The sequence below is a fragment of the Micromonospora sp. NBS 11-29 genome (assembly GCF_002140155.1).
Lineage (GTDB): Bacteria > Actinomycetota > Actinomycetes > Mycobacteriales > Micromonosporaceae > Micromonospora.
This window is the reverse complement of the sequence record NZ_NAPR01000022.1, coordinates 141,753-199,423: the sequence shown is the minus strand read 5'-3', so window position 1 is coordinate 199,423 and position 57,671 is coordinate 141,753. Positions and strand designations below refer to the sequence as shown.

Below are 57,671 nucleotides of genomic sequence, written 5' to 3'. Positions count from 1 at the left end.
AACATATAGCTTCCTCAGGCAGGTCCGGTTCTCGGACCCCGGCCGGGACAGGTTGCTCCCGGTGACCGGTCACGCCCTACGGAGGTGTCAGGGTGAGTGGAGTACGGGAGACCTACGAGTCGTTGAACCTGGAGCCGAAGCCGATCAGGCCGCACATCCTCGCGGCCGCGACGGTGGTCTTCGGCGAGGACTACTACTCGGGTCGACGCGAGACGATCAACCTGTCGGGCTTCGTGCAGCTGAACAAGTGGCCGATGCCCGGCTTCGAGCACCGGGTGGACGACAAGGGCTACGCGGAGTTCGAGACGGAGCTGATCAGCGCTCCGGAGGTCGGCATCAAGGGCTTCAGCTACGAGCTGGACGACCGCATCCAGGTGCTGTCCAACCCGTTCCTGCCCAACAGCGGTCACGTGCGGCAGATCGTGCCGGGCAAGAACTTCCCGGCGGAGTTCTACATCCGCCGGTTCGGCATCCTGGAGTCGAGCACGCTGCGGCTGGCTCACCGCAACGTGATCGACATCTACGGCGTGGTGGACAACGTCCCGCCGTTCAAGAAGCCCCTCACCGGCCCCTACCTGGGCAAGCCGCGCGGGGACGGCCCGTTCGAGGTCGCCCAGGCCCCGAACGTGGTCAAGGGCACCACGCTGCCGGAGGCGTGGTACCCGGCGAACGACGAGAACCAGCCGGTGGGCATCACGCCCAACCTGTTCTTCGCGCCGAGCGCCGGGCCCTGCATGTCCATGCTGGTCGACCCGTCCATGATCATGCAGACCTCGNGGGCGGACGGTCCGGGTCGACCTCGCCGGTGACTACCGGAAGGCCGGCGGCGCCGAGGTGCTGCTGTTCGGGCCGGAGAAGCACGACGAGGGCGCCGGCGTCCTCGCCCAGCTCGCCCGGGTGGCCGTGGTCGGGCACTGCGCCGAGCTCGGTGGCCGGGTCATGCTGCGGGCGAGCTGGCCCCGGGTCTCCGGCGGCACGCTCGGCGAGGGCCACGAGGACAGCCTCAGCCGGGTCGCGTTCCCCAGCGAGCTGCACATCGACGCCGAGTTCGAGCTGGTCACGCCGCACCAGACGCTGTACGCCACGAACGCCGTGCACATCAACGGCAAGCTGCGCGACATGGAGGCCACCGGCACCGAGCTGAAGCTCGACGGCGGCGACACCGCGCTGGTCACCACCGACGACGAGCCCAAGGCCCGCCTCACCGGGGTCAACCTGGTGATGCGCGACGCCTACGTCGGTGAGCACGCGGCCGTCAACGTCTGACCCCTTGACGGGCTGCCGGCTCGCGGGTTGACTAGAAAATCCGATAGCGCCGGTGTCCGGACGGCATCCCTCCCGGGGCAGGTCCCCTCAGCCCCGGGAGGGATGCCCGTGACCGGGGAGGACTCTGTGGACCAGCGCCTGCTCCTCATGCACCAGACGATGCTCGCCGACGCACCCCGGTTACGCGCCTACGACCGGGCCTTGGAGCAGGCGGTCGACCCGGGCGACGTGGTGGTCGACGTCGGCGCCGGGACGCTGGTGCTGTCGCTGCTCGCGCTGCGGCACGGCGCCGGGCACGTCTACGCCGTCGAGGCCGACCCGCGAATGGCCGAGGTGGCCGCCCGGATCGTCGAGGCCAACGACCTCAAGGACCGGCTCACCCTGGTCGTGGGCGACGCGCGCACGCTGCGCCTGCCCCGTCCGGCCGACGTGCTGGTCTCCGAGATGATGGGCAACCTCGGCCCGGAGGAGGAGATGGCCGAGGTGCTCGGCCTGGTGGCCCGGCGGGTGCTGCGCCCGGACGGACGGGTGGTGCCCCGCCGGTTGGAGACCCGGCTGGCGGCCATCGAGTTCGACGCCGAGGGGTGGGGGCTGTGGGGCCCGGACTTCCTCGGGCACCGCCTCGACGTCGTACAGGAGCTGGTCGAACCCCAGGCCCACCTGCACTTCTTCCAACGGCCGCCGCGGCTGCTCAGCGAGCCGGCGTCGGTGGCCGACTCGCCGCTGGGCCGTGCCGGCTCCGCCCGGCCTCGGTCCAGCCGACGACTGCCGATCGTCCGCGCCGGGACGCTGCACGCCGTGATGGGCTACTTCACCGCCGACCTGGCCGACGGCGTGGAACTGTCGAACTTCCCCTCGTACCCGGGCTGCAACTGGGCGGTGTGGATCTGGCCGCTGCGGCACACCCGGGTGGCCGAGGGCGACGAACTGCGGGTGGACCTGCGTCGGCCCCGCTCCGGCGGTGGGGTGCGCCTGGCCACCGACTGGCGGCTCGACTGCGGCGTCGTCCGCGCGGGGAGGCCCTGATGCCGTTCGCGGCCGGCACGGTACGCGACATCCCGGTCCGTGCCTTCAAGCTCTGCGGGCTGACCTGGTTCGGGCAGTTCCTCTGGTTCTCCGAGGCGGTGTCCAACCAGATCATGGCGCTGGACCCGCACACCGGGCAGGTCGAGCACCGGATTCCCTGCCCGGAGGTCTGCTCCGACCTGACCACGCTCGACGGCTACCTCCTCCAGATCTGCGGCCCCCAGCGTTGCCTGCGCGGGCTCAGCCCGACCACCGGCGAGGAGGTCACCGAGCTGGCCAACCCCCGCCCCGGCAACGTGCTGCGCGGGCTGGAGGCCACCCGGCACGGGCTCTGGCTCGGCTACGAGGACCTGCGCCTGGTGGAGCTGCGCGACCCGCGCGGGATGGGGCTGATCGACACCTTCCCGGTCCGGCACGCCCCGGCCGGCCTCACCGTCTCGGACAACTTCCTGGTGTACGCCGACTACGTCAACGCCGCGATCAACGTCTACGACCTGGACGCGCGCCGGGACGTGGCGACCTACTCGGTGGCGGGCAACCCGACCGGCGTGACCTGGGACGGCAGCCGGATCTGGTACTGCGACCACGGCACCCTCCAGCTCCGGGCGATCGAGGTGCCCGGCCTGGTGCGGAGGTGAGTGGCGATGGTCAGGACGACGCCGGTGGCGCTCGCGGCCCGCGCGGTGTGGACGGTGACGCTCACCGTGGCGTTCCTGCTTCCCGCGCTGGTGACCGGCGCGGTGCTGGCCGTGGTGCGGGGGCGGGAGGCGGGCCGGCGGCACCTCTACCGGCGGTCCACGGTGCTGCTGACCCGGCTGGGCTCGACGTTCGTCAAGGCCGGGCAGGTGCTCGGCACCCGGCGCGACCTGCTGCCGCCCGCGTTCTGCGACGAGTTGGCGGTGCTCCAGGACGCGGTGGCGCCGTTGGATCCGGCCGGCACCCGGCGGGCGCTGCGCGAGGCGTACGGCGAAGAGGAGCCGGAGCTGTTCGCGGAGCTGGACCGGTGCCCGGTGGCCAGTGGCAGCGTGGCCTGCGTCTACCGGGGTCGGTTGCGCACCGGTGAGCAGGTGGCGGTGAAGCTGCGCCGTCCCGGCGTCGAGCGGTTGATGACGCTCGACCTCGCCCTGATGCGAGCCGGCGCGTCGCTCGCCGCCCGCCTGCCGGTCTTCCGCGACGTGCCGGTGACCGAGGTGATGGCGCACATGTCCGACGCGGTGCTCGGCCAGCTCGACTTCACCCGGGAGGCGGCCAACCTGCGCCGGCTGCGCGTCAACCTGGCCACCGTGCCCCGCGTGTGGGTGCCCAAGGTGCACGAGGCGGCGTGCCGGCCGCGCTGCATCGTGATGGAGTTCATCCCGGACCTGGACGTGGACACCGCCCGCCGCTGTCCGCCGGCGCTGCAACGCCGGTTCGCCTCGTCCGGGCTCACCGCGATCTACCACATGCTCTTCGTCGACGGCTTCGTGCACTGCGACATGCACCCGGGCAACCTCTACTTCACCCGCCGCGGGCAGGTGGTGGTCCTCGACGCCGGGTTCAGCGTCCAGCTCACCGAGGAGCTGCGCCGGCTCTTCGCGGAGTTCTTCATGAACATGTCCATCGGGCGGGGGCGGTACTGCGCCGAGATCGTGGTGCGCAGCGGCACCGGGCTGCGGCCGGACGCCGACGTGCCGGGCTTCCTGACCCGGATGGCCGATCTGGTGGAGCGCAGCCACGGGTTGCCGGCCCGGGAGTTCAGCCTGATCGCGTTCGCCGGGGAGATGTTCGACCTGCAACGTCGCTACGGTGTGCACGCGGCACCGGAGCTGATCTTCCCGCTGTTGTCACTGCTCGTCATCGAGGGCACGGTGCGGGAACTCGACCCGGGGATGGACTTCCAGGAGGTCGCCAAGCCGGTGCTGATGAAGGGGCTGTTCGGCCAGCGCAAGGCGGGGTGACCCTCCGTCACCAAACGTGACACAGCGGTGATGTCGGACAGTCACGCTATCCGATACAGTAGTGAGGTGGAGACCTCGTCGGCCGGTGGCAAGCGTGCCTACCACCAGTACTGCGGCCTCGCCAGCGCACTCGACGTGCTGGGCGAGCGGTGGACCCTGCTGATCGTGCGGGAGCTCCTGATGGGTCCGCGGCGCTACGGCGAACTCCTCGGCGACCTGCCGGGCGTCGGCACCAACCTGCTCGCCGAGCGGCTGCGCTTCCTCACCGAGAAGGGCGTCGTCCGCCAGACCGACCTGCGCGGCACCGGGTCCCGGTTGGCCTACGAGCTGACCGAGGTCGGGCAGCAGTTGCGCCCGATGGTGCTGGGGTTGGCGCACTGGGGGATGGAGTTCGTCGGCGACCTGTCCGCCGAGGACACGGTCCGGCCGCACTGGGGCTTCCTCGCGGTGGAGGCGATGATCCGCCCGGACCAGGTGCCCGACCTCGACGAGGACTACCAGTTCCGGGTCGACGACGAGGCGTTCCACCTCCAGGTGCGGGGCGGCCGGGCGCGTCCGGTGCGGGGCGAGGCGGAGCAGCCGACGATGATCGCGACCACCGACGCGGCCACGTTCGTGCAGATCGGGTCCGGCCGGCTCACGCCGCTGCTCGCGATGATCCAGGGCCGGCTCAAGCTGGAGGGCGACACCGAGGCGGTGCTGCGCTGCTGCGAGCTACTCGGGCTGGAGACCGGCCCGATGACCACCCCGCGCGCCAAGGCCACCCGACGCGGCTGACGCCGGGCCGCCCCGGCGATAGCTGATTCCGCACCGCCTTCTCCTCGACTGCGCTGTCGCGCGCGTCCAGCAACCGTCGCCACCAGGCGAGACGGCCGCATTCCATCGATCACGCTCTCGTGCTGCGCTTGAACAACAGGTAGTATCCCGATCGATGGTGCCGGCTGCGAACATCCACCCGGGGGCGGCGATGGCGGAGCGCGAGTCGGACGCGGTGCTCGACCTGGCCGACGCCGCGCGGCGTTACCTGGCCGACCGGCCGTGGTTGCCGGCGCACGGCCCGGCCGAGCCCGATCCGACCGCCCCGCCGGCCGCCGCCTGCGAGGACCTGGGGCTGCGCATCGCCGCCGCGTACGACCGGGCGACCGGCCCACCGGACCGGACCACGTTGGACGGTTACCGACGGTTGCGGGCGGAGAACCTCGCGCAGTACCACGCGGCGGTCCGCGCCGGTGTCCGCGTGGTGCCGTGGCGGGGCCGCGGGCAGCCGTACGCCGACTCCGCCGACCTGCGCGAGCGGGTCCGGCGTACCGGCACCCTGGCGGTCTACCTGACCCGGGACGGCCACGGCCCCGGGCCCGCCACCGACCCGCACCCGATGCGCGAGCCCAGCCCGGTGACCGTCGACGGCGTGGTCCTCACCCACAACGACGTGTTCCGCGCCGTGCACGACCTCTTCGGCCATGTGCTGCTCGGTGCCAGCTTCGGCCCGCGCGGGGAGTTCCGGGCCACCTGGAGCCACCTGCGGATGTATCCGCCGGAGGTGCACCCGGTGCTGTTCGCCGAGCAGATCGGGCAGATCTGCTGGTTCTTCTACGGCCCGCACCTGCTCGGCCCGGACGGCCGCCCCCGCCGGCCCGGCGACCCCGGCCACGTCCCACCCGGCCGTCGGCCCTACCCGGAGCAGAAGGTGGTCCGGCTCGACGCGCACCTGTTCGAGGAGTTCCGCACCCTGTTCGACCGAGGGGAGACCGCATGACCGGCACCACCTGGCAGGGCGACGTCGACCGGCCCACGCTCCCGGCGACCGTCCGCGACGACTTCCCCTTCTTCCGCAGCACCGAGGGGACCGGGCTGGCCTACCTCGACAATGCGGCCACCACCCAGAAACCGGCCGCCGTCCTCGCCGCCGTCACCGACTACTACACGACCGCGAACAGCAACGTCGGGCGCGGCTACTACCGGCTCAGCCGCACCTCCACCGACCGGTTCGAGGCCGCCCGGGAGGCGGTGCGCCGGGCGGTCAACGCCGAGCACGCCGACGAGGTGCTCTTCACCGCCGGCACCACCCACGCGGTGAACCTGCTCGCCGCCACGCTCGGCCGGCGGCTGGTCGGTTCCGGCGACCGGGTGCTGGTCACCGGCATGGAACACAACTCCAACCTGCTGCCGTGGCGGCGGCTGTGCGAGGAGACCGGCGCGGAGCTGGTCGCCGTGCCGGTCGAGGCCGACGGCCGGGTCGCGGCCGAGGCGTTCGCCGCGGCGCTCGGCCCCCGGGTCCGGCTGGCGGCGGTGGCGCACGTGTCCAACGTCCTCGGCACCGTCAACCCGGTCCGGGAGATGATCGCCGCCGCGCACCGGCACGGCGTGCCGGTGGTGGTCGACGGCGCGCAGGCGGTGCCGCACCGGCCGGTCGACGTCCGGGCGCTGGACGCCGACTTCTACTGCTTCTCCGCGCACAAGGTCTACGGCCCGATGGGGGTCGGCGTGCTGTACGGCCGCCGCGACCTGCTCGCCGAGCTGCCGCCGTACCAGGTCGGGGGCGGCACGGTGAAGGGCGTCTCGCTCGACGAGCCGGTCCACTACCTCGCCGGGCCGCCCCGCTTCGAGGCCGGCACGCCGGACGTCGCCGGCGCGGTCGGGCTCGCCGCGGCCCTGTCCTACCTGGACGGGCTCGGGTGGGCGGCGATCCGGGCCCACGACCGCGCGCTGGTCCGGCACGCGGTGACCGTGCTCGGCGCGCTCGACCGGGTCCGGGTGGTCGGCGACCCGGCCGGCGACCCCAGCGGCATCGTCTCGTTCGTGGTCGACGGCATCCACCCGTACGACGTCGGTGGCCGGCTCGACCGCCACCGGATCGCCGCCCGCTGCGGCGTGCACTGCGCCAGCGTCTTCCTCGACGGCATGGGGCTGCTCGGCACCGTCCGGCTGTCGTTCGGCGTCTACAACACCGTCGAGGACGTCGAGCGGGTACGCGACGCCGTGGCCGGGGTCCGCCCCGGCTNCCCGACTCGTCCACGAGGGACAGGAACCGCATCCCGGCACCGGTGACCTGGTGCCGCCGGTGCACCTGGCGGTCACCTACGAGCGGTCCGCCCAGGAGCCGCTGCGCTACTTCTACGGCCGGGGCGAGAACCCGACCCGCGAGCAGTTGGAGCGGTGCCTCGCCGCGTTGGAGGATGTCCGGTTCGCCACCGCGTACACGTCGGGGCAGGCCGCCGCGGAGGCCGCCCTGGCGTTGCTCGCGCCGGGGCAGCGGGTGGTCGCCGGCGATGACGTCTACGGCGGCACGCACACCCTGTTCGACCTGGTCCGGGGCCGGGGGGTGACGATCGACCAGGTCGACCTGGCCGATCCGGAGCGGCGCGACCGGGCGCTGGCCGACGACGGCCGGCGACTGGACCTGGTCTGGGTGGAGTCGCCCAGCAACCCGCTGTTGAAGATCACCGACATCGCCGAGACGGCCCGGCTCGCGCACCGGCGCGGCGCCCGGCTGCTGGTGGACAACACGCTGGCCAGCCCGGCGCTGCAACAGCCGCTGCGGCTCGGCGCGGACCTGACGCTCTACAGCACCACCAAGTTCCTCGCCGGGCACCTCGACGTGCTCGGCGGCGCGCTGGTCCACGACGACCCGGAGCTGCACGAGCGGCTGACCGCGCACCGGACCACCGTCGGCACCGCGCCCGGCGGGGCCGACTGCTTCCTCGTGCACCGGGGCCTGAAGACGCTCTCCCTGCGGGTGGCCCGGCAGGTGGAGAACGCCCGGCGGATCGCCGACGCGCTGGCGGCCGAGCCGTCCGTCGGGGTGGTGCACTACCCGGGCCGGCCCGGCCACCCCGGGCACGCGGTGGCGGCCCGGCAGATGAGCGCGCCGGGCGCCCTGGTCGCCTTCACCTACCGCGGCGACCCGGTGAAGCTGATGGACCGGGTACGCCTGTTCGCCGCGGCGGTCAGCCTCGGTGGGGTCCGGTCGCTCATCGAGTGCCCGGCGTCGATGACGCACCGGCCGGTGCCCCGGCGGACGCGGCTGCGGCTCGGCGTCACCGACGACCTCGTACGACTGTCGATGGGCATCGAGGACCCGGCGGACCTCGTCGAGGACCTCGTGCACGCGCTACGGGCGGGACCGGCGTGACCGGCCCCGGGGGAGGAACGGTACCGATGGGACACACGACCATCCGGCTCGACGGGGGAGTGGCCACCGAGCTGCAACGCCACGGCATCGCGCTGACGCCGCCCTGGTGGATGACCCGCGCCCTGCTCTCCGACGAGCGACGGCGGGTCCTGCGGGGTGTGCACGAGCGCTTCCTCACCGCCGGCGCGGACGTGGTCACCGCCAACACGTTCCGCTGCAACCTGCGGGCCCTGCAGGCCACCGGGTTGCAGGACGCCGGGCTCGGCTGGATGGTGCACGCCGCGGTCGGTGTGGCGCTGGCCGCCCGCAACGCCGCCGGCAACCCGCGTACCCGGGTGGTCGCCTCGATGGCGCCGGTCGCCGACGCGTACCGGCCGGACCTGGTGCCGGACGACGACACGCTGCGTGTCGAGCACCGCTGGCTGGCCACCGAACTGTCCCGGGCCGGCGTCGACACGGTGCTGGTCGAGACCATGAACACCGCCCGGGAGGCGCGTGCCGCGCTGGCCGAGGTGCTCGCCACCGGCGGAACCGCCTGGGTCGGCTTCGTCTGCGGCGACGACGCCCGGCTGCTCTCCGGTGAGCCGTTGGCCGACGCCGCCCGGGCCGTGGTGGCGGACGGCGCGGCGGCGGTGCTGGTCAACTGCACCGACCCGGCCCGGACGGAGGTGTGCCTGCGCGAGTTGCGGGCGGCCGTGTCCGGCCCGATCGGGGCGTACCCGAATCTGGAGGGCCGGGCCGGCGACGGGCCGGCGGCGCTGGACCCGAAGGCGTTCGGTGACCTGATGGCCCGCTGGCGCGACGAGTACGCCCTGGCCCTCGCCGGTGGCTGCTGCGGCACCACCCCCGAGCACCTGGCCGCGATGAGCGACCGGTTCGGCGCGTGAGGGCGACGACCGGCGCGGTGGACACCGACGGCGGGATGGAGCCGTCGTTCCTGGCGTTGCCGCTGGCCGAGGTCACGGACGCGGCGCTGGCCGAGGCCCGCCGGCTGGGCGTGCGGCACGCCGCGGTGCGGGTGGTGCGCAACCGCGCCCGCCGGCTGCTGCTGCACGACGCGCACCTGCGCGGCAGCCAGGACGACACCGAGCTGGGCCTGAGCGTCGGCGTGCTGCACGGTGGGGCGCGGGGCTTCGCCGCCGGGCCCGAGGTGGACCCGGCCGCCGCGGTCGCCGCGGTCGGGCGCGCGGTGCAGGTGGCGCGGGTCTGCCGGGCGGTGGGCGCGGAGCCGGTCGAGCTGGCGCCGGAGCCGGTGTACGCGGACCGGCGGTGGACCTCGCGGTGCCGGGTGGACCCGTTCGCGGTCCCCGAGGCCGAGGCGGTGGCGCTGCTCGCCGACTGGAGCCGGGGCCTGCTCGCCGCGCCGGTCGTGCGGCATGTGCTGGCCAAGGTGAGCGCCGTGCGGGAGACGACCTGGTACGCCGACACGGCCGGCACCAGCCTGCTCCAGCAGCGGGTCCGGGTGCACCCGCAGGTGCTCGCGGTGGGTGTGGCCGACGGGGCGACGGCCACCCTGCGCACCCTCGGGCCGCCGACCGGGCGCGGCTGGGAGTACCTGCACGGCACCGGTTGGGACTGGGCGGCGGAGTTGGCCGAGATGCCCGAGCACCTGGCCGGCAAGCTGCGCGCCCGCCCGGTGCGCCCCGGCCGCTACGACCTGGTCACCGCCCCGTCGCACCTGTGGCTGACCATCCACGAGTCGGTCGGGCACGCCACCGAGGCGGACCGCGCGCTCGGCCACGAGATCGGTTACGCGGGCGGGACGTTCGTCACGCCCGCCGACGTGGGCGTCCTGCGGTACGGCTCCGAGCTGATGACCGTGACCGCCGACCGCACCGACCCGTACGGGCTGGCCACGGTGGGCTGGGACGACGAGGGGGTGGCCGTCGGCGCGTGGACGCTCGTGCGCGACGGGGTGTTGAGCGGCCTGCAGACCGACCGGCACACCGCGGTCCGGCTCGGCTCGGCCCGCTCCACCGGGTGCGCCTACGCTGAGTCGGCGACCCATGTGCCGATCTCCCGGCTGCCGAACGTCTCGCTGCGCCCGACGCCCGACGGGCCGGACACGGCGGCCCTGATCGGTGGCGTGACGGACGGGATCTACCTGGTCGGCTCGGACAGTTGGTCGATCGACACCCAGCGGCGGCGGTTCCAGTTCACCGCGCAGCGCGCGTACCGGATCCGGCACGGACGCCTCGGCGAGCAGCTCTCCGGCGTGGCGTACCAGGCCGACACCACCGACTTCTGGGGTTCGCTGGTGGCCCTCGGCGGCCCCGGCACCTACCACTGCTTCGGCGCGGACCTGTGCGGCAAGGGCCAGCCGGTGCAGGCGGCGGCGGCCAGTCACGGCGCACCGACCGCGGTGTTCCGGGGCGTGCGGGTGGTGGACACGGCCGGGGAGGAGGCGCGGTGAGCGGCGCGGAGCTGGCGGAACGGGTGTTGGCCCGGGCCGGTCGGGCCGGTGACCTGCTGGTGGTGGTCGACGAGACCGCGACGGCGCACCTGCGGTGGGCGGACAACGCGCTGACCACCTCGGGCACGGCTGAGCAGCGTCGGCTGACCGTGGTCGCCTTCGCGCCCGCCGGGGCCGGCACGGCGGCGGCCGTGGTCAGCCGGGGCGGCGCCCCCACCGACCGGGACCTGACCGAGCTGGTGGCCCGGGCCCGGCGCACCGCGGACGCGGGCGAACCGGCGCCGGACGCCGCGCCGCTGGTGGTCGCGACCGACACTCCGGCGCCGTCGTGGGGTGATCCCGCCGCCGAGGTGCCGGTGGCGCGGCTGCGTGGCTTCTCGGCCGGGTTGGGCGACGCGTTCGCCGCCGCCCGCGCCGCCGGGCACGCCCTCTACGGGTACGCCGAGCAGCGGGCCGGGACCACCTGGCTGGCCTCCACCACCGGCCTGCGCCTGCGCCACGTCCAACCGACGTCGGTGCTGGACCTGACCGCCCGCGACGGCGGCGGCGCGGCCTCGGCCTGGGCGGGGGCCGGTGGCGTCGACCTGGCCGACGGGGACCTGCCGGCGCTGGCGGCGCGGCTGCGGGGCCGGCTGGACCGGGTGCCGCGCCGCCGCACCCTGGCCCCCGGCCGGTACGAGGTGCTGCTGCCGCCGGCCTGCGTCGCCGACCTGATGCTGCACCTCTACCTCAACGCCGGCGCGGCTGACGCCCTCGACGGGCGGACCGTGTTCGCCGGCCGCGACGGCGGCACCCGGATCGGTGACCGGCTCACCTCGGCCCCGCTGACCCTGGGCAGTGATCCGGCCGCACCGGGGTTGGCCTGCGCGCCGTTCCTGGTGGCCCGCGCCTCCGGTGCGGCGGGCAGCGTCTTCGACAACGGCCTGCCGCTGGCCGCCACCCGGTGGATGGTCGACGGGGAGCTGCGGGGGCTGGTGCAGACCCGCCATTCGGCCGACCGCACCGGCCAGCCGGTCACCCCGTTCGTCGACAACCTGGTGCTGGCCGGGCCGGCCGGCGCGCGTCCGCTCGCCGACCTGATCGCCGGCACCCGGCGGGGGCTGCTGCTGACCTGCCTGTGGTATCTGCGCGACGTGGACCCGCGCACGCTGCTGCTGACCGGCCTGACCCGGGACGGGGTCTACCTGGTGGAGGACGGGGAGGTGGTGGCCGCGCTGCCGAACTTCCGGTTCAACGAGAGCCCGGTCGCGCTGCTCGACCGGGTGGTGGAGGTGGGCGCGACGGAGCGCACGCTGCCCCGGGAGTGGGGGGACTACTTCACCCGGATGGCGATGCCGTCGCTGCGGGTCGCCGACTTCGCGGTCTCGGAGGTGAGCCCGGCGGTGTGAACCTCGGGCCGGGTTCCCGGCTTCCGGCACCTCCGGGCCGAGCGGGTGCGAGGGTGACAGGCGCACCCACCCTCTGAAGCCGGGGAGATCGTCGTGAAGGCTGTCGTGTACCGGGGTCCCCACGAGGTCGCCGTCGAGGAGCGGCCCGACCCCACCGTCCAGGCGCCGACCGACGCGGTCGTGCGCATCACCACCACCAACGTGTGCGGATCGGACCTGCACATGTACGAGGGACGCACCTCGGTGGAGGAAGGGAAGGTCCTCGGGCACGAGAACATGGGGGTGGTGGAGGCCGTCGGCGACGCGGTGTCCCGGATCAGGGTCGGCGACCGGGTGTCGGTGCCGTTCAACGTCGCCTGCGGCACCTGCCGCAACTGCGTGCACGGCTGGACCAGCTTCTGCCTGCGGACGAACCCGATGGAGGGGATGGACGGCGCCGCGTACGGCTACGCCAACATGGGCCCGTACGACGGCGGGCAGGCGGAGTACCTGCGGGTGCCGTACGCCGACTTCAACCTGCTGCGACTGCCGCCGGGCACCGACCACGAGAATGACTTCACCATGCTCTCGGACATCTTCCCCACCGGCTGGCACGGCACGGAGCTGGCCGGGCAGCGCCCCGGCGACACGGTCGCCGTGTTCGGCGCCGGCCCGGTGGGGCTGCTGGCCGCCCACAGCGCGTTGATCAAGGGTGCCGCCCGGGTGTTCGTGGTCGACAAGGAGACCGACCGGCTCGCCCTGGCCGAGCAGATCGGCGCCGTGCCGGTCAACTTCGCCGACGGCGACCCGGTGCAGCAGATCATGGACGCGACGGACGGCGTCGGCGCGGACTGCGGCGTCGAGGCGGTCGGGTTCCAGGCCCACGACCCGACCGGCGAGGAGCACCCCGAGCTGGTGCTGGACAACCTGACCAACGTGGTCCGCTCCACCGGCGGGATCGGCGTGGTCGGGGTCTACGTGCCGCAGGACCCGAACGGCCCCGACGAGCAGGAACGGCAGGGCCGCATCGGCTGGCAGTACGGCACGTTCTTCACCAAGGGTCAGCAGATGGGCACCGGTCAGTGCCCGGTCATGCGCTACAACCGGCAACTGCGCGACCTGATCATCGCCGGCCGGGCGCGGCCGTCGTTCCTCGTCTCCCACGAGCTGCCGCTGGACCAGGCGCCCGACGCGTACGCCCGCTTCGACCGGCGCGAGCAGGGCTGGACGAAGGTCCTGCTGCACCCGGGCGACGGTTCCTGACCTCGGCGTGCGGTGCTCCGGGGACGGCCCGGCGGCCGTCCCCGGAGCGTGCGGTCAGGCGAGCGTGCAGGACGCCCCGTTGAGGGTGAACGAGCCGGGCTTGGCGGTGTTGCCGGTGTGGCTGGCCTGGAAGCCGATGGTGATCGACCCGTTGGCCGGGATGGCGGCGTTGTAGGCGACGTTGCGGGCGGTCACCTGGCCTGCTGCGGGGGAGTAGGTGGCGTTCCAGCCGGAGGTGATGCTCTGCCCGCCGGGCAGGGTGAACGCCAGGGACCAGCCGCTGACGGCGGTGGCGCCGGTGTTGGTGATGGTGATGTTCTCCGTCAGCCCGTTGTTCCAGGCGTTGACCTCCACGCTCACCCGGCAGGCGCCGGTGCCCGGCGGCGGCGTGGTCGGCGGCGGCGTGGTGGGGCTGGGGGAGATGGTCGGGCTCGGCGAGACGGTGGGGCTCGGTGACGTGGTCGGGCTGGGGGACGTGGTCGGGCTGGTCGAGCCGGTCAGGCCGAAGAACGCGAGGGCGACGGCGGCCATGCCGGCGGACGGCAGGGTGTGCCCGGCGCCCTGGACGCTGTACGCCTCGACCTGGACGGTGCCGCCGGCGTCGGCGTAGCGGCGGCGGTTCCAGTTGGCCTGCGGCGTGTCGGTGGAGGTGGGCGTCTGGCTGAGGCCGAACACGTTCGTCCACTGCTCGATCGTCTCCTGAAGCAGGGAGTACGGCACGAGCGTGTCGGCGGTGCCGTGCCAGAGCTGCACCCGCGGGCGGGGGCCGGAGTAGCCCGGGTACGCCTGGCGTACCGCGTCACCCCACTGCTGCGGGGTGCGGTTCATCGAGCCGCCGGTGCACTGGCTGCTGCCGGGCGGGTAGTCCGCCGCGTTGGCGAAGCAGTTGTACGGCACGCCCATAAACGCCGCGCCGGCCTTGAAGACGTCGGGGTAGAGGGCCAGCATGTGGTTGGTCATCATGCCGCCGGACGAGCTGCCGGTGGCGTACACCCGGTCGGGGTCGCCGCCGTACTGCTGCTGGACCCAGCGGATCATCGAGATGATCGACACCGGGTCGCTGCCGCCGCCCCGGCGCTTCGCGGCGTCGGACCAGGTGTCGAAGCAGTTGCCGAAGCCGGCCTGCTGGGTCGCGCTGGGGTAGATGACGATGTATCCGTAGCGGTCGGCCAGGGAGGCGAACTCGCTGCCGGAATAGAAGCCGGGGCCGGAACCGCCGCAGCCGTGCATCGCCACCACGGTCGCCGGCCGGGCCGGGCGGTTGTCCGGCACGTAGACGTGCATCCGCATCCGCCCGGGGTTGTCGCCGAAGCTGGTCACCTCGGTCAGCGAGGCCGCGTACGCGGGCTGCATCGCGGGCACGACCAGGCCGGCCGCCGCCAGCGTCGCGGCCAGGGCGAGCAGCATCTTCGCTCTGATTCTCACGGAGACTCCTTCGATCAGCTGTGCGTGCTGAGTTCGTGGATGGTTCGCCCTGCCCGGCTCCGTGTCGGGTAGCACATAGTGTTCCCGTCGGTCCAAGAAGTGTCAATCGACACCTCACAATGCGTGGCGCTGACGATCTCCGTCTACAGTCGGGACACCGTCCCCGAGCCGAGTCCGGAGTGCCCGTGGCCAGCGCCTTCGACATCGAGGAGATCTATCCCGACGACGGGGGGCCCTCGGTGCGCCTGCCCCGGCGTCAGGCCGGTCCCGCGCCGCAGGGCGTCGCGGTGACGCTCCTGGCGGACTACACCCTGCGTACCCGGGCGGCGCTGCCCTCCGCCGCCATCGTGGCGTTGCTCGCGGAGGCCGGGGTGAGCAGCGCCGGCGCCCGCACCGCGATCAGCCGGCTGGCCCGCCGGGGCGTGCTGGAACGCACCCGGCAGGGCCGCAACAGCTCCTACCGGCTCGGCCCCACCGTCGCCGCGGACCTCTCCGCCGGCGGGCACTGGATCCTCGCCTCCATGACGAACGCGACGCCGTGGGACGGATGCTGGACGATCATCACCTTCTCGTTGCCGCAGGACCACAGCGCGCAGCGGCGGGCGCTGCGCGGCCAGCTCCGCTGGCTCGGCTACGCCCCGCTGTACGACGGGCTGTGGATCTCACCGCAGGTGCTGACCCCGCCGGCCCGCGCGCGGCTGGCCCAGCTCACCCTGGGCGCCGTCACGGTCTTTCGGGGCCGGCACGCGGTGCTGGAGGCGGCCGGCGAACGCGCGCCCATCGAGGCGTGGGACGTCGCCGCCATCAGCGGGCAGTACGAGGAGTTCCTGCGCCGGTGGACGCCGCTGGCGTCGCGGACACCGACGGTCGACGGCGCGGCGGCGGTGCGGGCGCGCACCGAGGTGATGGACACGTACCGGCGGTTTCCCACGCTCGATCCGCAGTTGCCGCTGGAGCTGCTGCCGGCCGGCTGGCCGAGGCAGGCGGCCCGGGACCTTTTCGCGGCCGTCTACGACGGCCTCGCCGAGCCCGCCGAACGTCACGTCCGGGCCGTCGTCGCGCGCCACACCGGCGGCGCGGCGTCGGACGTGCGGGCGCACACTACGGCCGACATGCTCGCCGGGGTACGTGCGGAGGGCTGCGGCGCACCGCCGGCGTGACGGCTACCTCCCGGGCACCTCCGTGATGCGGTCGAGCCACTCGGTCAGCAGGTGACGCTCAGCCTCGCTGAGCATCCGCAGCCGCGGCGCGAGCGCCCGCAGGGCGACGGCCGTCGCGCGGGGGCCGTCCGGCGCCTCGGCCGGGGCGTCGGTCAGGATCCGGCTCAGGACGGCGTCGACCATCGCGTCGGCCAGGGCGGGGTCCCGTCGCTCCGGCGGGGTCGCCAGCAGGGTCTGGACGGTTCCGACGCCCGCGGCGTGGATGAGGTCGACCGCGTGCGGCTCGGGGACCCGGAGCCGGCCGGCCGCCGCCACCCGGTGGACGCGTGTCTGCAGGATGCGTCGGCCGGTGCGGGCGGCCGGTGAGTCGGATGCGCGCTCCGGGTCGTTCAACAGCCGGAACACGGCCGGGTTGGCGAGACCGAACTCGATCTGTCGGTGCCAGCTCGCCCGCAGGTCGTCGAGCGGGTCGACGTCGGCGGCCGTGGCGGCGGCCACGGCGGCGTGCTTGTCCGCGACGAACGTGGCCAGCACCTGCTCCGCGACCGCCTCCAGCAGGCCGTCCTTGTCGCCGAAGAGGCGGTAGATGGTGGGGGCCTGCACGCCGGCCCGCTCCGCGACACCACGGGTCGTCACGGCGCCGGGCCCGCCGTGGTGCAACAGCCACGCGGCGGCGTCGACGATCGCCGCCCGGGTGTCCGACCGGCTCCTGACCGCTTCGCTCATGAATCAACGATAACACCCGCTTGCTACCCGCGTTTACGGGACGCCCTACGGGCGGGCTGACCCGGTCCATGGACACATCGGCGCCGGTGAGTCTATGGTCACGGGATCCCCGCCCGCGCAGCCACGAGGAGCGGCCATGGGTGTCTCCATCTCCCTCGACGACCTGCTCGGCGACGAGGTGAGGCGCGACCCGTACCCGTTCTACGCCCGGCTGCACGAGATGGGGGAGGCGGTCGCGTTCCGCCCCGCCGACCCGCACGCGTTGGTGGTGCACGGATACGACGCGGTCAACCGGGTGCTGCGCGATCCCGTCTTCCGGGTGCTCGGCGCCGAGTACCTGGACCGGGCCGGCACCCGCTGGCGCGCGCACCCGGTGATCCGGACGCTCCAGGCGTCCATGCTCAACGCCCCGGAGGGCGACCATCTCCGGGTCCGCCAGCTGTTCACCCAGGCGTTGACCCCCCGCCGGGTGGCCGCGCTGGAGCCGGCCATCCAACGCATCGCCGACGGGCTGCTCGACGGGCTGGCCGAGGCGGGCGCGGCCGGACGGCCGGCCGACTTCATGGGCGAGCTCGCGCTGCGGCTGCCGAGCGACGTCGTCGGCGAGTTGCTGGGCGTGCCGGAGCGGGACCGCGCCTGGTTCCCGTCCCGGGTCCGCACGTTCGACGCGGTGCTGGAGATCGGCCGCCGCTCGATGCGGGAGGTCCGGGCCGCCAACGAGGCCGCGACGGAGCTGCTCGCGTACTTCACCGAACTGCTGGCCGCGCGCCGGGCGGCCCCGCGCGAGGACTTCGTCTCGGCCCTGGTGCGGATCCGCGACCGCAGTCCGGACCAGCTCACCGAGGACGAGCTGCTGGCCAACCTGATCATCATGTACAACGCCGGGTTCCGCACCACCGCGAACCTGCTCGGCAACGGGCTGGTCCTGCTCCTGGAGCGCCCCGACGCTCTGGCCGCGCTGCGGGCCGACCCGTCGCTCGCCGCGTCGTACGTCGAGGAGATCCTGCGGTACGAGCCGCCGGTGCACTTCGCGGTCCGGTACGCCGCGCGCGACAGCGAGGTCGCCGGCCTGCCGGTGCCGGAAGGCGCGACGGTCGTGGTGCTGACCGGCGCGGCGAACCGGGACCCGCGCCGCTTCGCCGACCCGGACTCGTTCGACCCGTCCCGCGCGGACAACCGTCACCTGGCGTTCAGCGCCGGCCCCCACTACTGCTTCGGGGCGGCCCTCGCCCGGGCGGAGGGACGACTGGTCTTGCCCCGCCTGCTGGACCGCTTCCCGGCATTGGCGCTGGCCGAGGAACCCGGCGAACGACGTCAGCTCATGCTGCGCGGGTACGACCGGCTGCTGGTGCGCGTCGCCGCGCCCGCGCCGGCCCCACGCTGACCGTCGCGGACCTTGCCAAACCCCGGTGATCGAGTAAGGTCGATGCTACTCGGAGTATGCCTCCGTGCCTCGCCGAGCAGGTCGAGCGCGCCGCCAGCCCCGGAAGGGAAACACCGGACATGACCGATGAGATCCGCGCGTTCCTTCTCGCCGCGTTGACCGAGATGAGGTACGACGTCGACGACGTCGACGACGACACCGTCTTCGGTCCGGCCGGCCTCGACGTGGACTCGCTCGGCCTCGCCGAGCTGGCGGTGCGGGTGGAGGACCGGTTCGGGGTGAAGTTCGACGACGACGAGGCCGAGTCGCTCGCCATGATGACCGTCGGCGAGTTCTGCGGGACGGTGGCGCAGCGCATCCAGCCGGCCTCGGCCCACTGACGCCCACCACCAGGGGCGGGCCGGCGTGCGCGAGAGTGTGACGGTCACCGGCATCGGGCTGGTGAGCCCGGTCGGCGCGACCGCCGCCGAGGTGTTCGACGCGGTCTGCGACGGCCGGTCCGGCCTCTCCCGACCGCCCGAGGGGCACCCGGTCCACGGTGTGGTCGAGGTCGCCGCGTTCAGCCCGGCGATCGACCCGGCCAGCGTGCTGCCCGGCCCGGAGTCCCGCGTCGTGGACCGGTCGATCGTGATGGCGTTGCGCGCCGCCGGGGACGCGCTCGCCGACGCCGGAATCCAGGTCGGCCGGGACGTCGACCCCTACCGGGTGGCCGTCATCGTCTCCGGCGTCGGCGGGCTGTCCACCCTGGCCGACCAGGTGCTCCGACGGGCCGACCGGGGCCGGTTCGGGGTCAGCCCCTACATGCTGCCCGGCGTGCTGCCGAACATGGGCGCGGCCCGCATCGCCATCGCGTTCGGCATCCACGGCTACACCTCGTCGATCGGCACGGCCTGCGCGGCCGGCGCGCAGTCCGTCGGGGAGGCGCTGCGCATCCTGCGCGCCGACGAGGCGGACGTGGTGCTGGCCGGGTGCGCCGAGGCGCCGCTGTTCCCGACGTTCGTCGACGCGTTCGGCAACGCCCGGGCGCTCGCCCACGGCTGGTCCGACCCGACCGCGGCGAGCCGGCCGTTCGACCGCCGCCGCAACGGTCTCGTCCTCGGCGAGGGCNCGCCGCGCGCGGCGGCACGCCGACGTGCTCGGCTGGGGCGCGACCAACGACGCGCACCACCCCACCACCCCCCGCCCGGACGGCGCCGGCGCGGCGCGGTGCATGCGGATGGCCGTCCGCGACGCCGGGCTGCACCCTGACGACATCGGGTACGTCAACGCGCACGGCACCAGCACCCGGGCCGGCGACGGCGCCGAGGTGGCCGCGCTCCGCGAGGTCTACGGGGGCGACTGCCCGCCGCTGAGTTCGACCAAGGGCGTGACCGGGCACATGCTCGGCGTCTCCGGCGTGATCGAGGCGGCCATCGGCGTCGAGGCGCTGCGGCGTGGCCTGCTGCCGCCCACGCACAACCTCGACGACCCGGACCCGGCGGCCGGCGACCTCGACCACATCCGCAAGCAGGCCCGCGCGACGCCGGTGGACGCGGTGCTGTCCAACTCGTTCGGCTTCGGCGGCCACAACGTCAGCCTGGTGCTGGGCCACCCGGGGTCGGAGCCCCGCTGACCCCGGGCGGGGTCAGCGGAGCGTGATCACCGTCGCGGTGTCGGACGTGGTGACCGTGGGCGCGAAGTGCGAACTCAGCATGTCGACCGCGTAGTCGACGTCCGCGAGCAGGGGCACCGGCAGCAGTGAGCGCGGGTCGAGCGTGGTCCGGCTGGCGACCAGCTCGATCCGGTCGGCCTTGAGCCGCCCCCGGGTCAGGATCGCCGGCAGGTCCTCCGGCAGCATGAACCGCCACAGGTCGACGTTGACGATCACATCCAGCGCGCCGGTCTTGAACTGCTGGAGCACGGTGCCCAGCAGGTGGGAGTTCGTCTCGCTCGGCGGCGCGTCGTGGTCGAAGGTGTGCGATCCGGCACCCAAATCCAGTGTGGACACGCCGTTGCCGACGACCAGGGCCCGGCTCGTGGCCAGCTCGTCGCGCAGCGCGGCCGGCAGCACCTCCGGCCGCCCCAGCCCACCCCGCCGGTACGCCTCGATCGCCTGGCCGTACATCCGGATGCGGCCCATGTACCGGCCGAACGTGTTGATCGCGTACAGCACCTCGACGTCGTAGCGCAGATGCTTGCGGAGCAGGTATTTCATGTTGTCCATCGAGGCGAGCCCGCTGGACGTCTTGCGGAAGTGCGGCAGATGGTACGACAACGCGTCGGGGTCGAGCCGGAACACCTCCGGCGACGCGCCGTGCAGGTGGAAGACCCGGTAGAAGAACTCCATGTCCTCGAAGCCCCACTTGACCATCGCCTCGTCGAAGCCGCCGACCCGCCGGAACGACTCGATGTCCAGCGACGCGTTGTGGGTCAGCCCGAGGACCCAGGGGGCGCTCGGGAAGTCGCGCATCCGCTGCGGGTGGGCGGTGTCCTCCAGCCGGGGGTCGCCGCGTTCGGCGTCCAGCATGGCCGGGGTCACCGGCTCACCGCGACGCACCGCGTCGGCGCCGGCCCAGTCCAGGTCGTACCGCTGGCCGAGCAGAACCCCGGGCCGGCCGGCGCGGCCGGCGTGGTAGTCCCGGTGACGCTCCAGCAGCAGCGGGTGCGGCACGGTGTCGGCGTCCAGGAACATGACCGTGTCGGCGCGGGCGTGTGCCGCCGCCGAGTTACGGTTCGCGCTGCGTCCCCGGTTCTGCTCGCTGCGCACGCAGGTGATGTTCAGCCGGTCGGCGTACTTCTCCACCACCGGGCCCAACGGGACCCGGGAGCCGTCGTCGCCGACGATGACCTCGAACTCGTCCCGGGGCAGGGTCTGCCGGGCGAGCGAGTGCAGGGTCACGTCGAGCGGGGCGGCGTTCTCGTGCGCGGGGATCACCACGCTCAGCTTCGGCCGGTCCATGGTCGTCACGCTCAGCGGGGGGTGGAGTGGTCGGTGATGTGGTCGGCCAGATCGGCGAGCGTGGCCATCTGGTCCTCGTCCAGATCCTCCACGTCGATCTGGATCTCCAGCTCGTCCTCCAGCGCCAGCAGCACCTCCAGCGCGAGCGAGGAACTGAGGCCGAGCTCGTCCATCAGCTGGGTCTGCTCGGTGATCGGCCCCTCCACCCGGAGCATGCGGGTCAGCAACGCCGTGAGGCTGACGACGACCTGCTCGCGCAGCGGCGAGGCGGTCGACGTGTCGTGTTCTAGCACCGGGGGTCCCGTGGACCGATCATGCGCTCCAGCATGGAGCCATCAGAGCAAAGCCATCGGCGGGTGTCAACGGGTGTCGCCGTCTTCACGGAGCGTGCGCCGACGGCGGTTCCGGCTCGGGCAGGCCGGTGCGCGACTGCACGGCGTACGGCGCGTCTCCGGCCAGGGCGACCGCCACCCGGAACGCGGCGGGGGTGGCCACGTCCGTCAGCCGGTGCACGCCCGCGGCATCGGCGCAGCGGACGACGTCGCCGCGGTGCACCGGCACCGCGAGGTTGGGCCAGAGCCGGCCGCCGGCAGCCTTCACCACCGCCTCCTTGCGGGCCCACAGCCGGGTGAACCGCGCGGCCCGCTCGCCGAGGTCGGTGCCGGCGGCGACGTGCCGCGCCTCCTCGGGATGGAAGAACCGCCGGGCCAGCGGCACCGGGTCGCGCCCCGGCGACGGGTGCTGGATGTCGACACCGACCGCGCGCCCCTCACTGACCGCGACCGCGACGAGGTCGCCGGAGTACGACAGGCTCGTCTGGAGCCCGGCCCACCGGCCGGTCAGCGCCGGCTTGCCGTGCCGGCCCCGGTGCCAGGTCAGCTCCTGCGGCGCGACGCCCACCGTGGCGCCGGCGGCCAGNCGTGCGCGACCGTGAACCGGTCGCGCAGCGCCGCGACGCGCAGCCGCGCGCCGCGGGCCCGCTCGGCCTCGTCGAGCATCGCCCCGCAGCGGGCCAGCACGTCCGGCGCCACCGTGACCGGAACGACCCAGATCCGGACGGTGTCCCTCATGGACGGAAGCGTATCGGCCGTTCGACGCGTTGACACGCGCCGATGCCGTTGCTCTGATTGACCGATGTTCGGGCAGAGCACCCTGACGCAGGTTCCCGTCCCGTTCGCCGGGCCGGGAGCCGGGACCGCGCCGCTGACCTGGGGCCAGAAGGCGATCATGCAGGACATGCGGGAAACCGGGTGGACGCACAACGTCAGCGGCTTCAACCCGCTGCCGGCGGGTGCCACGGTCGAGCAGGTCGCGGCGGAGCTGGCCGGACTGATGACGCGGCACCCGGCCCTGCGGATGCGGCTCGGCACCGACGACCGGGGCGGCCCGTGCCAGGTCGTGTCCGCCGCCGGCGAGACCACCCTCGACGTGGTGGACGTCCCCGACGACGCCGACCCGGCCGACGTGGCGAAGTACGCGTACGAGCTGAGTCACACCCGCCTGCTGACCCACTACGACCTCCACCGGGACTGGTCGGTGCGGATGGCGGTGATCCGGCACCGGAGCGCCCTGGTGCACCGGGTGCTGACCTTCGACCACCTGGTCGTGGACGGCACCTCGACGTTCCTGCTGCTGGCCGAACTCGGCGTGGTCGACCTGGGACCCCGCCGCGCCCCGGATCCGCGCACCGTCCAACTCCTCGACCTCGGGCGGCGGGAGCAGACGCCGCCGCTGCGTCGGGTCAGCGATCTGGCCGTACGCCACTGGGAGTCGCACCTGCGGACCGTTCCGCCGCTGACGTTCGGTGAACCCGTCCCCGGCGGCGGCCGGCAGGGCCGGCGGTTCTGGCACGGCCGGTTCAGCTCGCCGGCGGCGTACCTGGCGGTGCGGGCCATCGCGCGGCGGACCCGGACGGACACGTCGCGCGTGCTGCTCGCGGTCATCGCCGTCGCGATCGGTCGGGCCACCGGGATCAGCCCGCTCACCGCGAAGCTCATCGTGGGCAACCGGTTCCGGCCCGGCCTGGCCGAGGCCATCGCCCCGCTCAGCCAGAACGGCGTGCTCACCGTGGACACCGCCGACACCACCGTGGACGAGGTGGTCACCCGCGCCCGCCGGGCCTCGATGGCCACCGCGAAGTACGCCTACTACGACCCGGTGCAGCTCGGGGAGCTGGAGGCCCGGCTGGACACGGAACGCGGTTACCCGGCCCGGGTGACCTGCCGGATCAACGACCGGCGGGTGACGACCCGGACGACGGCCGACGACGGGGTACGGGGCGAGCAGGTGACCGCGGAGGCGATCCGGAGCAGGGCGGCCGAGACATTCCTGGTCTGGGACGGCACCCTGGACCACCTCCCCGAACAGGCGTTCATCACCGTCGAGGACCACCCGGACACGGTCTTCCTCCAGGTGATCTTCGACTTCGCCTCCTTCACCGAGGAGCAGGTGGAACGCCTGTTGCGCGGCGTGGAGGAGGTGGCCGTGGAGGCGGCGTTCGACGCCGACGCGCCTACCCGGGTCACCGCCGGGGCGACCGGCTGACCGGTCGCCCGCCGTCCACCGCCCGTCGGTCGGTCACCGGTCGTCCCAGGTCACCGGCAGCGACTCCAGGCTGCGCACCACCAGTCCGGGCTTGAACCTGAGCTCCGCCTCGTCGACCGCGAGCCGGAGCCCGGGCAGCCGGCGCAGCAGGGCGCCCAGCGCCTCCTGCAACTCCATCCGCGCCAGCGCCGCGCCCAGGCAGTGGTGCGGACCGGCGCCGAACGCCAGGTGCGGGTTGTGCGCGCGGCCCAGGTCGAGCGTGTCCGCGCCGTCGAACACCGTCGCGTCCCGGTTGGCCGAGGCGATCGCCGGCAGCACCGGGGTGCCGGCCGGCAGGCACACCCCGCCCAGCTCCACCTCCTCGGTGGTCACCCGGGGCAGCAGCACCCCGTTGTCGCCGAGCTGGATGAAGCGGGACAGCTCCTCGACCGCCCGGGCGACCGCGACCGGGTCGTCCCCGCGCAGGCCGGCGAGCTGCTCCGGGTGCCGCGCGAGCACCAGCAGGAACAGGTTGAGCTGGTTGGTGGTGGTCTCGTGCCCGCCCACGAAGATGCCGGCGGTGACCGAGACGAGTTCCTGCTCGGTGAGGTCCTCGTGCTCGTCCCAGGCGGCGATGAGCGCGCTCATCAGGTCGTCGCCGGGCCGCTGCCGGCGCTCGGCGATCATCTCGCCGAAGGCGTCGAGCGCGGCCCGTGGGCCCGCCGGGTCGGCGTCCCAGTCGCCGACCAGCGCGTCGGACCATTCCCGTACCCGCTGCTGGTCCTGCTCGGGAATGCCGAACAGCTTGCTGATCACGTAGATCGGCAGGGGAGCGGAGACGTGCGTGATCAGGTCGGCCGGCCGGCCGGCCGCCTCCATCCGGTCGATCATGTCGTCGACCAGCGCCGCCACCGTGGGGCGCAGCGCCTCCACCCGGCGGACGGTGAACGCGTGCGAGACCGCCCGGCGCATCGTGGTGTGCCGGGGTGGGTCCATCCCGATCAGCGAGTCCTCCGCGAGCGAGCCGAGTTCCCGGGTCGGGCGGTTCGGGCCGGCCGCGGCGGCCCGGCTGAACCGCTGGTCGGTGAAGACCCGCCGGACGTCGGCGTGCCGGGTGGCCAGGTAGGCCGACATCCCGTCCGGCAGCTCGACGCGGGCCACCGGGCAGCTCTCGCGCAGCCGCGTGTAGTCCGGCGAGGGGTGGTAGATCGTCGGAGCCGGCGCGAGCGGGTACGGAATGGGGGACTGCTGCGTCATCTGCGACTCCTCGTGGTCAGGTGCGGGTGCCTCGGGTCAGGGCGGCCAGTGCCGGCACCACCTCGGCGGGGCTGGGCATCGCGTGGACCCGGTCCCGCATCACCGCGGCGGCGGCCCGCCACCGGCCGTCGTCGACCAGCGCGCCGACCGTGTCGCGCAGCACGGAGCCGTCGGCCGTCGCGGGTGTCAACCAGGTGCCCGCGCCGGTGGCCGCCAGCCGTTCGCCGTTGAAGTGCTGGTCGCTGACCCGAGGCAGGATGAGCTGCGGCACCCCGTGGCAGAGCGCGGTCATCGTGGTGCCGGCGCCGCCCTGCTGCACGATCGCGGCACACGTCGGCAGCACCAGACGCATCGCCAGGGGCGCGTCGGCCAGCCGGACGTTCGGCGGCAGCGGTCCCAGCCCCTCCCGCTGGCGGGGCTCGACCACCACGGCGACCTCCACGTCCAGTTCGGCCACCGAGCGGATCACCCGGGCCAGGTCCGCCCGGTCGTCCAGCCCGACGCCGGCCATCATGGTGCCGGCCGTGACGCACACCCGCGGCCGGCTCGCCGGACGGTGCAGCCAGCGCGGCACCACCGCCGTGCCGTTGTACGGCACGAACCGCACCGGCTGGTCGGCGCGGGTCGACGGGACCTGCATCGGCGGCGGCACCGGATCGAGCGTGAGCGTGCCGTGCAACGCCACGTCCCCGGCGGAGAGCCCGAAGCGGGCGGCGAGCGGCCCGATCACCGACTCCGGATCCAGCCGGAGCGTGACCGAGGAGTCCGGGCCCCACAGGTTCAGCACGCCGGGCACGTCCAACGCGGCGGCGGCCACCGGGGCGGCCAGGTTGAACGGCTCCCAGACCATCAGGTCCGGTCGCCAGGCCCGACCGAAGGCGACCAGCTCGTCGAGGAGGGCGTCGGCGAACCGGACCACCCCACCGTCGGCGGTGATCGCCGGCTCCAGGGCGTCCGGCGAACCGGTGTCGGCGCCGTCCAGCGCGCCCACCGCGCCGATCCGCCCCGCGAACGCGGTGGCGAAGTCGACGTCGTCGCCGAGCGGCACGGCCGCCAGCCCGGCCGAGGTGATCGCCGTGACCATGGACGGATGGCTGGCTACCCGCACCTCGTGGCCGGCCGCCTGGAGCGCCCACCCGAGCGGGACCAGGCTGTAGAAATGCGACCGCCAACCCCACGTCGACATCAGAATTCGCAAAGGCGCAGTCACATCCGACCAATCCGCGCGTGACGGCAGTCCTGGCGCACCGATGCTAGGCGATGGACGTCCGTACGGGGAAGGTCGTCGACGTCGCGAATGGATATTGACGGCGGGCTAACGGATGCTGGAGTCTTACCCGGTGCCCGACCGGGGCCGCGACCAGCAGGTGGTAGGCGTCATGACTGTCAATTCCGGGCTGCGACCCTATCCGTTCGAGCCGTTCACCGGTGACCTGCCGGCGGAGCTGCTGGAGATGGTCGTCGCCGACCCGGTCAGCCGGGTGCGGCTGCCGGACGGGCGCGCGGCCTGGCTGGTGCTCGCCTACGAGGACTGCTGCACGGTCCTGGCCGACCCCCGCTTCTCCCGACTGCCGCTGGGCGCGACCTCGACGCCGGACGGGGTCGGCCCGCGTGAGCTGAACATGGACGGCCCGGCGCACGCGACGGTGCGCCGGGTGGCGAGTCGGGCGTTCACCGCGCGACGCATCGAGTCGTTCCGGCCCCGGGTGCAACGGCTGGTGGACGGGCTCGTCGACGAGATGCTCGCCGGCCCCCGTCCGGCCGACGTGGTCGCCGGCCTGGTGGCGCCGCTGCCCGTGTTCGTGGTCTGCGACGTGCTCGGGGTGCCGGCCGCCGACCGTCCCCGCTTCTACGGCTGGATCGAGGGCCTGAACTCGGTGACCGCGTACGGCTCCGCGGACGCCGCCAGCGCCCAGGCGGAGCTGCGGGCGTACCTGGCCGGGCAGTTGGCGCGCAAGCGGGCGGAGCCCGGCGACGACCTGCTCTCGGCGTGGGTGCACGGGCAGGGCGCGCACGAACTCGTGGACGCCGAACTGGTGGAGCTGGCCATGGGGGTGCTGCTCGGCGGGTTGGAGATCAATTCCACCAGCGCGGGCCTGCGCGCGTTGTTCCAGCACCCGGAGCAGTTGGCGAAGCTGCGCGCGGCGCCGGAGAAGGTCGGCGCGGCGACCGACGAGATCCTGCGCTACACGGCGGTCAGCAGCATGTTCCGGGTCCAGGTGGTCCGGGAGGACCTGGTCCTCGGTGGTGTCGCGATGCGGGCCGGGGAGTGCGTGATGGCGATTCCGTGGGTCGGCAACCGCGATCCGCGCTTCTTCCCCGACCCCAACGTGTTCGACATCGACCGGACGCCGGGCGTGCCCCACCTGACGTTCGGCTTCGGCCCGCACTTCTGCCTGGGCACCGCGCTGGGCCGGATGCAGGTGGAGTTGTCCCTCGACGCGCTGCTGACCCGGATGCCGGCGCTGGCGCCCGCGGTGCCGCTCGACGAGATCCCGTGGCGGCACGACCGGATGAACGGCGGCATCGCTTCGTTCCCGGTCACCTGGTGACCGTCGCTCAGTAGCTCTCCACCGCGTTCACCCGGTCCGGCCAGTACCGCTCGCCCGGCGCCGGGGCGTAGTGCGGCCAGCGGGGCGCGTCCCCGGTCGGGTGGTCGCCGAGCACGGTGATGCGCTGCCCGCGCCGCAGGCCGTCGTAGTCGTTGACCGCGTAGTGCTGGGTGACCCGGTTGTCCCACACCGCCACGTCCCCGGCCTGCCAGCGGTAGCGGCAGGTGAACTGCGGGCTCTCGGAGAAGCCGAACAGGTATTCCAGCAGCGCGTCGCTCTCGTTGCGGGTGAGCTGCGGGATGTGCGAGGTGAAGAGCCGGTTGACGTAGAGCGAGCGGCGCCCGGTCTCGGGGTGCACGCGCACCACCGGGTGTTCCGCGCGGCTGGTGAACTCGGTGCCGATCCGGATGACGTGGATCGCGGTCAGCCCGTCGAGCAGGTCCCGCAGGGGCGCGGAGAGCGCCTCGTAGACCCGGTACTGGTTGGTCCACATCGTGTCGCCGCCGACCTCCGGCAGCTCGATCAGGTGCAGCACGGAGGCGATCGGCGGGCTCTGGTGGAAGGTCATGTCGGTGTGCCAGACGTCGACCTTGCCGCCGTCGGTGGAGTCGATCACGACGATCTCCGGGTGCCCCTCCAACCGGGGCAGGTAGGGGTGCAGCTCGACCTCGCCGAAGCGGCGGCCGAAGGCGACGTGCGCCTGCGGCGTCAGCCCGGTCTGGCCGGCGAGGAAGACCACCTGGTGCTCCAGCAGGAGCCGGTGGATCAGCGCGAAGCCCTCGTCGGTCAGGGTGTTCAGGTCGATGCCGCGGACCTGGGCGCCCAGGGCGCCCGAGACGAGTCGGACCTCGGCGGCGATGGAAGTGGTCATCGATGGTCCCTCCGGTCTGCGCGCCACGATCGTCCGCGTATTCTTCCATGTCCGTGAATGTCGTCACCAGCGCCGTCGTTGACCCGGCCGTCACGGAGTTGGGATCATTCGAGTCCTGTCGAGTGGGGGAGGAACCCGTGGTGATCGATGCCCCGACCGAGGCTGACGCGGCGGAACGGCTGGACCGGCTCACCGACCTGGCGACGCCGTTCGCCGTCCGCACGGTGGTGACCCTGCGGGTGCCGGACCGGATCGCGGCCGGCGTCACCCGCCTGGACGAGCTGGCCGAGGCGTGCGACGCCGACGCCGCCGCGCTGGGCCGCCTGCTGCGCTACCTGAGTCACCGGGGCGTGTTCGTCGAGGAGCCGCCGGACGTCTTCGAGCTGACCGACGTCGGCGAGCTGCTCTGCGACCGGGACGGCGGCGGTCACGGCGCCCACCTGGATCTCGGCGGCCTCGGCGCCCGGATGGACCGGGCCTGGGCCGGGCTGCCGCACGCGATCCGCACCGGCGGGCCCGGCTACGGCGCGGTGCACGGGCACGACTTCTGGGCCGACCTGGACCGCCACCCGGACGACCGGGCCTACTTCGACGCGCTGATGCTCAGCCAGCAGCGGTTCACCGCGCCGCAGGTCGCGTCGCTCTACCCGTGGCACGAGGTGGGGCACGTCGTCGACGTCGGCGGCGGCTCCGGCGGCCTGCTGCGGGAGGTGTTGGGCGCACACCGGCACCTGCGGGGCACCCTCGTCGACCGCAACGAGCCGGTGGCGACCGCGGCCCGCACGTTCGCCGAACACGGCCTCGCCGACCGGACCGAGGTCGTGGTGGGGGACTTCTTCGCCCCGCTGCCCGCCGGCGCCGACGTCTACGTGGTCTCCCGCGCGTTGACCGACTGGAGCGACGCGCACGCCACGACGATCCTGCGCCGGTGCGCCGAGGCGGCCGGGGACACCGGCCGGGTGCTGGTGGTCGAGGTGCTGCCGACCGTGCCGCACGTACCGCACCTGTCCTCGTACGACCTGCAGATGCTGGTGCTGGTCGGTGGCCGCGAGCGCGGGGTGACCGAGCACGCCGCCCTGGCCGCCGCCGCGGGGCTGACGCCGCGGCGCACGTACCACGGCGAGGACGGCCTGACCCTGATGGAGTTCGGGGCCGGCGGCTGAGCGCGTCCGTGCCGTCCCGTGCGCCCGATCATTGATGTATATGACTGGTCGTGAGTGGATGGCTGGTTTTCTCTGCGCATTGTCCAATTTGCCGAAGAACCTCGTCCCCGCATTCGCCTCGACCCATGCCCGCGCGCATTTATCAATGGTTGTTCGCGGGAGGGTCGACCGGTAACGTCTCGCGTGGCGACCAGCCGAGCCTTCGCGAAAGGGTCGACGCGTCATGACGGTTACTGGTTTCACGCGATATCCGGCCTTCATCGACGACCTCGCCCGCAGCGAATCGGGTCGGTTGTTGAGCGCCGAACTCGGCCGGCGGTGGCCGGAGACGAGTGACGAACTCTGCACCATCGTCCGCTACGCGCTGATGCCGTCCGGCAAGATGCTGCGGCCGATGATGACGCTGCACGCGGCGGAGGCGGTGGGCGGTGATCCCCGCGACGTGCTCGCCGCCGCGCTCGGCACGGAATACCTGCACGTCGCGACGCTCGTGCACGACGACATCATCGACGCCGACACGCTGCGCCGAGGCAAACCGTCGGTCCCGGTCGCGTTCGGGATCCCGAACGCGATCGTCGCCGGCGACCACCTCATCTTCCACGCGTTCCAGGCCATGGTGGACGGCGGCGCGGCGGTCCCGCCCGCCCAGGTCGTGGCCGCCGTCACCGCGCTCGCCCAGGCGGGCCAGGACCTGTGCCGGGGGCAGGTGCTGGAGGCCCAGCTCGTCGGCGACCTGGACGCGGGCGCGCGGTGGTACCCGGAGATGATCCGTCTCAAGACCGGGTCCCTGTTCCGCGCCGTGTGCCAGATCGGCGCCCTGCTCGGCGGCGCGGACCCGGACGTGGCGTCCGCCCTGGCCCGCTACGGCGAGCACCTCGGCACGGCGTTCCAGATCCGCGACGACCTGCTGTCCTACCTCGCCACCCCGGAGCAGACCGGCAAACCGGCGACCAGCGACCTCAACAACGGCCGGCCGACCCTGCCGCTGCTGCTGGCCTACGACGCGGCCACCGACACGTCCCGGGTGGAACTCCTGGCGGTGCTGCACCGGCGCGGCGCCGGCCCGGGCGACGTCGAGTGGGTCACCGCGCTGCTGCACGAGGTCGACGCGGTGGAGAGCGCCCGCCGGCAGATGGTGGCGCACGCCGAGCGCGCCCTCGCCGAGTTGGCCGTGCTCGCCCCCTCTCCGAGCACGAACGTGCTCGCCGGCATCGCGGCCTGGATGACGAGCGAGATGGCGTGAGCACCGCCGGCGCCCTGCGGGCGCACGTGGAGACCTGGCGGCCCTACACGCTCTGGTACGTCGGGCTCGTGGGCCTGGCCGGCGCGGCCGTGGTCGACGGCCCGCATCACCCGTGGCTGCTGCTGGCGGCCTGGGCGGCGCCCACCGCCGGCTGGCTCGGCGGCCACTACCTCGGCGACTGGTTCGACCGCGAGCTGGACGCCGGCAGCAAGCCACACCGGCCGATCCCGTCCCGCCGGCTGCGGGCGGAGACGGCGTGGCGCTGCGGCTGCGCCTGCTTCGCCGTGCTCGCGGTCCTGGCCGTGCTGGGTGGCTGGGGCACCACGACGGCGGCGCTGCTGGCGGCCGGCGGCATCGTCGCCTACAGCCGTTGGCTCAAGGCGCGCGGCATCGCCGGCAACCTGGTCCGGGGCGCGCTCGGCGCGGTCGCGCTGCTCTACGGCGCGCTCGCCGTCGGGCTCCCGCCGGGCCGGTCAACGGCGGTGCCCGTGCTGCTCGCGCTGACCGTCGCGTTCTGGTCGCACGACGCGATGTCGAACCTCGTCGGGACGCTGCGCGACATCGACGGCGACCGGGCCGGCGGGTACGAGACGCTGCCGGTGCGCCGGGGCGTACCGTTCGCGGTCCGGACCGTGGTGGTGCTCTACGCCGTCACCATCGGCGCCGCCCTCGTCGCCGGCCTGCTGGCCGACCGCGGCGCCCGGCTCACCTACCTGGCCACGCTGCTGGTCGTGCTGGTGCTCGGCGTCGCCGCGCTGGCCCCGCTGGTGGCGCAGCGCGCCGGCATGCCCGTCGTGGTCGCGTTGCGCGCCCACTCCGTCCTGGTCGTGGAGCGGGTCGTGCTGGCCTCCGCCGTCGTCGGGCTCGGCCTGGGCGTGGGCGTGCAGCTCGCGCTGGCCCTGCCGATGGTCGCCCTGACCTGGTGGGCGCAGCGGGGCATGCGCGCCGGGCACGAACTCGGCCCGGCGACCGCCGGCCTGGCGCTCGCCACCCCCCGACCGGTTCCCCTGGAGGACGCGCCATGACCGCTGTGCACGACGAGGCCGTCGGGAAGGCGGTCACCGCCGGCGCCGAGGCGCTGCTGCGCCGGCAACGTCCCGACGGTGTCTTCGGCGACGACCCGCCGGCGTCGGTGCTCGGCACCGCGGGCGCGGTGGCCGCGTTGCACGCCGCCGACCCGGTGGGCAGCGCCGACCTCGTCGAGGCCGGCGCCGGGTGGCTGCGCCGGCAGCAGCACGACGACGGCGGCTGGGGCGGGGTGGTGGGCGCTCAGAGCGAGGTCGTGCCCACCGCCGTCGCGGTCGCCGCGCTCGCGATGAGCGCGCCGGCGGCCAGCGCCGAGACGATCGCGGCCGGCCGCGCCCGGCTGGCCGCCATGGGCGGCGTCGACACGGTCACCGACCGGGCCATCTCCCTGCTCTGCCGCCAACTCCTCACCATGGCCGGGATGACCGCCGAGGCCGGCCCGCTGCGCCGGTTGCCCCTGGAGATCGTCCTGTTCGACCGGGTACGCCGACAGCGCCTGTCGTTCCGCACCGCGCCCTTCGTCGGCCTCGCCCTGATGCAGGCCGACCTGCTGCCGACCGGCCGGCTGCGCCGCGCCACGCTGCGCCGGGCGCGCCCGGTGGCGGTGGGTCTGCTGCGCGCGATCTTCGACCACGAGGGCCGTACTGGCGCGCTGAGCGAGGACCCGTGGCCCGCCGCGCTGGTGCTGCTCGGCCTGGCCCGCAGCGGGGAGGCGCCGGACATCGCCGAGGCGGTCATCGGGTGGCTGCGGCGGGCGGTCCGCCCGGACGGCGCCTGGGACGCGGTGACGAACCTGGACCTCACCCGCTCCGGGTACGCGGTGACCGGCCTGATCGCGGCCGGATACGCCGCTGACCCGCGTCTGCGGGCCACCCGCGACGTCTTCCACGCCACCCAGAAGACGGCGGCGTTCGAGGTGCTGGACGTGCCGCCGGGCGGATGGAGCTACTCCAACCTGGGCGGCTGGCCGGTGACGCTGGAGTCGGCCGAGATCCTGTCCGCGCTCGCCGGCCTTCCCGACGCCGACACGGACCCGGTCCTGCGCACCGGCCTGGCGTGGCTCGTCGACCGGCAGGACAGCCGCGGCTCGTGGAGCCTGTGGGTACGCGACACCAAGCTCGCCAACGACGGCCCCTGCCCGGCCATCACCAGCCAGGCGATCCTCGCCCTGCACGACGCCGGACACCCGCACGACCACCCGGCGGTCGCGCGGGCGGCGGCCTGGCTGCTGACCCGGGCGGCGCCCGACGGCACGTTCGAGAACCTCTGGTACCGCGACCACACCTCCGGCACCGCCGTGGTGGTGGGCGCGCTGTCGCGCGTCGGCCACGCCCGGCACGAGGTGGTCCGCCGCGCGGTGCGGTGGCTGTGCGACACCCAACTGCCGGACGGGTCGTGGGGGCCGGGCGACGGGAGCGCCGGGTCGGTCGAGGAGACGGCCTGGGCCGTACAGGGCCTGCTGGCCACCGGCGACGCCGAGGTCACCGGCGCGGTCGACCGGGGCGTCGCCTGGCTGCTGGCCGCCGCCGGGCCGGACGGCGTCTGGCCGGCGACCCGGGTGTGCAACTACATCCGCCACCACATGCGCTACCCGAACGCGGTGATCACCCAGGCGGTCGCGTTGCGGGCGCTCGGCGACTACCGCCGGGCCGCCGCCGGGCGTGACGTCGCCCCCGGGGCGGTGGCCCGATGAGCCCCGACGTCGTGGTGGTGGGCGCCGGCGCGGGCGGTCTGGCCAGCGCGCGGGCCCTCGGCGCGCTCGGGCTGCGGGTGCGGGTGCTCGACCGGCAGCGCGCTCCCGCGTCGATCGCCAAGGGCGAGATCCTCCAACCCGAGACGGTACGCATCCTCGACGGCTGGGGCGTCCTCGACGCCCTGCGGGCCACCGGCGCGCGGCCCGTCGGGCGGCTGGCCATCCGCGACGCGTACGGCCGGCCGTTGCTCTGCCTGGACTACGCCGGCCTGCCCGGCGCGTACCGGCAGATCCTCTGCGCCGACTACGGTGACCTGCGCGGCGTGCTCGCCGACGGGCTGCCCGCCACGGTGGAGGTCCGGTGGGGTAGCCGGGTGACCGGCGTGGTGCGCGGCGACGACGGGCGGGTGACCGGCGTGCGGGTCGCCGACGGCGGGTCCGAGCAGGAGGTCCGCGCGTCGCTGGTGGTCGCGGCGGACGGCATGTCCTCGCCGCTGCGCCGGGCGGTCGGCGTCACGGTCGAGCGCCGCGAGTACCCGCACGGCCTGGTGGCCTTCGACGTGGCCGACGCCGAGGTGGCCGACGAGGTGTCGGCCTACCGGACCGACCGGGGCCTGTGCCTGGTCTACCCGTTGCCCGGTGGCCGGTGCCGCCTCTACGTCCAGGTGACGCCGGACGAGTTCCGGGGCCGGGTCGACCTGACCGCGTGGTGCGACCGGCTGCTCGCCGACGTGCCGGCGGTGCGGCCGCTGGGTCCGGCGATCCGGGCGAGCCTGCACCGTCGCCAGCTCCTCGCGGTCTACCGGCTGCGGACGGACCGCCTGACCGTGCCGGGCCTCGCGCTGGTCGGCGAGGCGGCGCACGCGGTGCACCCGATGGCGGCGCAGGGCGTGAACAGCTCCCTCGGCGACGCCGAGGTGCTGGCCGCGACGCTCGCCGCCGAGGGCGACACGGCGGAGCCGGCGGTGGTGGACCGGGCGCTGCGGGCGTTCGAGGCGGCGCGTCGGCCCCGCCTCGACCACGTCGCGACCGTCAGCCACAACGCCTCCCGCATGATCACCAGCGTGTCGGGCCTGCCGAGGCTGCTGGGCGGGCGGATGATGCGCAGCACCGCCGCCAACCCCCGCCTGCTGGGGCTCACCGCCGGGAACCTCTCCGGCACGAACGTCCGGCCCCTGTCCCTGGTCGACCGGCTGTACCAGTTCGGGCTGCTCACCGACCGGCACGCCCACGTACCGTCCCCGCCGGCCCCGGCGGAGAAGTGAGCGATGATGACCCCTGCCACCGCCGTGGACACGCACCCGCCGGCCGACCTGTCGATGAACGAGACGCCGTACCCGCCGCTGCCCGGCGTCCGGCGGATCGTCGCCGACGGCGCGGCGGCCCTCCAGCGGTACCCGGACCGCACCTCGTCGGCCCTGGTGGCCGCGCTGTCGGCGCGGCTCGACGTGGGACCGGAGGCGATCCTGGTGGGCCCCGGGTCCGCCGGGCTGTGCCAGCACCTCGTGCAGTCGCTCGGGCCCCGACCGGAGGTCGTGCACGCGGCGCTGTCGTTCGAGGGCTACCCGCTGATCATCCGGAACGCGGGCGCCCGCGCGGTGCCGGTGCCGTTGCGCGGGTACGACCACGACCTGCCGGCGATGGCGGACGCGGTGACCGAGCGGACCCGGTGCGTGCTGCTGTGCAACCCCAACAACCCGACCGGAGCGGTGCTGCGTCGCGCCGAGGTCGAGGCGTTCCTCGACCGGGTGCCGGCCGACGTGCCGGTCATCGTGGACGAGGCGTACCGGGAGTTCGTCACCGACCCGGACGTGCCCGACGGCATGGACCTCTACCGGGCGTACGACAACGTCTGTGTCCTGCGGACGTTCTCGAAGGCGTACGGCCTGGCCGCCCTGCGGGTCGGGTACGCCGTGGTGCCGCCCCGGCTGACCCAGGCGGCGGCGCTGACCGGCGCGGTGTTCTTCCCGAACGCCCTCGCCCAGGCGGCGGCGGTGGCGAGCCTGACGCCGGAGGTGACCACGGAGCTGACCCGGCGGTGCGCCGACCTGGTGGCGTCGCGGGCCCGCCTGGTCGACGCGCTGCGCGACCTCGGGCTCACCGTGGCACCCAGCGAGGCGAACTTCGTCTGGCTGCCGCTGGGGGAGCGGGCGGCGGCGTTCGCCGAGCGGGCCCGGGCGGCCGGGATCCTGGTGATGGCGCTGCCGGGTGCCGGCGTCCGGATCACGGTCGGCTCCGACGAGGCGAACGACCGGCTCTGCGCCTTCGTCCGTGCCGCGCTCACCGACGGCTTCTGAGTCCTTCGAGCCCCGAGGTGCCGCTCGGCACCTCGCCCACATCGGTACCCTCCGCCAGCCACCAGACGCAGACCCCCCGACGCGTCCCACGGCACCCGCGGCCCCGCATGCCGCGATGCCCACGTACCCGCACGCCGCGTCCCCGTGTCCACATGCCCGCCTGCGCGTGTCCGCGTGCCCATCGTGCCCGGGGTGCCCGAGTGCCCGGGGTGCCCGCGTGCCCGCGTGCCGGGCTGCCGCGTGCCCGGTGCGTAATGCGCGCGTGTTGGGCCGGCGTATTCAACTCGGTCCGAGCGATATACCCCCTAGTCATAATTATGACTAGGGGGTATACGTGTCGCACCACTTCCAATCAGAGGACCGCATCACGCAGAGTTATCTGATGCGTCGTCTGTAACCCCTCGCCGTGCATCGTCCGCCGCATCCTTCGAGCCCATGACGCCCCGCCTCGAGCGGGCCGATCGGCGATCATGAAGTCAGCGGCGAGAAGTGAGGCGAGGACCCGGGCTAACCTCATGATCAATGACGGAGGAGCGGCCGAAGGTCGGCCGAACCAGCCCCGAGGCGGGGACGACGAACAGCCCTGACCAGGCACAGGTAGCGCAGGTCCGGCTCGTAGTCGGCGGCCACCACCGCCCGGGGCCGGTCCGGGCCGTCGCCGAGCTGGTCCAGCAGGGTCCACCACAGGCCGGTGGTCGGCTGTCCCGGCGGCACCACCGTCAGCGGAGCGCCGGCGGGCGTGGGCCGGGCCGGGGCGAGGCCCGCGCCGAGCACCACCGCCACGTCCGGCTGCCCGGCCCCCAGCTCGCGCAGCTCGGTCGCGGCCAGGGCGGCGACGTCGGCCGGGTCGACGTCCGCGTGCTGCCGGACCGCGGTCACCCGGGCGCCGCCGTCGGGCGGCGCGTCGCCGTAGAGCATCGCCACGGCCCGGTGCCGCTCCGGCGCGGCCACCCCCGCGGCGTACGGCAGGACGGACTGCTCGACGGTGAGCAGCAGGGCCCGCCGGCACCCGGCCGACGCCGCGTGGTCGCGGGCGATCCGCAGCGCGGTGAACGGCGCCGCCGAGCCCTGGTCGCAGAGCGCGAAGGACATCGGCGTGCCGGGGCAGACGTGACTGAGGTACGCCGCGGTGGCCCGGCCGGGCAGCATGTCGTGCACGGCGAACGCCAGCACGAGCAGGTCGACCGGTTCGTCCGCGCCGACGAGTTCCCGGATCAGCTCGGCGGCCATCTCCCCGTAGGACTGGCCCCGCGCCGCCGCCGACGGGTCGAACCGCAGGCCGTACGGGCGGGTCAGGTCCGTCAGGTACTCGCCGGCCCGGTCGCGCAGCACGGGATCGTCGAGCAGCGCGGCCGGGCCGTCGAACTCCCGGCGTGCGGCCCGGATCAGGTGCAGCCCGGTCGCCATCGTGGTCTCCTCCGTCGCGCCGGTCAGTGCTCGAACACCATGGCGGCGAACGTGGCCCCGTCCCCGGCGCCGACCGCCGCGACGAGGTAGCGGTCACCGGGGGCCAACAGGTCGCGGTCGCGGGCGGTGCGGTAGTTGGCGAACGCGTCCGCACAGAAGACGTGGCCGGTCTCGGTGATGTTCTCCAGCAGCACCCGGTCGAGCGGGAGCCCGATCAGCTTGCACAGCCGCTTCCAGGTCATCAGGTTGACGTTGTGCGGCAGCACCAGCCGCAGGTCCGCCAGCGTGGTGCCGGCCTCGGCCAGCGCCCGGTCGATCACCGCCGCCAGCGCGGGCCGGTACTCGCGCTGGAACCGGGCCGGGGACTCGCCACCGGCGACGTCGAACTCGCCCCGCTGCGCGCAGGCGTAGGAGAGCAGCCGGTCCCGCGGGCCGTGGGCGCTGACCAGGCAGGCCGACGCCCCCTCGCTGAACACCGAGGTCTCCGGGATGAACTGGGCGTCGCGGGTGAATGCCTTCTCGCCGGTCAGGATCAGGGCGAGCGGTTCGTGGCCGGGCCGGTGCGGTTCGGCGGCCAGCAGCCGGCCGGCCACGTCGATCGCGGTCAGCGCGCTCGCGCAGGACTGCTGCGTCACGGTGAACGCGAGCGCGTGGCCCAGGCCGAGCGCGCGGCAGACGTCGTGCAGGGGATTGACCGGGTACGGCGCGACCACCGGGAACGCCCGGGCGTACAGGACGAACCGCACCCGGTGCTCCCGGCCGCGCAGCGCGGTGAGCCCGGTGGCCGCGTGTCGCAGCAGGTCGGTCAGGGACAGCTCGGGGTCGCGGCGCACCTCGGTCAGCCCGTGGAACCGGCGGAACAGCCGGACCTGCATCTCGCTCAGGCGCAGCGCGCCGGCCAGGCTCTCGATCGGCACGCGGCGGCGCGGCAGGAACACCGAGACGGCGTCGATCGCCGTCATCCGCACACCGTCACGGAAAGGATCACACCAACGACGCCGGTGGATGTCAACGCGCGTGGCATCATATCGACGTGGCCCGCTTCCTGTTCGTCGTGCTGCCGTTGGCCTCCCACCTGAACGCCCCGCTCGCCATCGCGCAGGCGCTCCAGGCCGCCGGGCACGAGGTGGCCTGGTGCGGGCCCCGCAGCGACCTGCGTCCGCTGATCGGCCCGGACGCGACGCTCTACCCGACGGGCAAGCGCCACTACCGGCGCGACGGCGAGTCCGGGACCGGCTCGGTGCGCACCCTCTGGGAGGGGCACCTGCTGCCGGTCAACCGCTTCATCCGCGACACCGTCGACCGGGCGGTCGCGGACCACCGGCCCGACGTGGTCGTGGTGGACCAGTACGCGATGGCCGGCGCGCTGGCGGCGCACCGGCACGGGGTGCCGTGGGCGACCTTCTGCGTCGGCATGCTGGAGCTGACCCCGCCGGTCGAGGAGATGCCCGGGTTCGCCGACTGGGTACGGGCGCAGGTGGCGCGGATCTGGGCGCTGACGGACCTGCCTGTCGACGAGACGATCGACCTGCGCTTCTCGCCGTACCTGGTGATCGGTCTGACCACCGCGGAGCTGACCGGCCCGGCGGCGCTGCCGCCGCGGTGCGTGCTGACCGGGCCGGCGCTGGGCCGGCGTCCGCACGCGCCCGGCTTCGCCTGGGACGCCTGGGATCCGGCCCGCCGGCATGTGCTGGTGACCGTCGGGACCATGGCCGACCACCTGGCGGGTGACTTCTACCGGCGGGTGACGGCCGCGACCGCGCCGTTGGCCGACCGGGTGCAGGTGGTCCTCGTCGCCCCGCCGGACCTGGTGCCCGACCCGCCCGCGCATGTGCTGGTCGCGCCGCGGGTGCCGGTGCTGGAGCTGATGCCGAGGTTGGACGCCGTGGTGTCGCACGGCGGGCTGGGCACGGTCACCGAGGCGCTGGCCCACGGGGTGCCGGTGGTGGTCGCGCCGATCCGGCACGACCAGCCGGCCGTGGCGCGGCAGGTGACCCGCGCCGGGGCCGGGGTCGAGGTCTCCTTCCACGCGTCGACCCCGGCCGAGTTGACCGCAGCGGTGAGCGCGGTGCTCGACGACCCGGCGTACCGGGCGGCGGCGCGTCGCGTGGGTGACTCGTTCGCCGCGGCCGGCGGCGCCGGTGCGGCCGCCGCGCACCTCGCCGCGCTGGCCGACGCGTCGGCCGAACGGCCGGGCCGGACCGAAACACATCGACCGTTGTCCAACGCCCCCGCGCCGCACTAGCCTGACCTGACGCACCCGCGTGTGCGCCGTCCTGAAGGGACGGTGCCGATGCGGGCCGGCCCGGCGTCGCCGCCGCACGAGGAGGCTCGATGATCGAGGCCACCGGCCTTCGCAAGTCCTTCCGGGTGGGTCGCGGTCGCGGCGCCACCACGGTGGAGGCGGTACGCGGCGTCGACTTCGCGGTGCGGCGCGGCGAGATCGTCGGCTTCCTCGGCCCCAACGGCGCGGGCAAGTCCACCACGCTGCGGATGCTGGCCACGCTGATCCAGCCCAGCGGGGGAGAGGCGACGATCGCGGGCGTCGACCTGCTGCGCTCGCCCGCGCAGGTGCGGCGGCGGATCGGGTTCGTGGCCCAGGCCAGCGGCACCTACGACGACTCCACCGCGCGCCGCGATCTGGTGCTCCAGGCCCGCATGCACGGCCGGTCGAAGAGCGTGGCGCAGGACCTCGCCGTGGCGGCCATCCGGGCGTTCCAACTCGACGACTTCGCCGACCGCAAGATCAAGACCTACTCCGGTGGGCAGCGTCGGCGGCTCGACGTCGCGCTCGGGGTCATCCACTCGCCGCAGGTCATGTTCCTGGACGAGCCCACCGCCGGGCTCGACCCACCCAGCCGGGTCCGGATGTGGCAGGAGGTGCGGCGGCTGCGCGAGGAGGGCATGACGATCTTCCTCACCACGCACTACCTGGACGAGGCGGACAGCCTGTGCGACCGGGTGTCCATCATCGACGGCGGACGGATCGTGGCCGAGGGCACCCCGTCGGACCTCAAACGGGAGATCTCCGGCGACGTGGTCACGGTCGAGTTCGCCGCCACCGACCTCGCCGACGGCAGCGGCGACGACCTGCCGGCCGCGTCGAAGCTGCTCGCCGAGGCGCCCTACGTGCACGCGGCGGAGCCGGTCGACGGCGCCCTGCGGCTCTACGTCGACAGCGCCGCCACGGCCATCCCGCAGATCATGCGGGCGCTGTACGACCGGGGCATCGAGCCCGGCGCGATCGAGACCCGCCGGCCCAGCCTCGACGACGTGTTCCTGGCCAAGACCGGCCGATCGCTGGAGGAATGACCGTGAAAATCGTCCGTGACACCTGGCTGATCTTCCAGCAGGAGGCCGGGCTGATGGTGCGCAACCCGGTGATGGTCGCGTTCAGCCTGGCCCAGCCGATCACCTACCTGATCCTCTTCGCCCCGTTCCTCAAGGTGGTGATGGTCGACCGGGGCGCCTCCTCCTACGCCGACGCCTACCGCATCTACGTGCCCGGCCTGTTCGTGGCCATGGGCCTGTTCGGCGGGCTGTTCGCCGGCTACGGGCTGCTCAGCGCGCTGCGCGCGGGCATCATCGACCGGTGCCGGGTGACGCCGGTGAGCCGCACCGGCCTGCTGCTGGGCCGCGCGCTGATGCACGTGAGCCTCAACGTGACGCAGGCGGTCATCGTCACGCTCGTGGCGCTGCCGTTCGGCCTGCGGGTGCACCTGGCCAACCTGCTGATCTCGTACGCGCTGCTGGGTGTGATGGTGCTGCTGAGCACCTCCCTCTCGTACGACATCGCGCTGCTGGTGCGCAACGAGAACAGCCTCGGCGTGCTGGTGAACACGGTGGGCCAACCGATCTCGCTGCTCGCCGGCGTGCTCATCCCCCTGGTCCTGGCGCCGATGTGGATTCAGCGGGCCGCGCGCTGGAACCCGTTCGCCTGGGCCACCGACGGCATGCGGGCGCTGTTCGCCGGCCAGATCACCCAGAACGTGGTCTGGCAGGGCGCGCTGATCATGATCGGGCTGGCCGCCGCCAGTCTCTTCTGGTCGTCGCACCTGTTCGGCCGCGAGGTTTCCTGACCCCCGGTACATCGACCATTGTCTCGCCGTGACCGGCGCTCTAGCCTGATCGTGTCCCAGCGCGGTCGCCGGAGCGCGGCGGCGGTGAGCGTGTCACATGAGGAGGCGACTCGTTGGGTGCCGACAACTTCCGGGCCACCCTGGCGGCCGACCAGGAACTGGGCGCGGGCAACGTGCTGCTCCGGCTGGCCGAGCACGGGGCCGACCCGGAGATGCCCCGGGTGACCTTCGACGTCGACGTCGACGGGATCCCCGCCTGGACGCCGCTGTCGCTGGCCACCCTCACCGAGCGGGTCGCCGCCCGGGCGGCCTGGTTCCGCGGCCGGGGCGTCGGCCGGCGTGACCCGGTCGCGGTCTACGTGACCTCCGCGCCCGACGTGTTCCTCAACTTCCTGGCGCTCACCTGGCTGGGCGCGATCCCCGCGCTGATGAACGGCAACATGCCGGTCGAGCTGGCGGCCGAGTTCATCCGGCGGCTGCGCGGCGTCGGTGTCGTCGTCGACGCCGACCACGCCGCGCTGCGTGAGCACGACCTCGGCGTGGAGATCCTCGGCGACGCCGCGGAGACCGGCACCGGCGACCCCGCGCAGGCGCCCCCGCACTACCGGCACCACCCCGAGGACCCGGTCGTCATCACCCACTCCTCGGGCACCACCCGGGTGCCGGCGGCCATCGTCCACTCCCACCATGGCCTGTTCGCCGCGGTGCGCGCCGTGCGGCTCACCGAGTCCCGCCCGTACGGCGAGGTGCGGGAGCTGTCCGCCCTCCCGGCCGCGCACACCGCCGGGATCATCACGCTCAACCAGGCGCTCTGCAACGGCTACCAACTGCTCTGCCTGTCCGCGCAGGGCGGCCCGTTCGCGCGCAGCGCCGAGACGATCCTGGACGCCATCGAACGCTGGCGTCCCACCGGCGTCTTCGGCTTCGCGGTGACCTGGTCCGAGCTGGCCCGCGTCGACCTCACCACCCGTGACCTCAGCTCGGTGCGCAACTGGTTCAACACCGGCGACTGCGCCCACGAGTCGCACGTCCGCCGGCTGGTCGCCGTCGGCAGCCACCCCACCTGGACCCGCGACGGCCTGGTCGACGCGCCCGGCTCGAAGTTCGTCGACATGCTCGGCTCCACCGAGATGGGGCACGGCGCGTTCCGGATCACCCACCGGCTCGGCAGCGACCACTACGACCGCTGCGTCGGCAAGCCGTACCCCTTCGCCGAGATCGCCCTGCTCGACGTGTCCACCGGCGAGGAGGTTCCCGAGGGGCAGGTCGGGCACGTCGGCCTCAAGTCGCCGACGCTGGCGATCGGATACTGGAACGACTCGGTCACCACCTACCGCACCCGGCTGAACGGGTACTACCTCACCGGTGACCTGATGTACCGCGACGCCGACGGCAACTACCACCACGTCGACCGGGCCAGCGACGCGGTCGACCTGGGCGGCGGCAACTGGCTCTACACGGCGCTGTCCGAGGAACGCATCCTGAAGCACTGCCCGGACGTGCGGGACTGCACCGTGGTGGCGACCGCCGAGGGCGGCACCACCGTCACCGACGTGCTGCTCCTGCTCGCCGACGACGCCGACGCCGCGCTGGACCGCACCGACCGGGTCCGCGCGGCGCTCGGACCGGCGGTGGCCGCGACGCTGCGCCGGGTGGTGACCGTGCCCGACGACGGCGTGGTGATGGGCCCCACCGGCAAGGTCCGCAAGTTCCTGATGCGCCAGCGCCTGCTGGCCGACGCCGGAGCGCCGGCCGCGGGCTGAGCCGGCGTCCGCGTCGGAAGCGCACCCGACTGCCAGGTGATCGGCTGCCGGGTGCGCGGCCGTGCCAGAATCGGCAGCCGTGTCCTACCTACCCCCGCAGCCGTACCCGCCGATGCCCGGCGCCCCGCTGACCGCCTACCCGCATCCGATCGCCCCGCCGCCGGGCCACGCCGTGCTCGTCGTCTCGGTGAACCGCGGGCCGTACGTGGTCCCGGTGCCGACGACCAGCCGCTTCAAGATCGACCGCCGGCCGGTGCCGATCCCCGGTGAGGGCACCTGGCACATCGCGGTCCCCGCCGGCCCGCACGACGTCCGGTACACCGACTTCCTGGGTGTTCCGATCGTCACCACGTCGGTGGTGGCCCAGCCGGGCGCCGCGCACCACCTGTCGTTCCGCTTCGGCGGCTGGCGCAACCGGGTGCACGACGGCCACGGCACCGACGTGACGCGGTTCGGCCTGTGGTCGAACTACAGCATCCTGCTGGTCGCGCTCGCCGCCATGGTGCCGCTCTGCTGCGGCGGGCTCGCGCTGGTCGGCGCGTTCTCCACCTCCCCGTGACGCGGCCCGCGCGATCCGGCCGCGATCATCGTTGAACCGCCGGCGGCCCGGTCCGTAGTGAGCCGGACAGCNGGGGGGAGGACAGGGGAGGGCGACGCGTGCGGATGCGGCGGGCCGTACAGGCGGTGCTGGTGCTGGTCGGGATCTGGCTGGCGCCCGTCGGCCCGGCGCACGCCGCGCCGGCGGAGACCGGTCGGTACTACGTGGTCGGCCCGCCGGTCGACGGGCAACGGGAGTACCTGTACGCCATCGCCTTGCGCACGCTCGGCAACGGCAACCGCTACCGGGAGATCGTCGACCTGAACACCGGCCGGGCCCAGCCGGACGGCGGGACGTTCACCGACGGGCTCGCGCTGAACCCGGGCTGGGTGCTGGTCCTGCCCCGGGATGCGAAGGGCCAGGGGGTACGCGTCGGTCCGCTGCCCCGGATCCGGACCCGCTCCGCCCCACCGGCCACCCGGACGCCGCCCGCCCCCCGGTCACTCCCGCCCTCCACCTCGGCCGTCCCACCGCTCACGACGGCCGCTCCGCCACTCACGACGGCCGCTCCGCCACCCACCTCGGCCGCGCCGAGCCGGGTGTCATCGGGCCCGCCCCGGTCACCGGCCACCGCGGAGGTCGCCGCGTCCCGGCCGCGGGAGCCCACCGCCCCGGGCGGCCTCGACCCGCTGGTGATCCGGGTCGGCGCGGGCGTCCTGTCGGTGCTGCTCGCGGTGGTGGCGATCGTGCTGCTGCGCCCGGGCCGCTCCGCGCGTGGCCTGACCGTGGCCGGCGACGACGGGCCGTGGCCGCCCGAGCGACACCACACCCCCGTCCCCGGCGACACCGCCCGGCCCGAGCCGCCCGCGTCGTCGGGCGACGCGGCGAACGCCCGTACGCCGGCCCCCGGACAGGCCGGGTCGGACCGGCCCGCCGCGCCGGCGGCGCCACCGCTGGGGCCGGCGGCATCTCCGCCGGGATCGGCGGAGTCCCCGCGAGGACCGGCGGTGAATGCGGCGACGACATCGACCACCAGCCCGCCGACGACTCCGGTCGCGGTGAGCGACGCCACCGTCGCGGGCGCGACGACCGCACCGTCGCGGGCGGAACGGGCGTCCGAGGCTCCGACCGCGCCGCCCGCCCCGACCGGCCGACCCGCTCGGGGCGGCGATGTCCGGTCCGGCGAGCCCGGGTCCGAGGAGGGCCGGCCAGCGGAGACCCCGGTCGACCTGCCCCGGCCGTCGCTGCCCGCCCCGGGCGAGCTGCCGTACCTCACGGCCGATCTGGACACCGACGTCGGCCCGGCCCGGGTCCGGTTGGTCGGGATCGCGGCCGGGCGGGGCGCGTCGCCGTACGCCTGGTTGGGGCCGGGGGAGGCGGCCCCGCCGGCCGTGCTGCCGCTGGTGCTGGGGCGCAGCGGGCCATGGCGTCTGCACGTGGATCTCACCCGGGTGCCCGACGTGCTCACGCTCGTCGGCCCGGTGGCGGTCTGCCGTCGGGCCGCCGCGGCCCTCGTCGGTGGGCTCACCGCCGCCGGGGTCGGCGTCGCGGTGGTGGGGGACGCGCTGGGCGAGACGCCGCCGGACGGCTGCGACCGGCTGCCCGGCCTGCCCGAGCCGCCCGGTCCGGGCGACGACCTGCCGGCGCCCGGCGTGGTGTTCACCGCCGGCCCGGCCCCGGCCGGGGCGCGCGGGCTCGCCGCCGCCACCGGCGGGCGATGCGTGCCGGTGGTGCTCGGCCCGGTCCCGCCCGCCCGCTGGTCGCTTCAGCTCGACGCGGACACATCGGCGGCCGGCGCGGACTGAACGGCGCGCAGCACCACGGGCAGCGGTCCCGCCGCGACCCCGGACACCGCCTCCCACACCCCGTCGCGGGCCCGGTGGACGCGGTCCACCTGGATCCGGTCGTAGGAGCGGCTGGTGAGGATCAGCTCGACCCCCGCCGCCCGCAGCCGCTCCGCACGACCGCCGACCAGCGGCAGCGCGGCGAGCGCGTCGGCGGTGGCGTCGACGTCGACCGTGCGGCTCCGCGGCACCCGCAGCTCCACCAACAGCCGGCCGCCGCGTACCGCCGGCCGCCGCCGGCTCAGCGGCAGCCAGCCCGGGGCCAGGCCGCGCGCCCGTTCCGGCAGCAGCGCGTACGCCCGCCGGGTGCCGTGCGCGGGCCAGCGGCTCACGTCGTGCGGCAGCCCACCGGTGGACGCGCCCGCAGGCGCGGCGCGGATCCGCAGCGACCCGCCGTCCAGCCCGTCGACGGGGCGCAGCCGGCCGTCGCCGGCGGCCCGGAAACCGTCCCGCACCCGGGTCCGGTCGAGCCGGCCAGCCGGCAGCAGGTAGGTGTCCGGAGCACCGAGCAGGTACTGCAGGCGGGCCGGAACGTGGGAGCGCAGCGCCGGCACCGGGATCGCCCCGCCGGGGGATATCCGGACCCGTAGGAGATCGGCCCCGTGCGGCGCGGACCGTGGGTCGAGGTGGGCGACCAGGAACAGCTCCGGCGTGGGTACGCCCTCGGCGGCGGCCCGCTCCAGCTCGCCGTCGACCGGCACGAACGCCTCGAACTCGGTGACCGTGACCTGCTGGCCGGGGCGCAGCCAGGGCGGGCCGTGCCGGGCCGCGCGGCGGTGCTCGGCGGCGAGCGTGGGGCGGGCCGAGGGCGCCGGCCGGTCGGCCTCTGCTCCGTCGGACTCTCTTCCGTCGGCCTCGGTGCCGTGCGCTCCGGTGCTGGCCGGCGCGGTGCCCGCCGGTTCGGTGTCGTCCGAACCGGTGTCGGCCACCACGATGCGTTGCCGTGACGAGCGGGGCACCAGCAGGCCGTCGGGCGTCGCGTCCACGGCCGGCGGGCCGTCGGCGTACCTCGGTCGGTGGGCCTGCCAGGCCGCCACCGCGCCGGCCGCGTCGAGCGCACGCAGGTGGCGGTGGTCGTCGACCAGCTCCGCCCGGCCGCCCGGCGGCGGGGTCCAGACCGTGGCGCCGGTGGTCTCGGCCAGCTCGGCGGCCTGCACCCGCAGCTTCGCCTGCTCGTCCGGCTCGGACGGCCAGGTGAGCCACAGCCGCAGGTCGGCGCCGTAGAGCGGCAGCTCACCGAGGAGCGCGGCCAGGTGGCCGGCGTCGCGCACCTGCTGCGTGCCGCTGTAGTCGCCGATCAGGAAGCCGCCGGAGCGGGCCGTGACCGACACGGTGACCAGCTCCGGCGCGGTGGCGCCGAGCCGGTGCGCGGTGGCCCGCCGGGCCACGAAGTCCGCCCGGGTGGCCAACGCCACCCCGGTGGCCAGCGGCAGGTTGACCACGCCGGTCCGGGGCCGGACCAACCCGTCCTCCACCGCGAACCAGCCGGGCAGCGGTGTGGCCAGGTCCGGTGGCTGCAACACCAGCCAGTCCATCGGCTGGCGGGTCACCCGGTCCAGCGGCAGCGCGTGCAGCGGCCCGTCGTCGGCGTCGGTCGTGCGGCCGGGCAGCACCTGCCGGATGTCCGCGCCCTCCGGGCTGACCAGTACGTCGTGCCCGAGCAGCCCGGCGACCTCGGTGAACAGCTCGGTGTGCCGGGCGCCGTCGTCGGTGAGGATCCGCACATCGTCCGCGGCGTCGCCGGTGCGGCGTACCAGATCCGCCACGGCTGGCGCGTCGAGCGGGCGGTCCGGCGCGGTGGGCAGCGCCGGCCCGCCCCGGGGCCCGTGCACCAGCNCCCCCCGCCGGTGCCGGCGCGGGTCGAAGCGGCGGGTGCTCGGCACCCGGTCGATTCCCCGCCCGTCCACGATGGCGGCGCGCGTCAGCTCTGTCACCGCCGTCCCCGCCTTCCACCGACGCCCCACCGCCGGCCGCAGTACTCCGACATCGAGGGCCGGTACCCTCGGCGGTCTCCATGACGAGCGCCATGGAAATCTAGTTCAGATTGATTTGAACGAAGTCCGCCGTGATCCGCAATAGACGATGACGGCCGGACGGTCTGGGCCGCGGTGACGGAAGGGGTACCCGGTGCTGGCGAAGCACTCCATCCTTGCTCGACTGCTCGTGGTGGTGATGGTCGGGTGCGCGATGCTGGCGGCGCCGCGGCCGGCGGCCGCCGCGCCGGACACCGAGCCGTACGTGAAGTACTACGTGGTGACGGCGGGCTACCAGGGTCAGCCGGAGAACCTCACCGAGATCGCCCGGCGCTTCCTCGGCAGCGGCGAGCGATCCGCCGAGATCTACCAGCTCAACACCGGTCGGGTCCAGCCGGACGGGCAGCGGCTGACCGACCCGGCCGAGCTGCGGGCCGGGTGGCACCTGGTGCTGCCATGGGATGCCGCCGGCCAGGGCGTCGAGTACGGACAGTTGCCGACACCCCGCCGGTCGTCGGCCGCGCCCACCCCGGCCGGCACGCCGCGCCCACGGCCGGACGGCAGCCCGAGTCCCCGCGCCACCGCCACCGCCACCCCGGCCGGCTCGCCCACCGGCGCCCGACCGGCGGTGAGGTGCACCGCCAGGACCGCGTCGAGCGGCCGGTCGGAGTGGGCGCAGCTGCGCATGGCGGCGGACAGCGCGTGGACCCTCACCCGGGGCAACGGGGTCAAGGTCGCCGTCGTGGACACCGGCGTCGACGCCGGACTCCAGCAGCTCAGCGGCCGGGTCGCGGTGGGCGCGGACGTCACCGTCGGCAACGGTCGGGGCGACGAGGACTGCCTCGGCTCCGGTACGGCGATGGCGGGCATCATCGCCGCCGACGACAGCGTCGACGGCAGCCCGGTGGGGCTGGCCCCGGACGCGACGATCGTGCCGGTGCGGATGGTCCGCTCCTCGGGCGACGCCCGCCCGGCCGACGCCGCCACGGCCATCGAGGTGGCGGTCAGCACCGGCGCGCAGGTGGTGGCGCTCGGCTCCCGCGTCGACCTTGCCGATCCGGCGGTGGCGGCCGCGCTGTCCACCGCGCTGGCGCACGACGTGCTGGTGGTGGCGGGCGCGCCGGTCAAGGCCACGNCGGGGCCGGCGGGCAGCTCGCGGAGAAGTATCTCGACGGTTCGGTCGAGGTGGTCGCCCCCGGCATCGAGGTGGCGACGCTCGGCGTGGGCGGGGGAAAGGTGGTCGGCAACACCGGCACCGAACTCGCGGTGGCCTTCGTGGCCGGCGAGGCCGCGTTGATCCGGGCCGTCGAGCCCGGCCTCACCGCCACGCAGGTCGAGAAGCGCATCCGCGACACCGCCGACCCGGTGGGCGGGCAGGTGGCCGAGGGCGACCCGCGCTACGGCGCCGGCATGATCAATCCCGCGGCCTCGGTGGCGCCGTCGGTGGACGGTCCGGCCCCGGCCGCCGCGCGGGCGGGCCGCGGCGGAGGCGCGCTGGTCGCCGTGCTCCTGGGTTTCGCGCTGCTGTTCGGCGCGGGCGGCTTCCTGGTCTTCCGGCTGCGACGCCGCGGGCACGCCGGCTNGGCCCCTTCTTAACAGACGTCTGTTAAGAAGGGGCCCCGCCTAACCCGTGGCTACCGCAGCGACCAGGTCTGCTTCGGGGTGAACACACAGATCCAGACGACCAGCGGCGCACCCGTGCCGTGCCCGTTGACGTCCAGGCAGCGGTCGGTCTCCGGGTTGAACAGGGACCGGATGCCCCGGTATTCGGTCCATCTCCACTTCTGGGCCGGATTGCCGCTGCACCGGGCGCTCTGCACCGGCGCGCCGTCGCGCTTCTCGCCCCACGCCACGTCCAGACAGAGACCGTTCGCCCGGATGCTGCCGTCGGAGGCGAACGTCCACCACTGCGTGGGATCCTCCCGGCACGGCCGCAGGACGACCGGGATGCCGTCCCCGGCGCCGCCGCCGGCGCACAGCCCGGTCTNNNTGGCCCCGGCCGGGCGCGTCGGCGGGGCGGGCTTGGTCGGCTCGGCGGGTGGGCGGGTCGAGGGCGACGCGCTGGGTCGGGGTGTGGGGGACGCGGCCGTCGGGGACAGCGCGGGAGACGGCGACGCGGGGGACGGGCTCGGACGGGCCGAGGGGCCCCGCAGTCGGTCGTCGAGCGCGTAGAAGTCGGTGAACTCCCGCACCTGCCGCAGGAACGCCTGCGTCGCGTCGTCCAGCTCGCCACCGGTCTGCCGGATCGAGGTGGGGCCGTTGCGGTAGGCGGCCAGCGCCAGCAGGCCCGGGTCGCCGTCGAGGCCGGCCAGGTCCCGCCGCAGCGCGCAGAGCGCGGCGCCGGCCGCCGGCACGGCGACCTGCGGGTCCCACGGTGAGGCGCCCGCCGGCCCGTGCGTCCGCCACACCTCGGGCAGGAACTGGGCGATCCCACGCCGGCCGTCGTCGCCCAGCAGGTTCGGGTCGAACGCCGACAGCGCCATGAGCTGCGCGGCCACCGCCGCGGGCGGCACCTCCGGGCAGACCGATCCGGCCCGCACCACCAGGCGTACGTAGTCCGCCGGCACCGCCCGGGGCTGTCGGCGCTCCGGATCGGGTCGGGTGGTGCCGGCGCCGCCGAACGCGGCCAGCTCGTCGTAGTACGCCGCGTAGCGGCTCACGTCGTCGACGTACCGTACCGCCCCGGACGGCACGCCCTTGGCCTCGCGTACCCGGTCGAGCCCGGTGTGGAACGCGGCCAGGGACAGTCGCCACTGGTCTCCGGGGACGGCGGCGAGCCGGAGCTGCCCGCTGAGGTCGCACATCTGGTGGGCCAGCGCGAGGATGTTCGCGGCGGTGTCGGTGCGGTCCGCGCCGGGCCACGGCGCCCAGGACTTCCACCTGCCGTCGTCCAGCCCGGCGAAGCCCCGCCCGCCCGACGTGGTCTTCTTCACGCGTCCGTCCAGGCCGGACTCGGTCATCAGCTGGCCGGCCAGGCGGGCCGGGGTCAGCGTGGGGCAGGACCGGGCCGCCGCCCGGATCGCGGTCAGATGTTCGGCGGAGACGTTACGGCCGGTCAGCTTGTCGTCCCGGGCCGTGGCGATGCCCCAGCTCACGGAGGCGACCACCATGCACAGCACCGCGAGACCGGCCGCGATGGCGGCGACGACACGACGCGGGATCCGGGCGAGCCGGGATCGGATGCCAGGAAGATCGGGTGTCACGGGACTTCCTTCCGGTGATGACGTCGCCAGGCGTGACGGATGCGCGACGTCCTCGGTTCACCCGACTGGAATCGGATCCGATTCCAGTCCGGGCGTCATTGAACCGACCGGCGTGCCGGGCCGTCAATGTGGCCGCCGTCGGACGGACCGCGCCGCGGCTGCCGGACCGCCGATCGGAGCGCTCGATGTCGACTCGCCACCACCCGCCCGGCGCGGGGCCGACCATTACCGCGCCGCGGCCGCCGGCTCCGGGCCGGCCGGCCACGCGTCGCGCGGGTCGGGCCCGATGAGCGCCGGCACGCTGGTCGCGGTCCGCCGTCCGACGACACCGTCCGATCAGTACGGTTATCCTTCTCCTCCAGAGGGGCTCGGCGTCGGCACGTCGGGTCGACCGTGCGGGCGCGCCCCACACGTCAGGGGGAGGCGTTCTGTGTCGGCGGTGCCCAACGAGGCGGTGGATCCTCAGACGGTGGATCCCGGAGCGCCGGGCGAGGCCGTCGGCCAGGGTTCCCCGGAGAGCCTGATGCGGTGGATCCACGAGCAGTACCGGGAACCACTGCTGCGCTTCGTCACCCGGCTCGTCCTCGGCCGGCAGGAGCTGGCCGAGGACCTGGTGCAGGAGACCTTCCTGCGGGCCTGGCGCAACCTGGGGATGTTGGCCGAGGAGCCGCGTCGGATCGCCCCGTGGCTCTACACCGTCGCCCGGCATGTGGCCGTCGACGCCGGCCGGGCCCGGCAGGCCCGCCCGGCCGAGGTGGCGGTGCCCGACCTGAACCGGCTCACCACGGCCGAGGACGAGATGGAGCGGGTGGTCAGCGCCCACACCGTCCGCCTGGCCCTGCGGCAGATCAAGCCGGAGCACCGCGACGTCCTGATCGAGATGTACTACAAGGGCGCCACGGTCGCGGAGGCGGCGGAGCGGCTGGGGATACCCGAGGGTACGGTAAAGTCCCGGACGTACTACGCGGTGCGGGCGCTGCACGCGGCGATCGGCCCGATCGAGTCGGCCTGATGACGCGTCCGAGCGGTTCCCCGTCCGATCCCCGGCACCGGTCCGGTGATCCGGGTCGTGAGGTCGGCGCACCCGAGGTCGGGTCGGGAGGGGGCGTGATGCGCAGCGGGGGTGTGAATCCCACGTCCGAGCACGAGGCCCTGGCGCTCTACCTGCTCGGTGCGCTCGACGACGCCGACCGCGTCACCTTCGAGGCGCACCTCGCCGGCTGCGACGAGTGCCTCGTCGCCGCCGCCGACCTGGGCAGCGTGACCAGCGGGCTCGGCGGTCTCGACGAGGCCGACTGGGCGGAGTTCGCGCTCCCGCCGGCCACCGTCCTCCCGCCGGGGACCGCCCCGGAACCCTCGCCTCCCACCGGCCCCGAGCCGGTCGCGGCAACCGTTGCGGAGCCGGCCGGCCCGGCCGTCCGTGAACCGATCGAGCCGGCCGTGCCGGAGCCGGCCGTGCCGGAGCCGGCCGTGCCGGAGCCGGCCGTCCGTCAGCCGGCCGCGCCGGACGTGGGTTCGTCGTCCGTCCGCGTACCGGAATCGTCGCCGGACCCGGACGGCGCGTCCGCGCCGGACGGCGGCCCGGTGACCACGAGCCGCCGGCTGGTGCGGCCCGGCCGGGGGCCCGGTGGCTCGACCGGGCCGTCGTCGGCTCCCGGCGGTGGCACCCGACCCGGCGGCACCCGGCCCGGCGGTGACCGGTCGCCGGCCCTGTCCCCGCGTCGCCGGCTGCTGCTCTGGGCCGGGGCGGTGGCACTGGCGGTCGCGGTGCTCACCGGCGGGATCGTGGCCACGGTCGGCGGCGGCGGTGGCCGCGACGACCTCGTGCTGACCGCGACCGGGGAAGCCCCCGGTCAGGGGGTCGGTCTCTCCGTGTCGATCACCACCCACGAGGGTCAGGGCTCCACGATCCGGATCACCGCGACCGGGCTGCGCCCCGGCCTGCGCTACCGGCTCTTCGCGGTGACCCGCGACGGTGTCACGCACCCGGTGCGGGACTGGACCGCTTCGACCGGCCCGCAGGAGGTGACCGGCGAGCTGACGCCGCCGGTCGACCAGCTCTCCTTCGTCGGCGTGGGCCTGCCCGACGGCACCTCGGTGGTCACCGCGCCGATCTCCCGCTGACCGGAAGACCTCGATCCGCCTCACCTCCGGTTGAACCGGACGCCCCCGCGCGCCGTCGTGTGGCCGTGCGCCTGCCGCACTCGTTCGGGGACGCGGCGCGTCCCCACCAGGCCAAGGGAGGGCTACATGGTTGTGCACACCGGATCGTGGTCGGGCTGCGGAACGCGGCGGAGATCGGCTCTGCTCGCCGTGGTGCTGCTCGCGTTCGGGCTGGTCGCGGGCGTGCCAAGCGGCGCGGCGAGCGCCGCCGCCGGGGCGCGGGTGACGTTCGTCAACGGCACCACGGAGACGCTGTGGATCGGCGCGGGGGAGAGTGCGGACGGCTCCCGGCCGATCACCGGCCTGCCCGTCCTGCGTCCCGGCGAGCGGAGCACGATCGTCATCCCGGACGCGGGCCAGCCGGGTCACTGGCGCGGTCGGTTCTTCGCCCGCCAGCGGTGCGACGGCGACCCGCACGGCGGGTTCCGCTGCCTCGTCGGTGACTGCGGCGCGTTCGCCGACCGGTGCGAGCGGGGCGCGGAGCCGGTGAGCCTGGCCGAGTTCAACGTCGACCGGAACGATCCGGCCGCGCCCTGGTACAACGTCAGCTACGTCGACGCGGTGTCCACGACGATCACCATCGACGCGCCCGGCGCCCCCCGGTCGGAAAAGGCGGGTAGCTGCGCGCGGTGGGACTGCTCCGCCGGGCAGATGCTCGCCGCCTGCCCGGAGGCGCACGCCGTCCGCGACCCGGCCAGGGGCGACCGCGTCAACTGCGTCAACCCGAACCGGGACGCGGAGAGCGCCTACACCGCCGCGCTGCTCCCGTTCGGCCCGCGCGCCTACCTCTGGTCCACCCACGACCGGGTGGCCGGCAACGAGACCGTCTACAACTGCCCGGGCTGCGGGGAGGTGGTGGTGACGTTCCGCAGCGGCGGCGCCCCACCGGTCGAGCGCGGGACCGTCCGGCCCGCCGGCGGGTTCGCGCTGCGCGGATACGCGGACAAGTGCGTCGACGTGCCGAACGGCGAGTCCACCGACGGGGTGCGGTTGCAGCTCTGGCACTGCAACGGCACCCCGGCGCAGCGGTTCACCCGGGGCCCCGGTGACACGCTGAAGGTGCTGGACAAGTGCATGGACGTCGCGTGGGCGTCCCGGGACAACGCGGCCGCGGTGCAGCTCGCCTGGTGCAACGGCGGGCCGGCGCAGGTCTGGGTCGCCGAGGGCGGCCTGCTGCGCAATCCGAACTCCGGCAAGTGCCTGGACGTGCGCGACTGGAACTCCGACGACGGCACGCCGTTGCAGATCTGGGAGTGCGCCGCGAGCCAGAGCAACCAGAACTGGCGCGAGGCTCGCTGACCGGCCGGACGACGACGGGCCCGGGTGCGGATCACCCGGGCCTGTCGTGTCGTGCGGGCCGGCGGTTGCCGTGCCGGACCCGCGAATTCTCCGCGGGCGGCGACGGGTGGAAAAAACCTCGGACCCGCGCTGAACCGAGAGGGCGGTCGCGTCGTAGAGCGGCCGTCGACCGCTCCGCCCGCGCCGCCGAGGCGCCGGGGCGCGGCCGGTGACCGCGACGGCGAGCAGGTGGGGAGGCGGGACGGGCGATGAGCCAGCCGGTGATGCTGCGGCGACCGCGGGACCGCGACGAGCGTGCGTCCCGACCGCCCGACGTCCTCTCGGACGAGGGCATCGGCTGGATCGGCGCGCACGGCGGGGCCGGCGCCAGCACCCTGACCCGCCTGCTCGGCGGCGTCGACATCGGCTGCCGGTGGCCGGACCCGGCGATCGGCGAGCCGGCCCGGGTGGCGCTGGTCGGGCGGACCAACTCCGACGGCCTGCGGGCGGTCTCCCGGGCGCTCAACGCGATGCGGGAGGGCCGGCACCCGGCCGGGATGCGGCTGGTGGGCGTGGTGCTGATCGCCGACTCCCCGGGCCGGCTGCCGGGGCCGCTGCTCAACCGGATCCGGCTGCTGCGCTCGATCGCCCCGGTGCACCGGGTGCCGTGGATCCCGTCGTACCGGGTGGGCGCGGAACCGAAGCGGGCACCGCGCCAACTGGACCGCCTGGCCGCCGTGGTGGCGGCCCGGCCCGGGCGGGGGTCGCGGTGAGCCGGGCCGCGTGGGCCGTCGTCGCCGTGGCTCTGGCGCTGCTCGCGCCGGCGCCGGCGGCGCGGGCGGCGGCGGGCACCTACACGGTGACGGTGGACGGTAGCGGCGCCGCGTTTCTCTACAAGATCTGCCTGAAGACCACCACCACGGTGAAGACCTATCCGGCCGGGGGCGGCGACCGGGTCTGCTCCGGCAAGAAGGGCTCGACGAACGGCGCGTTCGACCTGACCGCCGAGTACACCGATGGCGACACGGTCTGGATGGACGTCGAGATGCTCGTCGACCTGAGCGGCCACTCGCGGACCAAGGACGACGTCGAGATCACCGGGTCGCACAAGTGTTCGCTCAAGGGCGCGCTGTTCGCGGGCAAGTTCCAGTGCGAGAACGCGATCAACAAGAAGAGCTTCACCGCGCCGTCGATCGCGCCGTACCAGGTGGCCGTCGACGACCCGGACGCTCCGGTCGTGCAGTTGCTCACGCTGATGGCGTGGTGCGTGAGCGGCGCGGCGGTGCTCGGCCTGCTGCTGACCGGCATGACGCTGGCGTCGCAGCTGCGCCGGGGCGCGCTGGAGGAGCGGCCCGAGTACACCAGGCAGATCGCGTTCGTGATGGCGGCGTGTCTGCTCGCGACCACCGCCGGGCCGATCGTCGGTGCGCTCGGATTCAGCCAGTGACCACCCGACCGGCCGGCGGCCGGCCGGTCGGCCTCTCGACCTCGAAGGAGCACCCATGACCCTCTCCGACCTCTACTACAGCGGTCTGGTGCGGATCCCGTTCGGCCTCCGCCTCCCGCCCGCACCGAGCGACGGCACCGGCGACAGCACCGGCGGCGGGGTGCCGCAGCCGAACACCGGCGGGAACGTGGTGCCCGGTCCGCTCGCCACGAAGGTCGAACAGGCGCTCGGCCTGGTCGCCTGGGCGGGCACCGCGGCGGGCGTCCTCGGCGTGCTGGTCACCGGCGCGGTGATGGCCGTCTCGCACAAGCGGGGTGAGAGCTCCGAGCACATGAGCCGGCTCGGCGTGGTGCTGGGCGGCTGCATCCTGGTCGCCACCGCCGGCCCGATCGTGACCTGGGTCTTCGGCGGCAGCGGCGAGACGAAGGCCAACTGACCGTGCGGCCGCGACACGCATCCGGGCCCGAGGACGGGCCGTACTGGCGGCACCGCCGGTGGCAGGTGTCGGCTGCCTTCGTCGTGCTGGCGCTCTGCACCGGCGCCGGGGCGGTGGTCTACGGCGGCGGGGAGAGCCGATCCCGGGNCGGCGGGCTCGGGCCGGACGGGTCGCGGCCGCAGGGCTGCCGCACCGTGGACACCGCCCAGCCGATCCCGGCCGAGGTGCCGGACGACATCACCTGGCTGCCGCTCAACGGCGCGCGGACGCCGTTCTCCGCCTCGGCGGGGCCGTTGCGGACGACCGGGCCGCTGCGGTGGTGCTTCGCGCACACCCCGATGGGCGCGGTGATGGCGGTGCACACGATCTCCCGCCAGATGAGCGGGCCGGACTGGCGGTTGGTCAGCCGGCAGCAGTTGGTGCCCGGGCTCGGGCGCGACTACTTCGACGCGATGCGCGAGTCGCTGACGGACGGCGGGCCGCCGCAGACCTCCAACCGGCTCGCCGGGTTCCTGGTGGTGCGCTACACGCCCCGTACGGCCGTGGTCCGGGTGCTGGTCCGGCAGGCGACGGCGCGCTACTTCTCGGTCGACTACACCGCGGACTGGAGCGGCGTGGACTGGCGGCTGCGGCCGTTGAACTCGGGCGGTCTCTACGGCCCGGTCGTCCCGGTCCTGTCGCTGGCCGGCTTCGTGCTGTGGAAGGAGCGCTGAGATGGCCGAGTGCGCCACCGGCGACGCCGTCTACATCGGGGAGATCGGGCAGGTCGTCGGCTTCTTCGAGCGGGGCATCGACGGCATCCTGAGCGACATCGCCGGCGCCATCATGGGCGCGGCGGTCGAGCTGTTCGCCAACCTCGGCGACGTGCCGACGCTCGGCGACAAGAAGATCAACGACCAGATCCACCTGCAGACCGACTGGTTGGTGGTGACCATCGCGGTGGCGTCGTTGCTGGCCGCGGCGTTCCGGATGGCGTTGCTGCGCCGGGGGCAGGCGCTCTGGACGGCGCTGCTGGGCCTGGTCCGCATGGTGCTCACCGTGGGCGCCGCGTGGACCGTGCTCAACCTGCTCGCCACCGAGGCCGACCACTACAGCGACCACCTGTACGACCAGGGCATCAAGGCGCAGCTCAAGCTGATCGCCAACTGCGGCACGGACGGGCTCACCGCCTTCCTGCTCATCATCATCGGGTTGCTGCTGCTGGTCGCCGGCTGCATCCACGTGATCCTGATGTATCTGCGGCTCGGCGCGATGGTGCTGCTCACCGGCACCCTGCCGCTGGCCGCCGCGGCGTCGATGACCGAGTCGGGCGGCGGGTGGTGGCGCAAGCACATCGCCTGGATGGTGGCCTGGCTGGCGTTCAAACCGGTGGTCGGGCTGATCATGTATTCCGGGGCGGTGATGATCGGCTCGGTCGACGGCGACGCCAAGCACTACAAGCTGGCCGGCGCCGCCATCCTGCTGATGGCCGCCGTCGCGCTGCCCGCGCTGATGCGGCTGGTCGTGCCGGCCATGGCGGCGCTCGGCTCGTCCGACGGCGTGGGCGCGGGCGTGGCCGCCGGCGCCGCCGCGGCGGGCGCGGTGGCGAGCGGGGCCAAGCGGATCGCCGGCGGTGGTCACGGCGGTGGTCACGGCGGCGGCGCGGCCCGGGCGGCGGGCCGCGGCTCACCCTCCGGCGCGGTGGCCAGGGGCGGCGGCGGGTCGAAGTCCGACGGCGCCTCGAAATCGACCTCGACGGCGGACGGCGCGTCCACCTCCGACGGCGCGTCGACGGCCGACGGCGCGTCCACCTCCGACGGCGCGACGACGGCCGACGGCGCGTCCACCGCCGACAGCGCCTCGGTCTCCGACGGCGCGTCGACGGCCGGTGGCGTCGAA

General features: G+C 74.4%; 47 protein-coding genes and 2 pseudogenes. 38 read left to right on the top strand and 11 right to left on the bottom strand.

Features of this window, described 5'->3' with window-relative positions; translation table 11 throughout:
- Window positions 1-92 precede the first annotated feature (92 nt).
- The 12 genes and pseudogenes from B1205_RS33160 (at window position 93) to B1205_RS24495 (ending at window position 13,404) form a co-directional block, all read left to right on the top strand.
- Window positions 93-1,266, top strand: a pseudogene (locus B1205_RS33160) (DUF6004 family protein).
- A gap of 126 nt (window positions 1,267-1,392) precedes the next feature.
- Window positions 1,393-2,292, top strand: coding sequence for a methyltransferase domain-containing protein (locus B1205_RS24545; protein ID WP_089157753.1), 900 nt, complete (start codon window positions 1,393-1,395; stop codon window positions 2,290-2,292).
- Window positions 2,292-2,930: a hypothetical protein gene (locus B1205_RS24540; protein ID WP_089157752.1), complete on the top strand. Its 639-nt coding sequence runs from the start codon at window positions 2,292-2,294 to the stop codon at window positions 2,928-2,930. Before B1205_RS24545 ends, B1205_RS24540 begins: the two co-directional genes overlap by 1 nt.
- Before the next feature lie 6 nt (window positions 2,931-2,936).
- Window positions 2,937-4,229 (top strand): ABC1 kinase family protein, encoded by a 1,293-nt coding sequence (locus B1205_RS24535; protein ID WP_089157772.1) that lies wholly within the window; start codon window positions 2,937-2,939, stop codon window positions 4,227-4,229.
- 66 nt (window positions 4,230-4,295) lie between these two features.
- Entirely contained in the window at window positions 4,296-5,006 is a 711-nt protein-coding gene (locus B1205_RS24530; RefSeq protein ID WP_254910172.1) for a winged helix-turn-helix transcriptional regulator, read from the top strand.
- Between the two features lie 154 nt (window positions 5,007-5,160).
- Window positions 5,161-5,985, top strand: a complete 825-nt coding sequence (locus B1205_RS24525) for a hypothetical protein (protein ID WP_140158133.1) — start codon at window positions 5,161-5,163, stop codon at window positions 5,983-5,985.
- Window positions 5,982-7,277 (top strand): aminotransferase class V-fold PLP-dependent enzyme, encoded by a 1,296-nt coding sequence (locus tag B1205_RS24520; RefSeq protein ID WP_089157749.1) that lies wholly within the window; start codon window positions 5,982-5,984, stop codon window positions 7,275-7,277. Before B1205_RS24525 ends, B1205_RS24520 begins: the two co-directional genes overlap by 4 nt.
- A gap of 4 nt (window positions 7,278-7,281) precedes the next feature.
- On the top strand, window positions 7,282-8,361 hold the full coding sequence (locus B1205_RS24515; RefSeq protein WP_254910171.1) for a trans-sulfuration enzyme family protein: 1,080 nt from the start codon (window positions 7,282-7,284) through the stop codon (window positions 8,359-8,361).
- A 26-nt stretch (window positions 8,362-8,387) separates the two neighbouring features.
- Entirely contained in the window at window positions 8,388-9,248 is an 861-nt protein-coding gene (locus B1205_RS24510) for a homocysteine S-methyltransferase family protein (RefSeq protein ID WP_089157748.1), read from the top strand.
- Complete coding sequence (locus tag B1205_RS24505; RefSeq protein ID WP_254910170.1) at window positions 9,245-10,774, top strand: TldD/PmbA family protein; 1,530 nt, start codon at window positions 9,245-9,247, stop codon at window positions 10,772-10,774. The genes B1205_RS24510 and B1205_RS24505 overlap by 4 nt, the downstream gene beginning before the upstream one ends.
- Window positions 10,771-12,162, top strand: coding sequence for a metallopeptidase TldD-related protein (locus tag B1205_RS24500; protein WP_089157747.1), 1,392 nt, complete (start codon window positions 10,771-10,773; stop codon window positions 12,160-12,162). The genes B1205_RS24505 and B1205_RS24500 overlap by 4 nt, the downstream gene beginning before the upstream one ends.
- Window positions 12,163-12,255: 93 nt before the next feature.
- Window positions 12,256-13,404, top strand: coding sequence for a glutathione-independent formaldehyde dehydrogenase (locus B1205_RS24495; RefSeq protein WP_089157746.1), 1,149 nt, complete (start codon window positions 12,256-12,258; stop codon window positions 13,402-13,404).
- 54 nt (window positions 13,405-13,458) lie between these two features.
- Here the strand turns inward: B1205_RS24495 and B1205_RS24490 are convergent, their stop codons facing one another.
- Entirely contained in the window at window positions 13,459-14,829 is a 1,371-nt protein-coding gene (locus tag B1205_RS24490; protein WP_176308778.1) for an extracellular catalytic domain type 1 short-chain-length polyhydroxyalkanoate depolymerase, read from the bottom strand.
- Between the two features lie 185 nt (window positions 14,830-15,014).
- Between B1205_RS24490 and B1205_RS24485 the strand changes: the two genes are divergently transcribed.
- The gene (locus tag B1205_RS24485; protein WP_089157769.1) at window positions 15,015-15,989 is read left to right on the top strand and encodes a PaaX family transcriptional regulator; all 975 of its coding nucleotides are present in this window, start codon (window positions 15,015-15,017) and stop codon (window positions 15,987-15,989) included.
- 3 nt (window positions 15,990-15,992) lie between these two features.
- Here B1205_RS24485 and B1205_RS24480 read toward each other — a convergent pair whose 3' ends face one another.
- On the bottom strand, window positions 15,993-16,715 hold the full coding sequence (locus B1205_RS24480) for a TetR/AcrR family transcriptional regulator (RefSeq protein ID WP_089157744.1): 723 nt from the start codon (window positions 16,713-16,715) through the stop codon (window positions 15,993-15,995).
- A 136-nt stretch (window positions 16,716-16,851) separates the two neighbouring features.
- On the opposite strand from B1205_RS24480, the gene B1205_RS24475 reads away from it, so the two are divergent.
- The 3 genes and pseudogenes from B1205_RS24475 (at window position 16,852) to B1205_RS24465 (ending at window position 19,711) form a co-directional block, all read left to right on the top strand.
- Entirely contained in the window at window positions 16,852-18,099 is a 1,248-nt protein-coding gene (locus B1205_RS24475) for a cytochrome P450 (RefSeq protein ID WP_089157743.1), read from the top strand.
- 119 nt (window positions 18,100-18,218) lie between these two features.
- Window positions 18,219-18,479 (top strand): acyl carrier protein, encoded by a 261-nt coding sequence (locus B1205_RS24470; protein WP_089157742.1) that lies wholly within the window; start codon window positions 18,219-18,221, stop codon window positions 18,477-18,479.
- Between the two features lie 25 nt (window positions 18,480-18,504).
- A pseudogene (locus tag B1205_RS24465) lies at window positions 18,505-19,711 on the top strand (beta-ketoacyl-[acyl-carrier-protein] synthase family protein).
- Window positions 19,712-19,723: 12 nt separating this feature from the next.
- On the opposite strand, the gene B1205_RS24460 reads toward B1205_RS24465, so the two are convergent.
- The 3 genes from B1205_RS24460 to B1205_RS24450 all read right to left on the bottom strand — a co-directional run bounded on the left by B1205_RS24460 (window position 19,724) and on the right by B1205_RS24450 (window position 21,937).
- Window positions 19,724-21,037 (bottom strand): glycosyltransferase family 2 protein, encoded by a 1,314-nt coding sequence (locus B1205_RS24460; RefSeq protein ID WP_089157768.1) that lies wholly within the window; start codon window positions 21,035-21,037, stop codon window positions 19,724-19,726.
- 11 nt (window positions 21,038-21,048) lie between these two features.
- Window positions 21,049-21,330: a phosphopantetheine-binding protein gene (locus B1205_RS24455; protein ID WP_089157741.1), complete on the bottom strand. Its 282-nt coding sequence runs from the start codon at window positions 21,328-21,330 to the stop codon at window positions 21,049-21,051.
- An 85-nt stretch (window positions 21,331-21,415) separates the two neighbouring features.
- Window positions 21,416-21,937 (bottom strand): 4'-phosphopantetheinyl transferase family protein, encoded by a 522-nt coding sequence (locus tag B1205_RS24450; RefSeq protein ID WP_254910169.1) that lies wholly within the window; start codon window positions 21,935-21,937, stop codon window positions 21,416-21,418.
- Between the two features lie 234 nt (window positions 21,938-22,171).
- Between B1205_RS24450 and B1205_RS24445 the strand changes: the two genes are divergently transcribed.
- Entirely contained in the window at window positions 22,172-23,581 is a 1,410-nt protein-coding gene (locus B1205_RS24445) for a condensation domain-containing protein (protein ID WP_089157740.1), read from the top strand.
- A 33-nt stretch (window positions 23,582-23,614) separates the two neighbouring features.
- Here B1205_RS24445 and B1205_RS24440 read toward each other — a convergent pair whose 3' ends face one another.
- Window positions 23,615-24,817, bottom strand: a complete 1,203-nt coding sequence (locus B1205_RS24440) for a cytochrome P450 (protein WP_089157739.1) — start codon at window positions 24,815-24,817, stop codon at window positions 23,615-23,617.
- 16 nt (window positions 24,818-24,833) lie between these two features.
- A complete protein-coding gene (locus tag B1205_RS24435) occupies window positions 24,834-26,003 on the bottom strand; it encodes a nucleotide disphospho-sugar-binding domain-containing protein (protein WP_089157738.1) in 1,170 nt (389 codons plus the stop codon).
- A gap of 193 nt (window positions 26,004-26,196) precedes the next feature.
- On the opposite strand from B1205_RS24435, the gene B1205_RS24430 reads away from it, so the two are divergent.
- Window positions 26,197-27,369 (top strand): cytochrome P450, encoded by a 1,173-nt coding sequence (locus B1205_RS24430; protein WP_089157767.1) that lies wholly within the window; start codon window positions 26,197-26,199, stop codon window positions 27,367-27,369.
- Between the two features lie 7 nt (window positions 27,370-27,376).
- Here the strand turns inward: B1205_RS24430 and B1205_RS24425 are convergent, their stop codons facing one another.
- A complete protein-coding gene (locus B1205_RS24425) occupies window positions 27,377-28,240 on the bottom strand; it encodes a TauD/TfdA dioxygenase family protein (RefSeq protein WP_089157737.1) in 864 nt (287 codons plus the stop codon).
- Between the two features lie 137 nt (window positions 28,241-28,377).
- Here B1205_RS24425 and B1205_RS24420 point away from each other — a divergent pair, with 137 nt between their 5' ends.
- The 6 genes from B1205_RS24420 (at window position 28,378) to B1205_RS24395 (ending at window position 35,662) form a co-directional block, all read left to right on the top strand.
- On the top strand, window positions 28,378-29,403 hold the full coding sequence (locus B1205_RS24420; protein WP_089157766.1) for a methyltransferase: 1,026 nt from the start codon (window positions 28,378-28,380) through the stop codon (window positions 29,401-29,403).
- 223 nt (window positions 29,404-29,626) lie between these two features.
- Window positions 29,627-30,646 (top strand): polyprenyl synthetase family protein, encoded by a 1,020-nt coding sequence (locus B1205_RS24415; protein ID WP_089157736.1) that lies wholly within the window; start codon window positions 29,627-29,629, stop codon window positions 30,644-30,646.
- On the top strand, window positions 30,643-31,671 hold the full coding sequence (locus tag B1205_RS24410; RefSeq protein WP_089157735.1) for a UbiA family prenyltransferase: 1,029 nt from the start codon (window positions 30,643-30,645) through the stop codon (window positions 31,669-31,671). Before B1205_RS24415 ends, B1205_RS24410 begins: the two co-directional genes overlap by 4 nt.
- Window positions 31,668-33,365, top strand: coding sequence for a prenyltransferase/squalene oxidase repeat-containing protein (locus tag B1205_RS24405; RefSeq protein ID WP_089157734.1), 1,698 nt, complete (start codon window positions 31,668-31,670; stop codon window positions 33,363-33,365). Before B1205_RS24410 ends, B1205_RS24405 begins: the two co-directional genes overlap by 4 nt.
- Complete coding sequence (locus B1205_RS24400; protein ID WP_089157733.1) at window positions 33,362-34,630, top strand: FAD-dependent oxidoreductase; 1,269 nt, start codon at window positions 33,362-33,364, stop codon at window positions 34,628-34,630. Before B1205_RS24405 ends, B1205_RS24400 begins: the two co-directional genes overlap by 4 nt.
- 3 nt (window positions 34,631-34,633) lie before the next feature.
- Complete coding sequence (locus B1205_RS24395; protein WP_089157732.1) at window positions 34,634-35,662, top strand: histidinol-phosphate transaminase; 1,029 nt, start codon at window positions 34,634-34,636, stop codon at window positions 35,660-35,662.
- 519 nt (window positions 35,663-36,181) lie between these two features.
- Here B1205_RS24395 and B1205_RS24390 read toward each other — a convergent pair.
- Both B1205_RS24390 and B1205_RS24385 read right to left on the bottom strand, forming a co-directional pair.
- A complete protein-coding gene (locus B1205_RS24390; protein WP_254910168.1) occupies window positions 36,182-37,069 on the bottom strand; it encodes a 2-hydroxy-acid oxidase in 888 nt (295 codons plus the stop codon).
- 23 nt (window positions 37,070-37,092) lie between these two features.
- Window positions 37,093-38,031: a 3-oxoacyl-[acyl-carrier-protein] synthase III C-terminal domain-containing protein gene (locus B1205_RS24385; protein ID WP_089157731.1), complete on the bottom strand. Its 939-nt coding sequence runs from the start codon at window positions 38,029-38,031 to the stop codon at window positions 37,093-37,095.
- 71 nt (window positions 38,032-38,102) lie between these two features.
- On the opposite strand from B1205_RS24385, the gene B1205_RS24380 reads away from it, so the two are divergent.
- The 7 genes from B1205_RS24380 to B1205_RS24345 all read left to right on the top strand — a co-directional run bounded on the left by B1205_RS24380 (window position 38,103) and on the right by B1205_RS24345 (window position 48,563).
- A complete protein-coding gene (locus B1205_RS24380; RefSeq protein ID WP_089157730.1) occupies window positions 38,103-39,314 on the top strand; it encodes a glycosyltransferase in 1,212 nt (403 codons plus the stop codon).
- 89 nt (window positions 39,315-39,403) lie between these two features.
- A complete protein-coding gene (locus tag B1205_RS24375; RefSeq protein ID WP_089157729.1) occupies window positions 39,404-40,381 on the top strand; it encodes an ATP-binding cassette domain-containing protein in 978 nt (325 codons plus the stop codon).
- A 2-nt stretch (window positions 40,382-40,383) separates the two neighbouring features.
- Complete coding sequence (locus B1205_RS24370; protein WP_089157765.1) at window positions 40,384-41,148, top strand: ABC transporter permease; 765 nt, start codon at window positions 40,384-40,386, stop codon at window positions 41,146-41,148.
- 113 nt (window positions 41,149-41,261) lie between these two features.
- Window positions 41,262-42,911, top strand: coding sequence for a class I adenylate-forming enzyme family protein (locus tag B1205_RS24365; protein ID WP_089157728.1), 1,650 nt, complete (start codon window positions 41,262-41,264; stop codon window positions 42,909-42,911).
- 79 nt (window positions 42,912-42,990) lie between these two features.
- Window positions 42,991-43,470, top strand: coding sequence for a hypothetical protein (locus B1205_RS24360; RefSeq protein ID WP_089157727.1), 480 nt, complete (start codon window positions 42,991-42,993; stop codon window positions 43,468-43,470).
- 98 nt (window positions 43,471-43,568) lie between these two features.
- Window positions 43,569-45,254, top strand: a complete 1,686-nt coding sequence (locus B1205_RS24355; RefSeq protein WP_140158132.1) for a hypothetical protein — start codon at window positions 43,569-43,571, stop codon at window positions 45,252-45,254.
- 2,211 nt (window positions 45,255-47,465) lie between these two features.
- Entirely contained in the window at window positions 47,466-48,563 is a 1,098-nt protein-coding gene (locus B1205_RS24345) for a S8 family serine peptidase (RefSeq protein ID WP_441338552.1), read from the top strand.
- 337 nt (window positions 48,564-48,900) lie between these two features.
- On the opposite strand, the gene B1205_RS33595 is transcribed toward B1205_RS24345, so the two are convergent.
- On the bottom strand, window positions 48,901-49,749 hold the full coding sequence (locus B1205_RS33595) for a ricin-type beta-trefoil lectin domain protein (RefSeq protein WP_441338551.1): 849 nt from the start codon (window positions 49,747-49,749) through the stop codon (window positions 48,901-48,903).
- A 1,189-nt stretch (window positions 49,750-50,938) separates the two neighbouring features.
- Here B1205_RS33595 and B1205_RS24335 point away from each other — a divergent pair.
- The 7 genes from B1205_RS24335 to B1205_RS24300 form a co-directional block, all read left to right on the top strand.
- Entirely contained in the window at window positions 50,939-51,481 is a 543-nt protein-coding gene (locus B1205_RS24335) for a sigma-70 family RNA polymerase sigma factor (RefSeq protein ID WP_254910166.1), read from the top strand.
- Window positions 51,482-51,579: 98 nt separating this feature from the next.
- Window positions 51,580-52,593, top strand: coding sequence for a zf-HC2 domain-containing protein (locus tag B1205_RS32805; protein ID WP_303395037.1), 1,014 nt, complete (start codon window positions 51,580-51,582; stop codon window positions 52,591-52,593).
- A gap of 126 nt (window positions 52,594-52,719) precedes the next feature.
- Window positions 52,720-53,931, top strand: coding sequence for a ricin-type beta-trefoil lectin domain protein (locus tag B1205_RS24325; protein WP_176308777.1), 1,212 nt, complete (start codon window positions 52,720-52,722; stop codon window positions 53,929-53,931).
- 248 nt (window positions 53,932-54,179) lie between these two features.
- Window positions 54,180-54,683, top strand: coding sequence for a DUF6668 family protein (locus B1205_RS24320; RefSeq protein WP_254910176.1), 504 nt, complete (start codon window positions 54,180-54,182; stop codon window positions 54,681-54,683).
- Window positions 54,680-55,357: a hypothetical protein gene (locus B1205_RS24315; protein ID WP_089157721.1), complete on the top strand. Its 678-nt coding sequence runs from the start codon at window positions 54,680-54,682 to the stop codon at window positions 55,355-55,357. The genes B1205_RS24320 and B1205_RS24315 overlap by 4 nt, the downstream gene beginning before the upstream one ends.
- Before the next feature lie 55 nt (window positions 55,358-55,412).
- The gene (locus tag B1205_RS24310; protein ID WP_089157720.1) at window positions 55,413-55,793 is read left to right on the top strand and encodes a hypothetical protein; all 381 of its coding nucleotides are present in this window, start codon (window positions 55,413-55,415) and stop codon (window positions 55,791-55,793) included.
- A 714-nt stretch (window positions 55,794-56,507) separates the two neighbouring features.
- On the top strand, window positions 56,508-57,671 hold a 1,164-nt coding region (locus tag B1205_RS24300), incomplete at its 3' end, for a hypothetical protein (protein ID WP_254910164.1).

What these genes read in the sequence shown, in the direction of transcription:
- B1205_RS24430 (WP_089157767.1), top strand. Translation starts at nt 26,197, where the DNA reads ATGACTGTCAATTCCGGGCTGCGACCCTATCCGTTCGAGCCGTTCACC.
- B1205_RS24320 (WP_254910176.1), top strand. Translation starts at nt 54,180, where the DNA reads ATGAGCCAGCCGGTGATGCTGCGGCGACCGCGGGACCGCGACGAGCGT.
- B1205_RS24445 (WP_089157740.1), top strand. Translation starts at nt 22,172, where the DNA reads ATGTTCGGGCAGAGCACCCTGACGCAGGTTCCCGTCCCGTTCGCCGGG.
- B1205_RS24310 (WP_089157720.1), top strand. Translation starts at nt 55,413, where the DNA reads ATGACCCTCTCCGACCTCTACTACAGCGGTCTGGTGCGGATCCCGTTC.
- B1205_RS24325 (WP_176308777.1), top strand. Translation starts at nt 52,720, where the DNA reads ATGGTTGTGCACACCGGATCGTGGTCGGGCTGCGGAACGCGGCGGAGA.
- B1205_RS24385 (WP_089157731.1), bottom strand. Translation starts at nt 38,031, where the DNA reads ATGACGGCGATCGACGCCGTCTCGGTGTTCCTGCCGCGCCGCCGCGTG.
- B1205_RS24510 (WP_089157748.1), top strand. Translation starts at nt 8,388, where the DNA reads ATGGGACACACGACCATCCGGCTCGACGGGGGAGTGGCCACCGAGCTG.
- B1205_RS24405 (WP_089157734.1), top strand. Translation starts at nt 31,668, where the DNA reads ATGACCGCTGTGCACGACGAGGCCGTCGGGAAGGCGGTCACCGCCGGC.
- B1205_RS24440 (WP_089157739.1), bottom strand. Translation starts at nt 24,817, where the DNA reads ATGACGCAGCAGTCCCCCATTCCGTACCCGCTCGCGCCGGCTCCGACG.
- B1205_RS24460 (WP_089157768.1), bottom strand. Translation starts at nt 21,037, where the DNA reads ATGGACCGGCCGAAGCTGAGCGTGGTGATCCCCGCGCACGAGAACGCC.
- B1205_RS32805 (WP_303395037.1), top strand. Translation starts at nt 51,580, where the DNA reads ATGCGCAGCGGGGGTGTGAATCCCACGTCCGAGCACGAGGCCCTGGCG.
- B1205_RS24540 (WP_089157752.1), top strand. Translation starts at nt 2,292, where the DNA reads ATGCCGTTCGCGGCCGGCACGGTACGCGACATCCCGGTCCGTGCCTTC.
- B1205_RS24470 (WP_089157742.1), top strand. Translation starts at nt 18,219, where the DNA reads ATGACCGATGAGATCCGCGCGTTCCTTCTCGCCGCGTTGACCGAGATG.
- B1205_RS24425 (WP_089157737.1), bottom strand. Translation starts at nt 28,240, where the DNA reads ATGACCACTTCCATCGCCGCCGAGGTCCGACTCGTCTCGGGCGCCCTG.
- B1205_RS24390 (WP_254910168.1), bottom strand. Translation starts at nt 37,069, where the DNA reads ATGGCGACCGGGCTGCACCTGATCCGGGCCGCACGCCGGGAGTTCGAC.
- B1205_RS24395 (WP_089157732.1), top strand. Translation starts at nt 34,634, where the DNA reads ATGATGACCCCTGCCACCGCCGTGGACACGCACCCGCCGGCCGACCTG.
- B1205_RS24435 (WP_089157738.1), bottom strand. Translation starts at nt 26,003, where the DNA reads ATGTCGACGTGGGGTTGGCGGTCGCATTTCTACAGCCTGGTCCCGCTC.
- B1205_RS24480 (WP_089157744.1), bottom strand. Translation starts at nt 16,715, where the DNA reads ATGAGCGAAGCGGTCAGGAGCCGGTCGGACACCCGGGCGGCGATCGTC.
- B1205_RS24525 (WP_140158133.1), top strand. Translation starts at nt 5,161, where the DNA reads ATGGTGCCGGCTGCGAACATCCACCCGGGGGCGGCGATGGCGGAGCGC.
- B1205_RS24400 (WP_089157733.1), top strand. Translation starts at nt 33,362, where the DNA reads ATGAGCCCCGACGTCGTGGTGGTGGGCGCCGGCGCGGGCGGTCTGGCC.
- B1205_RS24475 (WP_089157743.1), top strand. Translation starts at nt 16,852, where the DNA reads ATGGGTGTCTCCATCTCCCTCGACGACCTGCTCGGCGACGAGGTGAGG.
- B1205_RS24535 (WP_089157772.1), top strand. Translation starts at nt 2,937, where the DNA reads ATGGTCAGGACGACGCCGGTGGCGCTCGCGGCCCGCGCGGTGTGGACG.
- B1205_RS24375 (WP_089157729.1), top strand. Translation starts at nt 39,404, where the DNA reads ATGATCGAGGCCACCGGCCTTCGCAAGTCCTTCCGGGTGGGTCGCGGT.
- B1205_RS24415 (WP_089157736.1), top strand. Translation starts at nt 29,627, where the DNA reads ATGACGGTTACTGGTTTCACGCGATATCCGGCCTTCATCGACGACCTC.